Annotated in this window: 54 protein-coding genes (2 of these 54 running past the window's edge); 22 read left to right on the top strand and 32 right to left on the bottom strand. The window is 65.3% G+C overall.

The window, feature by feature from the left end:
- Positions 1–700: the 5' portion of an acyl-CoA dehydrogenase family protein gene (locus GC148_RS01610; RefSeq protein WP_291068278.1), read on the bottom strand. Its footprint begins 602 nt before the window's first position; 700 of the gene's 1,302 nt are visible here — the first part of the coding sequence; the start codon lies at positions 698–700; its stop codon lies beyond the left edge, outside the window.
- A 128-nt stretch (positions 701–828) separates the two neighbouring features.
- Between GC148_RS01610 and GC148_RS01605 the strand changes: the two genes are divergently transcribed.
- The 3 genes from GC148_RS01605 (at position 829) to GC148_RS01595 (ending at position 3,368) form a co-directional block, all read left to right on the top strand.
- Entirely contained in the window at positions 829–1,575 is a 747-nt protein-coding gene (locus tag GC148_RS01605) for a TSUP family transporter (RefSeq protein ID WP_291068277.1), read from the top strand.
- Positions 1,576–1,692: 117 nt separating this feature from the next.
- Positions 1,693–2,628, top strand: a complete 936-nt coding sequence (locus tag GC148_RS01600; RefSeq protein ID WP_291068276.1) for a LysR family transcriptional regulator — start codon at positions 1,693–1,695, stop codon at positions 2,626–2,628.
- A gap of 29 nt (positions 2,629–2,657) precedes the next feature.
- The gene (locus tag GC148_RS01595) at positions 2,658–3,368 is read left to right on the top strand and encodes a hypothetical protein (RefSeq protein ID WP_291068275.1); all 711 of its coding nucleotides are present in this window, start codon (positions 2,658–2,660) and stop codon (positions 3,366–3,368) included.
- A gap of 10 nt (positions 3,369–3,378) precedes the next feature.
- On the opposite strand, the gene GC148_RS01590 is transcribed toward GC148_RS01595, so the two are convergent.
- From GC148_RS01590 to GC148_RS01565, 6 genes are all read right to left on the bottom strand, one after another.
- Positions 3,379–5,136, bottom strand: a complete 1,758-nt coding sequence (locus GC148_RS01590; RefSeq protein ID WP_291068274.1) for a cation:proton antiporter — start codon at positions 5,134–5,136, stop codon at positions 3,379–3,381.
- 169 nt (positions 5,137–5,305) lie between these two features.
- Positions 5,306–6,046 (bottom strand): hypothetical protein, encoded by a 741-nt coding sequence (locus tag GC148_RS01585; protein ID WP_291068273.1) that lies wholly within the window; start codon positions 6,044–6,046, stop codon positions 5,306–5,308.
- Positions 6,043–6,792, bottom strand: a complete 750-nt coding sequence (locus GC148_RS01580; RefSeq protein ID WP_291068272.1) for a DUF6090 family protein — start codon at positions 6,790–6,792, stop codon at positions 6,043–6,045. The genes GC148_RS01585 and GC148_RS01580 overlap by 4 nt, the downstream gene beginning before the upstream one ends.
- A 189-nt stretch (positions 6,793–6,981) precedes the next feature.
- Entirely contained in the window at positions 6,982–7,650 is a 669-nt protein-coding gene (locus GC148_RS01575) for a crotonase/enoyl-CoA hydratase family protein (protein WP_291068271.1), read from the bottom strand.
- Between the two features lie 73 nt (positions 7,651–7,723).
- Positions 7,724–8,185: a nucleoside deaminase gene (locus tag GC148_RS01570; RefSeq protein WP_291068270.1), complete on the bottom strand. Its 462-nt coding sequence runs from the start codon at positions 8,183–8,185 to the stop codon at positions 7,724–7,726.
- A gap of 2 nt (positions 8,186–8,187) precedes the next feature.
- Entirely contained in the window at positions 8,188–8,970 is a 783-nt protein-coding gene (locus tag GC148_RS01565) for an enoyl-CoA hydratase/isomerase family protein (RefSeq protein ID WP_291068269.1), read from the bottom strand.
- Between GC148_RS01565 and rsmD the strand changes: the two genes are divergently transcribed.
- The gene (rsmD, locus tag GC148_RS01560) at positions 8,902–9,642 is read left to right on the top strand and encodes a 16S rRNA (guanine(966)-N(2))-methyltransferase RsmD (protein WP_366062858.1); all 741 of its coding nucleotides are present in this window, start codon (positions 8,902–8,904) and stop codon (positions 9,640–9,642) included. The two genes, GC148_RS01565 and rsmD, sit on opposite strands and share 69 nt — an antisense overlap.
- Before the next feature lie 9 nt (positions 9,643–9,651).
- Here rsmD and GC148_RS01555 read toward each other — a convergent pair whose 3' ends face one another.
- Positions 9,652–10,653: a patatin-like phospholipase family protein gene (locus tag GC148_RS01555; RefSeq protein WP_291068268.1), complete on the bottom strand. Its 1,002-nt coding sequence runs from the start codon at positions 10,651–10,653 to the stop codon at positions 9,652–9,654.
- A gap of 87 nt (positions 10,654–10,740) precedes the next feature.
- On the opposite strand from GC148_RS01555, the gene GC148_RS01550 reads away from it, so the two are divergent.
- From GC148_RS01550 to GC148_RS01540, 3 genes are all read left to right on the top strand, one after another.
- Positions 10,741–11,997 carry a class I SAM-dependent RNA methyltransferase gene (locus tag GC148_RS01550; protein WP_291068267.1) on the top strand — a complete coding sequence of 419 codons (1,257 nt, stop codon included), beginning with the start codon at positions 10,741–10,743 and terminating at the stop codon, positions 11,995–11,997.
- Positions 11,994–12,425: an NUDIX hydrolase gene (locus tag GC148_RS01545; RefSeq protein WP_291068266.1), complete on the top strand. Its 432-nt coding sequence runs from the start codon at positions 11,994–11,996 to the stop codon at positions 12,423–12,425. Before GC148_RS01550 ends, GC148_RS01545 begins: the two co-directional genes overlap by 4 nt.
- Positions 12,426–12,488: 63 nt before the next feature.
- On the top strand, positions 12,489–13,274 hold the full coding sequence (locus GC148_RS01540) for an SDR family oxidoreductase (protein ID WP_291068265.1): 786 nt from the start codon (positions 12,489–12,491) through the stop codon (positions 13,272–13,274).
- A 90-nt stretch (positions 13,275–13,364) separates the two neighbouring features.
- Here GC148_RS01540 and GC148_RS01535 read toward each other — a convergent pair whose 3' ends face one another.
- Both GC148_RS01535 and GC148_RS01530 read right to left on the bottom strand, forming a co-directional pair.
- Entirely contained in the window at positions 13,365–13,616 is a 252-nt protein-coding gene (locus GC148_RS01535) for a hypothetical protein (RefSeq protein WP_291068264.1), read from the bottom strand.
- A gap of 158 nt (positions 13,617–13,774) precedes the next feature.
- Entirely contained in the window at positions 13,775–14,038 is a 264-nt protein-coding gene (locus GC148_RS01530; RefSeq protein WP_291068263.1) for a hypothetical protein, read from the bottom strand.
- 213 nt (positions 14,039–14,251) lie between these two features.
- Here GC148_RS01530 and GC148_RS01525 point away from each other — a divergent pair, with 213 nt between their 5' ends.
- Complete coding sequence (locus GC148_RS01525; RefSeq protein ID WP_291068262.1) at positions 14,252–15,238, top strand: nitronate monooxygenase; 987 nt, start codon at positions 14,252–14,254, stop codon at positions 15,236–15,238.
- Positions 15,239–15,244: 6 nt separating this feature from the next.
- On the opposite strand, the gene GC148_RS01520 is transcribed toward GC148_RS01525, so the two are convergent.
- Genes GC148_RS01520 through GC148_RS01510 form a run of 3 tightly spaced genes read right to left on the bottom strand, consistent with a single transcriptional unit; the run spans position 15,245 to position 18,659 of the window.
- Positions 15,245–16,618: an NAD-dependent succinate-semialdehyde dehydrogenase gene (locus tag GC148_RS01520; protein WP_291068261.1), complete on the bottom strand. Its 1,374-nt coding sequence runs from the start codon at positions 16,616–16,618 to the stop codon at positions 15,245–15,247.
- 33 nt (positions 16,619–16,651) lie between these two features.
- Complete coding sequence (locus GC148_RS01515; RefSeq protein ID WP_291068260.1) at positions 16,652–17,659, bottom strand: magnesium transporter CorA family protein; 1,008 nt, start codon at positions 17,657–17,659, stop codon at positions 16,652–16,654.
- Positions 17,660–17,666: 7 nt separating this feature from the next.
- Positions 17,667–18,659, bottom strand: coding sequence for a D-2-hydroxyacid dehydrogenase (locus tag GC148_RS01510; RefSeq protein ID WP_291068259.1), 993 nt, complete (start codon positions 18,657–18,659; stop codon positions 17,667–17,669).
- A gap of 6 nt (positions 18,660–18,665) precedes the next feature.
- Between GC148_RS01510 and GC148_RS01505 the strand changes: the two genes are divergently transcribed.
- From GC148_RS01505 to GC148_RS01495, 3 genes are read left to right on the top strand one after another with little or no spacing between them, the layout of a single operon-like run.
- Positions 18,666–19,061, top strand: a complete 396-nt coding sequence (locus GC148_RS01505) for a TIGR02301 family protein (RefSeq protein WP_291068258.1) — start codon at positions 18,666–18,668, stop codon at positions 19,059–19,061.
- Positions 19,058–20,995 carry a gamma-glutamyltransferase family protein gene (locus GC148_RS01500; protein WP_291068257.1) on the top strand — a complete coding sequence of 646 codons (1,938 nt, stop codon included), beginning with the start codon at positions 19,058–19,060 and terminating at the stop codon, positions 20,993–20,995. The genes GC148_RS01505 and GC148_RS01500 overlap by 4 nt, the downstream gene beginning before the upstream one ends.
- Positions 20,985–21,638, top strand: a complete 654-nt coding sequence (locus GC148_RS01495) for a uracil-DNA glycosylase (RefSeq protein WP_291068256.1) — start codon at positions 20,985–20,987, stop codon at positions 21,636–21,638. The genes GC148_RS01500 and GC148_RS01495 overlap by 11 nt, the downstream gene beginning before the upstream one ends.
- Here GC148_RS01495 and GC148_RS01490 read toward each other — a convergent pair.
- Complete coding sequence (locus GC148_RS01490; RefSeq protein WP_291068255.1) at positions 21,635–22,273, bottom strand: TetR/AcrR family transcriptional regulator; 639 nt, start codon at positions 22,271–22,273, stop codon at positions 21,635–21,637. The genes GC148_RS01495 and GC148_RS01490 overlap by 4 nt on opposite strands.
- 68 nt (positions 22,274–22,341) lie before the next feature.
- Between GC148_RS01490 and GC148_RS01485 the strand changes: the two genes are divergently transcribed.
- Positions 22,342–23,361 (top strand): phosphotransferase family protein, encoded by a 1,020-nt coding sequence (locus GC148_RS01485; protein ID WP_291068254.1) that lies wholly within the window; start codon positions 22,342–22,344, stop codon positions 23,359–23,361.
- Positions 23,362–23,385: 24 nt separating this feature from the next.
- Complete coding sequence (locus tag GC148_RS01480; protein ID WP_291068253.1) at positions 23,386–24,429, top strand: alcohol dehydrogenase family protein; 1,044 nt, start codon at positions 23,386–23,388, stop codon at positions 24,427–24,429.
- On the opposite strand, the gene smpB is transcribed toward GC148_RS01480, so the two are convergent.
- Entirely contained in the window at positions 24,426–24,866 is a 441-nt protein-coding gene (gene smpB / locus GC148_RS01475; protein WP_366062896.1) for an SsrA-binding protein SmpB, read from the bottom strand. The two genes, GC148_RS01480 and smpB, sit on opposite strands and share 4 nt — an antisense overlap.
- A gap of 50 nt (positions 24,867–24,916) precedes the next feature.
- Entirely contained in the window at positions 24,917–25,813 is an 897-nt protein-coding gene (gene dapA, locus GC148_RS01470; RefSeq protein ID WP_291068251.1) for a 4-hydroxy-tetrahydrodipicolinate synthase, read from the bottom strand.
- Positions 25,814–25,924: 111 nt separating this feature from the next.
- Here dapA and GC148_RS01465 point away from each other — a divergent pair, with 111 nt between their 5' ends.
- The 7 genes from GC148_RS01465 to GC148_RS01435 all read left to right on the top strand — a co-directional run bounded on the left by GC148_RS01465 (position 25,925) and on the right by GC148_RS01435 (position 34,947).
- Entirely contained in the window at positions 25,925–28,018 is a 2,094-nt protein-coding gene (locus GC148_RS01465; RefSeq protein WP_291068250.1) for a lytic transglycosylase domain-containing protein, read from the top strand.
- A 450-nt stretch (positions 28,019–28,468) separates the two neighbouring features.
- Positions 28,469–29,767 (top strand): amidohydrolase, encoded by a 1,299-nt coding sequence (locus GC148_RS01460; protein ID WP_366062894.1) that lies wholly within the window; start codon positions 28,469–28,471, stop codon positions 29,765–29,767.
- 226 nt (positions 29,768–29,993) lie between these two features.
- Positions 29,994–31,136 carry a quinolinate synthase NadA gene (gene nadA, locus GC148_RS01455; protein WP_291068248.1) on the top strand — a complete coding sequence of 381 codons (1,143 nt, stop codon included), beginning with the start codon at positions 29,994–29,996 and terminating at the stop codon, positions 31,134–31,136.
- Between the two features lie 78 nt (positions 31,137–31,214).
- Positions 31,215–31,685, top strand: a complete 471-nt coding sequence (locus tag GC148_RS01450) for a hypothetical protein (RefSeq protein ID WP_291068247.1) — start codon at positions 31,215–31,217, stop codon at positions 31,683–31,685.
- Between the two features lie 7 nt (positions 31,686–31,692).
- The gene (locus tag GC148_RS01445) at positions 31,693–33,231 is read left to right on the top strand and encodes an L-aspartate oxidase (RefSeq protein WP_366062892.1); all 1,539 of its coding nucleotides are present in this window, start codon (positions 31,693–31,695) and stop codon (positions 33,229–33,231) included.
- On the top strand, positions 33,228–34,085 hold the full coding sequence (nadC, locus tag GC148_RS01440; RefSeq protein WP_291068245.1) for a carboxylating nicotinate-nucleotide diphosphorylase: 858 nt from the start codon (positions 33,228–33,230) through the stop codon (positions 34,083–34,085). The genes GC148_RS01445 and nadC overlap by 4 nt, the downstream gene beginning before the upstream one ends.
- A gap of 52 nt (positions 34,086–34,137) precedes the next feature.
- Positions 34,138–34,947 (top strand): SDR family oxidoreductase, encoded by an 810-nt coding sequence (locus tag GC148_RS01435; protein WP_291068244.1) that lies wholly within the window; start codon positions 34,138–34,140, stop codon positions 34,945–34,947.
- 15 nt (positions 34,948–34,962) lie between these two features.
- On the opposite strand, the gene GC148_RS01430 is transcribed toward GC148_RS01435, so the two are convergent.
- From GC148_RS01430 to GC148_RS01380, 11 genes are all read right to left on the bottom strand, one after another.
- The gene (locus GC148_RS01430; protein WP_291068243.1) at positions 34,963–36,057 is read right to left on the bottom strand and encodes a cell wall hydrolase; all 1,095 of its coding nucleotides are present in this window, start codon (positions 36,055–36,057) and stop codon (positions 34,963–34,965) included.
- 438 nt (positions 36,058–36,495) lie between these two features.
- A complete protein-coding gene (ppdK, locus tag GC148_RS01425) occupies positions 36,496–39,213 on the bottom strand; it encodes a pyruvate, phosphate dikinase (protein WP_291068242.1) in 2,718 nt (905 codons plus the stop codon).
- A 200-nt stretch (positions 39,214–39,413) separates the two neighbouring features.
- A complete protein-coding gene (gene glyS / locus GC148_RS01420) occupies positions 39,414–41,549 on the bottom strand; it encodes a glycine--tRNA ligase subunit beta (RefSeq protein WP_291068241.1) in 2,136 nt (711 codons plus the stop codon).
- Positions 41,550–41,729: 180 nt separating this feature from the next.
- Positions 41,730–42,044: a hypothetical protein gene (locus tag GC148_RS01415; RefSeq protein ID WP_291068240.1), complete on the bottom strand. Its 315-nt coding sequence runs from the start codon at positions 42,042–42,044 to the stop codon at positions 41,730–41,732.
- Between the two features lie 142 nt (positions 42,045–42,186).
- Positions 42,187–42,429 (bottom strand): CDGSH iron-sulfur domain-containing protein, encoded by a 243-nt coding sequence (locus GC148_RS01410; protein ID WP_291068239.1) that lies wholly within the window; start codon positions 42,427–42,429, stop codon positions 42,187–42,189.
- 52 nt (positions 42,430–42,481) lie between these two features.
- Complete coding sequence (locus GC148_RS01405) at positions 42,482–43,207, bottom strand: class I SAM-dependent methyltransferase (protein WP_291068238.1); 726 nt, start codon at positions 43,205–43,207, stop codon at positions 42,482–42,484.
- 10 nt (positions 43,208–43,217) lie between these two features.
- A complete protein-coding gene (locus GC148_RS01400; RefSeq protein WP_291068237.1) occupies positions 43,218–44,117 on the bottom strand; it encodes a glycine--tRNA ligase subunit alpha in 900 nt (299 codons plus the stop codon).
- A gap of 246 nt (positions 44,118–44,363) precedes the next feature.
- Positions 44,364–45,116: a methyltransferase gene (locus GC148_RS01395; RefSeq protein ID WP_291068236.1), complete on the bottom strand. Its 753-nt coding sequence runs from the start codon at positions 45,114–45,116 to the stop codon at positions 44,364–44,366.
- 30 nt (positions 45,117–45,146) lie between these two features.
- Positions 45,147–45,503: a hypothetical protein gene (locus GC148_RS01390; RefSeq protein WP_291068235.1), complete on the bottom strand. Its 357-nt coding sequence runs from the start codon at positions 45,501–45,503 to the stop codon at positions 45,147–45,149.
- An 88-nt stretch (positions 45,504–45,591) separates the two neighbouring features.
- The gene (locus tag GC148_RS01385; protein WP_291068234.1) at positions 45,592–45,798 is read right to left on the bottom strand and encodes a DUF2007 domain-containing protein; all 207 of its coding nucleotides are present in this window, start codon (positions 45,796–45,798) and stop codon (positions 45,592–45,594) included.
- Positions 45,798–46,289, bottom strand: coding sequence for a hypothetical protein (locus tag GC148_RS01380; RefSeq protein ID WP_291068233.1), 492 nt, complete (start codon positions 46,287–46,289; stop codon positions 45,798–45,800). The genes GC148_RS01385 and GC148_RS01380 overlap by 1 nt, the downstream gene beginning before the upstream one ends.
- A 167-nt stretch (positions 46,290–46,456) precedes the next feature.
- Here GC148_RS01380 and GC148_RS01375 point away from each other — a divergent pair, with 167 nt between their 5' ends.
- Positions 46,457–47,470 (top strand): polyprenyl synthetase family protein, encoded by a 1,014-nt coding sequence (locus tag GC148_RS01375; RefSeq protein WP_291068232.1) that lies wholly within the window; start codon positions 46,457–46,459, stop codon positions 47,468–47,470.
- Here GC148_RS01375 and GC148_RS01370 read toward each other — a convergent pair.
- From GC148_RS01370 to GC148_RS01355, 4 genes are read right to left on the bottom strand one after another with little or no spacing between them, the layout of a single operon-like run.
- Positions 47,464–48,549, bottom strand: a complete 1,086-nt coding sequence (locus GC148_RS01370; RefSeq protein ID WP_291068231.1) for a hypothetical protein — start codon at positions 48,547–48,549, stop codon at positions 47,464–47,466. The two genes, GC148_RS01375 and GC148_RS01370, sit on opposite strands and share 7 nt — an antisense overlap.
- Positions 48,546–49,424, bottom strand: coding sequence for a 4-(cytidine 5'-diphospho)-2-C-methyl-D-erythritol kinase (locus GC148_RS01365; RefSeq protein WP_291068230.1), 879 nt, complete (start codon positions 49,422–49,424; stop codon positions 48,546–48,548). The genes GC148_RS01370 and GC148_RS01365 overlap by 4 nt, the downstream gene beginning before the upstream one ends.
- 24 nt (positions 49,425–49,448) lie before the next feature.
- On the bottom strand, positions 49,449–51,173 hold the full coding sequence (locus GC148_RS01360) for a tetratricopeptide repeat protein (protein WP_291068229.1): 1,725 nt from the start codon (positions 51,171–51,173) through the stop codon (positions 49,449–49,451).
- A 59-nt stretch (positions 51,174–51,232) separates the two neighbouring features.
- Entirely contained in the window at positions 51,233–52,426 is a 1,194-nt protein-coding gene (locus GC148_RS01355; RefSeq protein WP_291068228.1) for an N-acetylmuramoyl-L-alanine amidase, read from the bottom strand.
- A gap of 425 nt (positions 52,427–52,851) precedes the next feature.
- Here GC148_RS01355 and GC148_RS01350 point away from each other — a divergent pair, with 425 nt between their 5' ends.
- On the top strand, positions 52,852–55,557 hold the full coding sequence (locus tag GC148_RS01350; protein WP_291068227.1) for a ribonuclease E/G: 2,706 nt from the start codon (positions 52,852–52,854) through the stop codon (positions 55,555–55,557).
- Between the two features lie 78 nt (positions 55,558–55,635).
- Here GC148_RS01350 and GC148_RS01345 read toward each other — a convergent pair whose 3' ends face one another.
- Positions 55,636–55,961: the end of a 3-hydroxyacyl-CoA dehydrogenase NAD-binding domain-containing protein gene (locus GC148_RS01345; protein ID WP_291068226.1), read on the bottom strand. Its footprint extends 1,909 nt past the window's final position; 326 of the gene's 2,235 nt are visible here — the last part of the coding sequence; its start codon lies off the right edge, out of view — the gene reads right to left on this strand; it ends in the stop codon at positions 55,636–55,638.

Below are 55,961 nucleotides of genomic sequence, written 5' to 3'. Positions count from 1 at the left end.
CGTGCATCGGGCCGACAATCTCCACGCCCGGATGCGGCAGCGGCACCAGGATCTGCGATTGCTGGCGGTTCACGTCGGAGCCATTGTTGGTTTTCACCATCGTGATCATGATGCGGCAACGCGGATCGCCGGCGCCGGAGATGTAGTATTTCTCGCCATTGATGACCCACTCGTCGCCTTCCAGTACGGCAGACATCGAGACGTTCTTGGCATCCGAGGAGGCCATGCCCGGCTCGGTCATTGCGAAGGCCGAGCGGATCTTGCCTTCCAGCAGAGGCTTCAGCCACTGTTCCTTCTGGGCCGGCGTGCCGACGCGCTCGAGCACTTCCATGTTGCCGGTATCAGGCGCCGAGCAGTTCATGGTTTCAGACGCCATCGGGTTCTTACCGAGTTCGGCGGCGATGTAGGCATAGTCGAGGTTCGACAGGCCTTCGCCGGTTTCGGCGTCGGGCAGGAAGAAGTTCCAGAGGCCTTGCTTCTTGGCTTCGTCCTTCGCCTTCTCAAGGCACTCGAGCTGGCCCGGAGCGTAGGACCAGATGTCCTTCTTGTTGGCGTCGTAGCTGTGGAACTCCTCGCTCATCGGGTTCACGACCTCGGCGATGAATTTCTTCACATGGTCGTAAAGCGGGCGGGCGGCTTCCGACATGCGCAGATCGTTCAGGTCTGCGCTCGCATCGGCGGTTCTTTGGGTGTCAGGCATCGGCGTGGTTCCTCTCCGGAGTTTCAACTTTTCTGCTGTTCTTGGTCAGCAGGGTAACTGACGCGCTGGGGGGCGCGCAATTTCTTTCTGGCTCGCGCCGGTGCGGGGACTCGGCTAAGGGCGGCGGCATGAGCCTTCCGACCGTTGCCATCCTGCTCGTGACCGTCCTTGTGACGACGTTCATCTCGGGCATATTCGGCATGGCGGGCGGCGTGATCTTCATGGGCGTTCTGGCCACGCTGGTGCCGGTGGCGAGCGCGATGATCATCCACGGTTCGATCCAGATCTTCTCCAACGGATACCGCGCCTTCCTGTGGCGCGCGCACATCGACTGGGCGGTATTCCGGCGCTACGCGCTCGGCTCGGGCGCGGCGGTGGCCCTGCTGTTTGCCTTGTCCTGGCGCCCGGACCAGCAGATGGTCTACCTGCTGCTGGGGCTGACGACGCTGCTCGTCTGGCTGCCCAAGCGGATTGTCGATCTCGACATCCAGCGCCGCTTCCAGGCTGAGGGGGCGGGCTTCACCGTCCAGGCGCTCAATACCATCGCGGGTGTGGCCGGCCCTTTGCTGGATCTGTTCTTCGTGCGCACCGACATGACGCGGCAGGCGATCGTCGCGACCAAGGCGGTCACCCAGGTGCTGGCCCACTTCGTCAAGGTTGTGTTCTGGAGCTACCCGGTCATCGCCGCGTCCGGCGCGGCTGACCTGCCGCCCTGGTGGTTGATGGCGGCAGCCATTCCACTGTCCATGCTCGGCACCACCCTGGGTGGACACGTGCTCGAGAAAATGACGGATGTCGATTTCAAGAAGTGGATGCGCTACATCGTCACCGCGATTGGCGCGGTAATGCTGCTGAAAGCGGCGGGTTGGATGTAGGGCGGCCGACATGCCGGGGCTCCAGTCTCGCCTATTAGATGCGCCCTTCTCGACTATTCGGCTACTTTATTCTATGAAGCCTTCTCATCACCAATGGTGATAATAGAAGAGCTGGCCATGAACCTACGTACCCTCGATCTGAACCTCCTGCCCGTGCTGGAGGCGATCCATACCGAGCGCAGCCTGACACGGGCGAGCGAGAGCCTGCACATCACCCAGCCGGCCGTCAGCAACGCCCTGGCGCGGCTGCGCGCGCACTTCGAGGACCCGCTGTTCGTGCGGGAAGGACGCGGCGTGAAGCCGACTGCGATGGCCGAGGCGCTGATGCCGGCCGTGCGTGATGCACTGGACCGGCTGCGCGCCGGCCTCGAGCCCCGCTCGGCCTTTGCGCCAGAACGCTCGACTCGGGTGTTCAACATCGCAGCGCGCGATGCCGGCGCCTACATGCTGGCCCCGGCATTGGCCCGGCGGCTGGAAAAGGACGCGCCCGGCGTGCGGATCGCCTGGAGCCAGGCGCAGCGTGCGGCGATCTCAACCGAGCTCGCTTCGGGCCGGCTTGACCTTGCCATAGACGTGCCGGACCTGCGCGGCGGTGACATGGAGCGCCAGGACCTGTTCGCCACGCCCTATGTCTGCCTGGTTGCGCAGAACCATCCGCTGGCCCGCGAGACGCTGACGCTGGAACGGTTCGTCAGCCTGCGCCACATCGCTGTGTCGAGCCGCCGCGAGGGGCGCAGCCTGGTGGAGGAAGTCGCCCGCGCGGCCGGCCAGCGCATCACGCCGGTACTGCGAATGCCGCATCACCTGCCCGCCCTGGCTGTGGTGCGCGAGACCCAGCTGGCGCTGGTGGCACCCCGGCCGCTGGCGGGCGAAGCGGGGATCGCGGTGCTGGAGCTGACCTTCGACCTGACCTCCCTGGCGAGCGTTCTCTACTGGCGCCGTGAGAATTCCGAAGACCCGGCGCTGACTTGGCTGCGCGGCGTGCTGGTGGACATTTCCGGCGCGCTGTCGCTCAGCGCCGCCCCCATTCCCACCGGCGCTCAACGGGCCTAGGGTCAGTGGAGTCCAGACCGGGAGTTTGCATGTCCGCACCGCTGCGCCGCCTTTTCCTCCTTGCCCTGTTGCCCGCCGCAGCGCTGGCGGGGTGCCAACCAGACGCCGCGAATGCACCCGCCGCCGCGCCGGTGCCGGAAGTGGCTGAGCTGCCGGACTGCAACGGACCGGGCGCCGAAGCGTTCGGACCTACAGGCGATGCCGATTGCCGCCTGATGGCGCCCGGCGATACAGGCCTCAGCGCGGACGTGCATTATGAAGGCGCCAAGGATGGTCCGCGCGAGCTGAGCCTGACGCTATCTGCCAACGGCACGATCATCCAGACCATCCGGGAGACGACCGAGTTCACCTACAACCTGCCCCTATTCGAGGATCTCGACAGCGACGGCCGGGCCGAAATCCTGGTGCCGCTGATGACCGGTACGGTGAACACGACCTTCGCGGTGTGGCGCGGCAAGGATGGCGAGCCGCAATTCGAACGCGCCGGCGAAGTCGCCGGCATCGATGTGGTGGCCTATGCAGATGGCATGTTCGTCACGCCGGCGCGAACCAGCGCCGCGGCCTGGGGCACAACCTATTACATCTTCGAGGACAACAAGGTGGCTCCGGTCGTCACGGCGGAAAACACACTGGGCGAAGACGGCGAAACCGAAACCTGCAGCGTGGTCGATGAAGGCGGGCTGGCGGAGATCGGCTTGTCGCTGGACGAGGCGCAGGTGAAGTTCTGCGCGGAAGAATGACGCGGCCCGCCTAGGCGCGCCGGTATTCCTCGTCCCGCGCCTGGGCGATCCGTGCCCGGACGGTTTCTGTGTCGTAGCCGAACACTTCCAGCGCGATACGCACCATCTGGAGACCGGACTCGATGGCCTCGGGCACGACATAGTCAGCGCCTGCACTGCTGAGGCGCACCATATGGTCGCCGTCATGCGCACGGGCGAGGATGGTGAGATCCGGGCGAAGTTCCAGCGCAGCGCGCACCATCTGCTCGGCGCGGGCGGCATCGTCCACCGTCACGATCAGCATGGAGGCGGTGTGAATGCCGGCGGCGCGGAGAAATTCCGGGCGCGCGGCATCGGCGACATAGGCGTGGATACCGGCCTCGCGAGCCATGCGGATCTTGTCCGGCTCACGGTCAAGCGCGAGGATAGCGGCTTCTTCCTCGGCAAGCAGGCGCGCAATCGATTGGCCCACACGGCCATAGCCCGCCAGGATGATATGGTCCGTCAGTTCGGACGCATCCATCTGCGGCGGCAGCGGTCCTGGCTGGGTCTTGCTCTGCATCGCGAGGCGCCTTCCATAATGGCCGAGCATCGGCGTGAGCAGCATCGAGAGGCCCGCAACGGCCGAGGCGAAGGTGGCGACGTCTGTAGGGATAGCGCGGCCGGCCTGCGCGGCGGTGAGCACGACGAAGGCGAATTCCCCCGCGGGCGCCAGCAGCAGCGCCGCCTCGATGGATAGGGTGTGCGGGCCGGCGAAAAAGCGGCAAGCCGCATAGGCGATGGCGACCTTCACCGCGACGAGCGCAATCAGCGCCGCCATGACCCAGAGGATATTGCCGGCAATGTCCGGCAGGTTGAGGCTCATGCCGACGGTCATGAAGAACAGGCCCAGCAGCAGACCCTTGAAGGGCTCAAGGTCGACTTCGGTCTGGTGCTTGAACTCGGTCTCGCCGACGAGCAGGCCGGCGAGGAAGGCGCCCAGCGCGAGCGAGAGGCCGGCGCTGTAGGTGATCGCGGCGGCGCCCACGACGGTGAGCAGGGTCAGCGCCATCAGGAAGTCCCGCCCACCGCTGATCGCAGCGAGGTGGAAGACGCGGCCGAGCGCGAAACGGCCGATCACATAGATGACGCCGATAGCGATCAGGCCGCGCACCAGCGCGTCGATCAGCACGCCGGCCATGTTGGCTTCGGATTTCATCGCGGCGAAGCCGACGAAGATCAGGATGGGCGCGACGAGGATATCCTGGAAGAGCAGCACGCCCAGCGTGGCGCGCCCGACCGGCTTGGCCGCGCGTTTGGATTCCACCAGCACCTGCATGACGATGGCGGTGGAAGACAGCGCCAGCGCGAGGCCGAGGATCATCGCGACCGGCAAGTCGAGCCCGAACGCGAAGCCGACGCCGGCGATCGCAATGGCGCTGATGCCCGCCTGCAGGCCGCCCGCCCCGACAACGACGCGGCGCAGCGCCCAGAGCCGGTCGAACGAGAACTCTACACCGAGCAGGAAGAGCAGGAATAGCACGCCGAGCTCGGCAAAGGGCAGCGCCGCTTCCGGAGACGAGATCGAGAAATATTCCAGCACCGGCATGTCCTGCGCGAGGCGGCCGAGCGCAAAGGGGCCGAGCGCCAGGCCCGCAACCATGAAGGCAATCACGGTGGGGATCCGTATGAACCGCATGGCGGGCACGAGGATGCCGGCGGCGATCAGGAAGACGAGCAGGTCCTTGATCAGCGTGGGGCTGGGCCCGTGGGCCACTTCGGCGGCGACGTGATCGATGACCTGTTCCATGCCGCGCGCCCCCTTTCTGATGCTGCGGCCTACCCTAAGCCATCGAAGAGTCCCTTGTCAGCCCCGCCACCTCACACACAGCGTGCCGCCGGCAGCACCGCGCGCTGAGCAGGCAGCGTTGCGGCGGCATGCCCCAAGATCGCCCGCCAGTGCGCAACGCGGCGCAGGATCATGGGGCGCTTTCCTCATGCTGTATGGACAGCTCCGCATCGAGCGCGGCATGCAGCTCGCGGCGAAGATCCTGCTGGCTCTGGATCACGGCGTCTGCGTAAGCCAGGAAGCGGGGCATGTTGTCGAGATAGTCGTTCCGGAAAGCCTGCGATCCGGCCATGGCCGGAAAATCGCAAGCACTCAGATCGCGGTTGATCGGGGAAAGCTGGATGAGGTCTGGATACTTCCGGGACATGACCATCCGGTCGACCTGGATATCGTGGCGCAGCTGGCCGCTCTCATCGATGGCCTGGGCAAACCTTACGATCTGCATGCGGAGCTTCTCGTTCGAAACGAGGAGGATACGACCGGTCGAGATGAGTTCATTGATGGTCGGCGGCAATGTGATGTTGCCGGCATAGATGTGCGACGTGATCACGGCGCGGCAATGGTCTCCCACCGGTTCGAGCACACTGGCCGCCGGCGTACCGAAGACGTTCAGATAGGCGGCGATCTCTTCCATGCGCGTGGCGCGTGCCATGACGTCCGCGCGGTCCCGCTCCTGCTCGTCCACAAGCGCCGAAACCTCCTCATGCAAACGCAGCAGGTATTGCCTTTCCTGCGCCCGCTCGACGCGGGCTGTATTCCAGTTGGCCACCTGTGTGGCAACAAACACACCCGCCACGACGATCAGGAAATCGAGCCCGACGGCAAACCAGTTCTGGGATTTGACGTGCTCTGTCAGCCGGCGCAGGATCATGACTTGATTTCCGCTTCAATCTTTTTTGCGAGCGCGTCCGCTTCGGCGCGCAGGTCACGGATCAGCTTCAGGTGACGGTTGGTGTAGAGCCAATAGTTCTTCGCGCCGGCGAGGAGTTCGGGGTTAGCCTTGAACTGTTCGGTAAGCTGCGCTGGCGGCGTCAGATCCACCGGCGAAATACCGGCAGCCTGCTGGGCGCCAACGAACTGGACGCGGTTGGCCTCCAGAGATTCTTCAAAGTGGAGCACCTTGTCGACATTGGCATAGTAAGTCTGGATCTCGCGGACCAGCGCGGTGTCGCGTAACACGCCGATACCGCCGGTATTGATCAGCGTGTCATAGGTCAGCCGGTTGCCGTCGAGCGGCGTGAAGATAAACATGGCAATGCCGATGGAGTTGGGATCGCCTTCGCCGAAAGCAGGGGAAGCCTCGATCAGGATGCGGCCACGCGCGGAGTCGAATCCGTTCGGCAACGGCGCGCCCGTCGCCTGTTCCAGAAGGAAGGCCATGGCCGACATGCGCAGGCCCGACACGCGGTCGATCTCGTCGAGGTCGTTGATGTCGCTGCGCAGGTCTTCCGCCAGGCTGACGAGATAGACCGCCTCGCGCGCCCGGTCGCTGCGCGCGGCGTTCCAGTTGTTGACCTGCAGGCCAAGGAACACGCCCAGCACAACGATGAACGTTTCCACCGCGACGGTGAACCAGTCCTGGCGACGGAAGGCATCCGAGATGCGGCGCAAGATCATGCCGGCACGCGGAAATGCTGGCGAACCGGGAAGAACAAGCCAATCGGCAAAACACACCCCGTCAAAGCCGGCGCGATCTGCGAAACCGGACAGGCATGATTCAATGACAAGGTCGCCTCCCACCCAAGAGCGTAGGGCGACGCTAGCCGCAAGCGCGCGGCCCGAACAAGCGAATTCGCTTGGCGGGGATCAGAGCTGGACGGTGGGCGCTATGATCTCGGCGATGGGTTTGCGCAGCAGGCGCTTGTTGCCGGCGAAGGCGCCCGAGGGCAGCGCGCCCAGGCGGGCAGCTTCGGCCATCGCTTCGGCGAGCAGCTGATCTGCGGGCACCACCTTGTCGAGGTAGCCCGCCTTTACCGCTTCCTCCGGATCGAACAGCGTGCCGTTGATCACCGACTCGGTCATGTATTGCGGATTTAGGCGCGCCTTGCACAGTTCCAGCGCGAAGACCGGCAGCACCATGTTGATCTGCGTTTCATTGGCTCCGATCTTGTACGGTCCCGGAATACCATAGCGCTTGTCGCTGGCGAGCAGGAGGAAGCAGCCCATCGCGATGCCATGGCCGGTGCACGCAGCAATCACAGGCATCGGCAGCGTGAACAGGCGCAGCGCCAGTGCACCGCCGGACATGACCAGCGTGCGCACCTCATCGGGCGAAGCGCCCATCATCATCTTCAGATCGAACCCGCCGGAAAACCGGTCCGGCCGCCCCATCAGCACGACGGCCTTGGCCTCCTTCTCGGCCGTGTCGAGCGCGGCGTTGAGCGAGGCGACCATGGTCGGGTTGATGGCATTGGCCTTGCCGTCGTCCATGGTGATGAGGGCGATATCGTTCTCGATCTTCAACGTGGCGGTCATGGATGGCTCCTGTAATCGGGCAAGACTGGAGGCGGTGACACCGGGTAAAGCAAGGCCTCGCGCCGCGTCAGCGCTAACCCCTCCGCTCGCGGAAGAAATCTCGCAGGATGTCGCCGGCTTCGACGGCGTTGCTCTCGTCCTGCTCCACGGCCGGACGCCAATGGCAGGTTGGCTGGCTGAAGAATTTCGGGCCGTGCAGAACCCCGCCGCCCTTCGGATCGCTGGCCCCGAAGATGACCTTGCTGATGCGGGCGAAGCTGATCGCGCCAGCACACATCGCGCAGGGTTCAAGCGTGACGTAAAGGTGGAGGCCGGTGAGGCGGTAGTTGCCGAGCTTCGCCGCTGCCGAGCGCAGGGCGATGATCTCGGCATGAGCGGTCGGATCATGTGCCGTGACGGGGGCGTTGGCGCCCTCGCCCACGATCTCGCCGGTCGCGGGATCGATTATGACAGCGCCGACAGGAACTTCACCGGCCGTCGCAGCGGCGCGGGCCAGTTCAAGCGCGCGGGACATGGGCGAAAGCGCTGTGGGCATGGTCACCGTGTAATGTCTTCCCCGTTGGCGAGGAAGTCCTTCATCGCGGCCATCGCGCTGTCAGCCTTCAGGACCGCGTGGAAACCGTGCTGTTCCTCGCGCGTGCCGTCAACCAGGCCCCAGGTCAGCGCGCCGCGCACAAGGCGTTTGGCATGCGCGAGCCCTTCGGCGCCGCGCGCAGCCAGCTCGTCGGCGAGCTTCAAGGCTTCCGCCACGGCATCCGGCGCAACGTCATTGACGAGGCCCAGCTCCCGCGCGCCTTCGGCATCGACCGTCTGCCCCCGGAGGATGAACTCCAGCGCCCGCGCTTCGCCGATCATGCGCGGCAGACGTTGCGTTCCGCCGCCGCCCGGGAAGATGCCGATGCGCGTTTCCGGCAGACCGATCAACGGCACACGGCTTTGCGCGATGCGCAGATCGCACGCGAGGGCGAGTTCAAAGCCGCCACCCATGCAGACGCCGTTGATGGCGGCGATGACGGGCTTCGGCGAGTCGAAGACCGCGCGGATCATGTCGGCAAAGCCGCCGCGCTCGAAGTCTTCGGTCTGCACCTGACCGGCCCGGACCGCTTCGCCGATGGCAACGATTTCGGCTACATCATAGTGGCGCACGAAGACGTCTCCGGTGCCGGTCAGGACGAGGACGCGGATCTCCGGGTCGGCCACTGCGGTATCGATGGCCGCGCGCATCAGGCCTGAGCCTTCGGCGGTCATGTAATGTCGCGGCGGATTGGCATACCGGATAAGACGGGTCGCCCCGTGGGTCTCGACGGTGACATGCGGCATGCGGACCTCCCTGTTTTTCCGGCAGACTGCGCCTGGCGAAGCAGCGTGGCAAGGCTGTGCAACGCGTTCGGCCATGCTAAAGCGCGTGCGATCAACGCCGGAACCACTCGCATGCGCATTATTGCCGGACAGCACAAGGGCCGCGCCCTCAATGCCCCCAAGGGGATGAGCACACGGCCCACCAGCGACCGCACGCGCGAAAGCCTGTTCAACGTGATCGTCCATGCCGAGTGGGCGCCGCCCATCGACGGCGCGCGGGTGATCGACCTGTTCGCAGGCTCCGGGGCGCTCGGCCTGGAAGCGATGAGCAGGGGCGCGGCCTTCTGCCTGTTCGTGGAAACGGACCATGGCGCGCGCGGCGCGATCCGCGACAATATCGAAGCCCTCGGCCTGTTCGGCAACACGCGGCTGCACCGGCGCTCGGCGACAGATCTTGGCGCGAAGCCCGCCGGCCTGGGCGGCCCGTTCACGCTCGCCTTCCTGGACCCGCCCTATCATAAGGATCTCGTCCAACCCGCGCTCGCCTGCCTCGTCCGCGGCAACTGGCTGGCCGAGGACGCACTGGTGATCGTGGAAACAGGCGCCGATGAGGCGCTGATGTTCCCCGGCTGGACGGTGATCGACTCGCGCGACTACGGCGCGGCGAAGGTTAGCTTCTTGAAACAGGCCTGAACGGGTCGATCACGACTCCAGGAACTCCCTCCGGATGTCGAAGCTCGAAGTCTTCGTGCCGACATCCTTGGCACAGGTCTCCAGCCATTTGTCAGCTGCAGTGTGGCCCTTGTCGCGCAGTTCGGTCAGCAGACGCCAGCGCGTGTCATACTTGGTGGCGAGGCTATAATTGATCAGGTCCTGCCCGCCGCGGATCGCGTGGATGTTGAGCCGGCGGTATTTCTTCATCATTGGCTCTTTCAGCATGCCGTCATCGATCAGGCGCTGGACGAAGGCGATGGCGCGCAGCTCACCGATCAGGGAAGCGTTGAAGCTGATCTCGTTGAGGCGCTCCTGGATCTCTGCGGCGCGCTTGGGCGTGCCGGACCGCTCCAGCGGATTGAGCAGAACCAGCAGCACATCTTGCGGCGCGCCGGAATAGATCAGCGGGAAGAGGCTGGGGTTTCCCATATAGCCACCATCCCAGTACGGATGGCCATCAATCTCCACTGCCTGGAAGGCCTGCGGCAGGCAGGCCGAGGCGAGCACGGCATCCGCGTCGATCTCCTCGCGCGCAAACACCCGTACCTTGCCGGTTTCAACATTTGTCGCCGAGACGAACAGCGTGAGCCCGGAAGCGTGCACCGCGCCGAAGTCGATCTCGCCCTCGACGAGCCGGCGCAGCGGATTGAAATTGAACGGGTTGAGATCATAGGGGCTCGCCAGCGACTGCATGGCCGTCGCCATGGCGAAGCCAACCGGGCCGAAGGCACTCATCGCTGAGCCCGCGTCCGATACGCGCCGCCAGAGCGAGGCAAGCTCCTTGCGGGCGCCTTCCGGACCGCCCTTGGCGAGGCCTGCGGCATAGGCCACCGCGTTCAGGGCGCCGGCCGAGGTGGCGGAGATGGCGGTGATCTCCAGGCTCTCTTCTGCGCTCAGCCGGTCCAGCACGCCCCAGGTGTAGGCACCGTGGGCACCGCCGCCCTGCAGGGCGAGGCTGATCTTGCGTCGTTTTCCGTTCGGCTTGGCCATGGGGCGGCGAGGCTCCTTCCGTGAACAGCCTGCCCCTGCTAACGGAGGAAACCCGCCACCGCCACCCCCGCTGAACGGATGCCAGCCTTGCAAGACCCTGCTGCCTCGGCCGCGCGCACCTTAACCATCGAATCGGTCGGCGCGCAGGGCGACGGCCGGGCGCGGGAGAACGGCGCTTTGGTTTCCGTGCCGTTCACCTTGGCCGGCGAGACCGTGCGTGTCGAAGGTGCGGGCGACCGGCTGAAACTGCTGGAGGTCGTCTCGCCGTCACCGGACCGGATCGCGCCCGCGTGCCGGCATTTTGGCGCCTGCGGCGGCTGCACCCTGCAGCACATGGCGTCGGCGCCTTATGCGGAATACAAGCGCGATCTGATCCTCCGTGTACTGAAGGCTAGGGGACTGGAGGCCGAGGTTCCCGCCGCGTGGATTACGCCGCCAGGCTCACGCCGGCGCGCCGCCCTTGCGGCGAAGAAAAGCGGCAAGCAGGTCGTCCTCGGCTTTCATGCCCGCAAGAGCCACGAGCTGATCGCGCTCAACGAATGTCCCGTGCTCCGGCCGGCGATCGTGGCCGCCCTGCCACGATTGCGCGAGATCGCGGGCTTCCTTCTGTCCGGGAAGGACGAGACCGGCCTCCTGGTGACCGAGACGGCGGCGGGGCTCGACCTGCACATCTCGGGCGTTGCCAAGGGTGTGAAGGCGCTGGCCCGGGCCGAGGCGGCAAGCGCCGCGCTGCGGGCCGGGTTTGCCCGCGTGTCCATCGAAGGCGCCGATGTCCTGACTGAGCGCAGGCCCAGCCTGCCGGCCGGTAGCGCCCAGCTCCTGCCGCCGCCGGGCGGCTTCCTGCAGGCCAGTGCCGAAGCCGAGGCGCACATGGCAGAGCTGGTGATCGATCACCTCGGAGACGCGCCCCTCGTGGCTGATCTTTTCTCCGGGTCCGGAACATTTGCGCTGCGCCTTGCGGCAAGGGCCGGCGTGTATGCCGCCGAAGGCAACACAGCGGCCATCGACGCCCTGAAAACCTCGGCCCGCGCTGCGCATGGATTGAAGCCGGTCACGGCGGAAGTGCGCGACCTTTTCCGCAATCCGCTGGCCGCGTCCGAACTGAACCGGTTCGGCGGTATCGTGCTGGATCCGCCGCGCGCCGGCGCTGCTGCGCAAAGCCACGAGATCGCTCGCTCAACCGTGCTGCGCGTGGCGTATGTCTCCTGTGATCCGGCGACACTGGCGCGCGACCTGCGCACTCTGGTCGATGGCGGCTACCGGATCGTCCGTATCCATCCGATCGACCAGTTCCTGTGGTCTGCCCATGTCGAGGCGGTCGCCCTGCTGGAGAAGCCTTCATGACCGACAAACCGCAACCGGCCGTCGGCACAGTCTGTTTCAAGGGCGAGGACGTGCTGCTCATCCGCCGTGGAACCAAGCCGCTGGCCGGCGACTGGTCGATCCCCGGCGGGCGCATCGAATTCGGCGAACGTGCCGAGGCGGCCGCCCTGCGCGAGTTGATGGAGGAGACGGGCGTCCACGCGCGTCTCGTCGGCATCGTGGACGTGGTCGATGCCATCTTCACCTCGCGCACGACCGGCGCTGTAGCCCGCCACTACGTGCTGTTCGATTATGCCGCGGTCTGGATGTCCGGCGATCCGGTCGCGGGCGACGATGCCGACCATGCCGAATGGATCCCGCCGGATCGCCTCGCAGCGTTGCCGATCTGGGACGAGACGAGACGGATCATCGCGGCGGCGCGGGAGATGGTTTCCAAGTCCGCCTCTTGACCCGCCCTAACGTCAGCCCGACTAAGCTGTCGTCAAAGCTAACATTCAGGGAGAGAAGCGCTCATGACCTACAAACCGTTCGACCTTTCAGGAAAGGTCTGCGTCGTGACCGGCGGCAACAAGGGTATCGGCCTCGGCATGGTGGAGGCGCTGGCCGCCTCGAACGCTGATGTCGTGATCTGGGGCCGCAAGGCCGCTGACAATGACGCCGCCGTGAAGAAAGCCTCCGGCCTCGGCACCGGCAAGGTGAAGGCCTGGGTCGTCGATGTCGGCGAGGAAGACCAGGTGGTGAAGGCCATGAAAGAAGCCGAGGAAGAGTTCAAGCGCATCGACTGCTGCATCGCCAATGCCGGCGTGGGCCGGGGCGCGGCATCGTTCGAGACGATGACGCTGGAAACCTGGCGCTACAACGAACGCATCAACGCGGAAGGCGCCTTCTTCACCCTGCGCGAGGCCGCCAAGTCGATGGTGGCACGCGCCAAGGCGGGCGATCTGGGCGGCAGCCTGGTCGGCACGGCCTCGCTGGCCGGCATCGAAGGCGCTGGCCGCAACCAGGCCTATGCCCACACCAAGGGCGGCCTGATCGCCATGATGAACGCCATCGCGGTGGAGTATGGCCGCTACAACATCCGGGCGAACTCGATCCTGCCCGGCTGGATTGCAACGGACATGACCGAAGGCGCCCAGGGCAACGACGCCTTCGCCACGAAAGTCATCACCCGCGTCCCGATTCGCCGTTGGGGCGAGCCGGCCGACTTCGGCGGCATCGCGGTCTACCTGGCCTCGGACGCCTCGAAATACCATTCCGGCGACACGCTGGTCGTCGATGGCGGCTACGCCAAGTTCTAGGCGCCAGCTGCCTGACAACGGACAAAGAAAAAGGCCGCTTCCCGAAGGAAGCGGCCTTATCTTTAGATCGGAAATCCGATCGTCCTGAAATTACTCAGGAGCGGCTTCGGTGGCCGGAGCTTCTTCTGCCGGAGCAGCTTCTTCTGCCGGAGCAGCTTCTTCAGCCGGAGCAGCTTCTTCGGTCACGACTTCTTCAGTCACGACTTCTTCGACCGGAGCAGCTTCAGGAGCCACTTCTTCGACGGTGGTTTCTTCAGCGGCCGGAGCAGCTTCTTCGGTGGCGCCGCAAGCGGCGAGAACGAGTGCCGAAGCGGCGGCAGCAGCGAGGATCAGCTTTTTCATGTTGGTAGTACCCCTGTTGAGTGTTCTTGCGAACGGTCGGGCTCTAGCACCTCTTCAACATTGCCGAAAGTTAATTTTTCAGTTTTGTTGAACCGTCGCGGTCTGGTTGCACAATTCCTCCGCCCGTCATGAGTGGAGGTAAGTCCAACTGCGGCAGATTACTCTGCAGCAGCTTCTTCGGTAGCAGCCTCTTCGGCCACTGCTTCTGCCGGGGCCACTTCAGCCTCGGCTTCGACAGCCGCTTCTACGGCTTCGGCTTCGACCGCTTCGACAGCGGCTTCGGCTTCGACGGTTGCTTCCACTTCGACCGCTTCAACAGCGGCTTCAGCTTCAACGGCTTCGGTTTCAGTCGCAGGTTCACCTGCGAAAGCGACACCCGCGAAAAGGATTGCAGCGGCAGCGCCCGCAAACAGTTTCGTCATGAGAGATTCCCTCTTTTTGACACCCTGCCCGGCGGGATATTCCGCGGACGCCCGGCTATAGCCGATTGATCGGGGCCAGATTGCGGCAAAGACACGGCAAATCTGTTCTAAATGCGTCTCAATGTGCAGATTGATGAAGATGCTTGCGTTGACGTGGCGGCGCCAGCCTAAGGATTGGGCAGTCTATTTCACCCTGTCAAACTGGAGATCCCCATGGCCCTGAAGACCCGCCTCACCGAAATGCTGAAAGTCCAGCACCCGATCATGCTCGCGGGGATGGGCGGCGTCTCCTACGCCGAAGTCTGCGCCGCGATGTGCAATGCTGGCGGCTACGGCGTGCTCGGCATGGCGGGAACCGGGCCGGACTTCATCGCCGGGCAGATGAAGAAGGTGAAAGAACTCGCCCCCGGCAAGCCGTTCGGTGTGGACCTGCTGGCCGCCAGCCCCGAGAGCCTCGAAGAATCAGTCGACGTGATCATCAAAGGCGGCGCCGACTCGTTCGTTGCCGGTCTCGGCGTGCCCCTGCCGATCATGAAACGGCTAAAAGATGCCGGCGTAAAGGTGATGGTCGTCGGCGGCGCCGTGAAGCACGCGATCAAGGCCGAGGAGGCCGGTTGCGATGCAGTGATCCTGCAGGGCGGCGAAGGCGGCGGGCATACGGGCCTTGTCGGCACCATGCCACTGGTCGCCCAGGCGGTCGAAGCTGTGAAGATCCCGGTGATCGCGGCCGGCGGCATCTATGACGGGCGCGGCCTGGCCGCCGCCCTCGCGCTGGGCGCCGAAGGCGTCTGGATGGGCACCCGCTTCATCGCCTCGGCCGAAGCCCACGCTGCGAATATGTACAAGAACGCCGTCGTCGAAGCGGGCGACACCGACACGACCCGCACGCGCTGCTATTCGGGCAAGCCAATGCGCTGCCGCACCAACGACTATATCAATGACTGGGAAAGCCGCCCGCAGGACATTCAACCCTTCCCGCACCAGGCCATCCATTCGACCCGGACCGGCGTGATCGGCGGCATCGGCGGCATCACCGACGAGGCAAAGCTTTCGATGGACAAGTCCTGCTTCGCCATGGGCCAGTCAGCCGGCGGTGTGCGCGAGGTGAAACCGGTCGCCGCCATCGTGGCCGACATCATGCGCGACGCCGAAGCCTCGATCGACCGCATGAACGGCCTTCGGGCAAAGACGCCCGCCTGACCCTGGCTAGCTGATCGACACCGTCTTGCGATTCATGAAGGCGCGGATGCCGTCTGCGGCCAGTTCGCGGCCGAAGCCGGACTCCTTCACGCCGCCGAAGGGCAGTCGCGGATCAGAGGCGACCAGCGCGTTGACGAAGGTCGATCCAGCATCGAGATCGCGCACGGCCTGGTCGATATCGCCCTGGTCCTGCGTGAAGATTGCCGAGCCGAGACCGTAGGGGCTGTCATTTGCGGCGGTGATGGCATCTTCGAGACTGGTCGCCCGCCAGAGGCTGGCGACCGGCCCGAAGGTTTCCTCCTCGGCGGCGGGCGACCCGGCAGGCGGCGCTTCGAGGATCTGCGGCGCAAACCACCAGCCTTTGTCCGGCAACGCCTGCAGCGGCGTCAGGCGGCGCGCACCCGCTGCCACACTCGCATCGACCTGCTGGGCCAGCTTGTCGCGGATCTTCGACGTGGCCAGCGGGCCGACATCAGAGGCGCGGTCCATCGGATCGCCGACCTTCAAGGCCGCGAACGCGGCGACGAACCGCGTTCTGAACTCGTCGTACACATCGGCGTGCACCAGGAAACGCTTGGCCGCGATGCCGGACTGGCCGTTGTTGCGCACCCGCGCGTTCACCGCCGTCTCAACCGCTTTCGGCAGGTCGGCAGAGGGCATCACGATGAAGGCGTCCGCCCCGCCGAGTTCGAGCAGGCTGGGCTTCAGGGCATCGCCCGCCGCGGCCGCCACACTGCGCCCAGCCGGGCCCGATCCGGTCAGCGTCACCGCCCGCACGCGGCGATCCCCGATTACGCCTTTCACGGCGCCCGACCCGATCAGCAGCGTCTGGAAACAGCCCTCCGGAAACCCGGCCTCGCGGAACACGTCTTCGATATGAAGCGCGCAGCGCCAGACGTTCGAGGCGTGCTTGAGCAGGCCCACATTGCCCGCCATCAGGGTCGGCGCAGCAAAGCGGAAAACCTGCCAGAACGGGAAGTTCCACGGCATCACTGCCAGCACCGGCCCCATCGGCAGGTGGCGCACATAGGCGGACTTCGCCTCGGTGCGAATCACCTCGTCGCTCAGGTATCCTTCGGCATGATCCGCATAGTGCCGGCAGACGAGGGCGCACTTGTAGATCTCCGCTTCTGCCTGCGCGAGCGGTTTGCCCATCTCCAGCACCATGTCGCGCGCATAGACATCGCGGCGGGCCTCAAGCACCGCTGCCGCCTTGCGCATCAGGTCCGCGCGCTGCGCAAACGGGGTCAGCCGCCAGCTGGCGAACTGCGCCTCGGCCCGCGCCAACGCCGAATCGATGGCGGCATTGGCAAGCGGCGTGAAGGTTTCGATCGTCTCGCCGGTGGCGGGATTGACGGAAGCGACCTGACGGTCGGGCATGAAATCATCCTCCGGAATTGAACGGCGCCGGCCTCAGAGCCAGCCGCGCCATTTGAAGAACTGGTAGGGCACGATGGCCGACAGGACCATCAGCGCCAGAGCGAACGGATAGCCGTAAGGCCAGCCGATTTCCGGCAGCACCTTGAAGTTCATCCCGTAGATCGACGCGATTAGGGTCGGCGGCAGGAACACCACCGCCGCGACTGAGAAGATCTTGATGATCCCAGTCTGCTGGATGTTGATCATGCCGAGCGTTGCATCGAGCAGGAAGTTGATCTTCTGGGTCAGGAAGGCGGCGTGGTCGACGAGGGACTGGACGTCCCGGGCGAGCGACTTAAACCGGCTGGAAGCTTCCTTGTCCGCCTTGCGGGCCTGCGCAGCGGCGGTCGCATAGATCAGCAAGCGCTGCACCGAGATGAGGCTTTCATAGACTTTCGACAGGAGGTCGCCCTTGCGGCCGATCTGTTCGAGCACGGACTGGAAATCGCGCGGCTTGGGTTTCGGCTTCGGCAGCAGCAGGGCTGCCGCCCCGGTCGCCTTCGGCACCGGCGGCTCGATGGAGAAGATCTCGCGCGAAACAGTGTCCAGCTCATGTCCGGTGCGTTCCAGCACGTCGCCGGAACGTTCGATCAGGGCTTCCAGCAGACCGGCGCACAGCGCCTCGGCCGTCATCGGGCCGGCCTTCTGGCTGCGCGCCACGAACGTGTCGATGGCGCGTGGCTCTTCATACCGCACGGTCACCAGCCTGTCGCCGGCCAGCACGAAGGTTGCAGGCGACAGCAGCACATTGTCGCCATCGGTATGCGACAGCATCATGGCGGTCATGAAATGCGCGCCGTCCTCAGCATAGAGCCGGCTCGACAGTTCGATCTCGCTGGTCTCCTCGCGCGTCGGCACGTCTATGCCGAAGGCGCGTTCGACCGCTGTTTCCTCATCCTTCGTCGGCCGCATCAGGTCGATCCAGACCGCGCTGTCGAGTGCGGCGAGGTCTGCGCCCGCCAAGACAAACCGGCCGGACTGGTTTGCATAGGTACGGATCATGTGCGCCTCAGGTCTTGAACGCGGCCGGATCCACGAGGTGCTTCATCGGTTCGCCCGCGACATAGCGCGAAAGGTTGGCGAGAAATGTGTCGTCTGCGCCCTCCACCGTGCCGGGCGTGTCGGAACTGTCATGCGGCGTGATCACGATCCGGGGATGTTGCCAGAGCGGACTGTCCGGCGGCAGCGGTTCGGTGCGGGTCACGTCGAGCGCCGCAAAGGCCGGCCGGCCGGCGTCCAGCGCAGCAACCAGTGCCGCCTCGTCGACCAGCGCCCCGCGCCCCAGGTTCATGAATAGGGCGCCGGGGGCCATCGCGGCAAAGAAATCCGCATTCGCCATGTTCTCGGTTTCCGGCGTGTGCGGCGGGCAGAGCAGGACGACATCAGCACGCGGCAGCTCGGCCATCAGCGTATCGGGCGCCACGATGCGGGCCGCGCCTTCAGCGGGACCCGGCGAGCGGCGCACGCCGGTCACGTCACCGCCCAGAGCCGAAACCCTGCGGCCGACCGACTGGCCGATCGAGCCATAGCCGAACACGAGCCAGCGCGAGCCCCGGATCTCGCGCGCCTTCACGCGTCGCCATTTATTCTGCGCCTGCAACGCCCGGTGGGCAGGACCTTCGCGCAGGAAGTCCAGCGCCTGCCAGAGCGCCCATTCGGCCATCGATTCGGACTGGGTGTGATTCGTCGTGTACCGGCGCGCCTTCTGGCCGATCATCATCAGACCGGGGTTCTCGATGCCTGCGGCGGCGGACTGGAACCAGTCAAACTCCGGACTCTTGAGAATGGCCGTCATGAACTCGCGCACCGATGGCGAATAGAACGCGTCCGAGTTGCCGAAGGCGATGTCCAGTGGCGGCAGCGTATCCAGCGTCGTGCCGGTCCCGGCGTCGTGCGCCTTGCCGGCATCGTCGAGAGTTACGAAACGGACAGCGGCTTCCAGCCCCTTGAGCCGCGGGCGAAGGCGGGCGAATGTCCGCGCATGAAGAAAACAGGTTTTCATGCCCTGATGCTTAGCCTCGCCTTGGTAGCGGGCACAAGCACCGCACAATCCGGCCTGCCTGCGCGGGGGCCTGATTATTTCCGCGATGCCGCCGATCTCGCGGCCATTCTCGGCTCGGCCCATGCCATCCGCGTGCGCTGCAATGGCCGCGACGACCAGTACTGGCGCCGCTACATGACCGACATGCTGGCCTATGAAGCGCCCGATCCCGGCAACCTGCGTTCATCTCTGGTGCGCGAGTTCAACGACGCCTTTTCGGATGTCAGCCGGCAGTATCTCGTCTGCGATACAGAGGCGGTGGCCGCAGAGGCCCGCTACGCCGAACGCGGGCAGGAAATCGCCACACGCCTAGCCACCCATTATTTCCCGAAGCGGGAACACACCGGAAGGGGATTCGAATGATGCGCAACCTGATCGCGGGGGGCTTTGGCGCCCTGATCCTTTCCGCCTGTGTGATGGTCCATGTGGAGGAGGACGATGCCCCGGCGCTGACCGCCGCCGCCATTGAGCCCGCCGCATCAACCGAACCGGCCGCGCCCGGCCCCGGCGGACGCATGCCTTCCGGCCGCGACCTCGGCGTACGCTCGGCGGTCGTTGCTCCGAACGGCGCCGCCGCGACCGCCCACCCGCTGGCGACACAGACCGCCATCGACGTGTTGAAAGCAGGCGGCAGCGCGATGGACGCCGCGATCGCCGCCAACGCCATGCTCGGCCTCGTAGAGCCTACTGCGAACGGCATCGGCGGCGATCTCTTTGCGATCGTCTGGGACCCGAAGACACAGAAGCTCTATGGTTATAACGGCTCCGGCCGCAGCCCGATGGACGCGACCCTGGCCGATATGCAGGCCTATGCTGACAAGTTCATGGACGGCAAGGAAATCCCCCCGCACGGCACCGCGCCGCTGACCGTGCCGGGCACGGTCGATGCCTGGTACGCGCTGCACGCGAAATTCGGCAAACGTCCGATGGCGGACAATCTGCAACCCGCCATCGACTATGCCCGCAACGGCGCCCCGATCCCGGAAGTGATCGCTTATTACTGGGGCCGCAGCGCCGTCGCCTTCCCGAAATCGCATGCCAGCGGCATGCTCGAAGAGTTCGAGAACGCGAGGAAGCTCTATTTCGATCCGCCGCCGCGCGAAGGCACACTGTTTCGCAATCCGGACCTTGCGAACACGCTGGAGACCATCGCGAAGAAGGGACGCGATGAATTCTACAAGGGCATCATGGCGAAGAACATGGCCGCCTATATCGCAGGCATTGGCGGCCATCTCGACTATGACGACTTCAACGTCCACGAGGGCGAATGGACCGAGCCCTACTGCGTCACGTACCGCGAAGACTACAAAGTCTGCGAACTCGGCCCCAACACGCAAGGCATCGCCGCGCTCCAGATGCTGCAGATGCTCGAGAAGTTCGACTTGCGTTCGATGGGCTTCGGCTCGGCGGACAGCCTGATGGCGCAGGTGGAGGCCAAGCGCCTCGCCTTTACGGACCGGGCCCGTTTCTATGCCGACCCAGCCTTCACGCGGTTCGAGCCGAAAGCCCTGATCGACCCTGCCCGGACCGCCCGCCAGAGCGCGCTGATTGATACCGGCACGGCCATGCAGGCCGTCCCGATCGAACCATTCGGCGCAGAAGACCTTGCGGCCTTTGACGGCGCCGAAGCCGATACCAAGCTGAAAGACGGCGACACGACCTACCTTACCGTCACCGACAAGGACGGCATGATGGTCTCGCTGATCCAATCGAACTATCGCGGCATGGGCTCGGGCCTTGTGCCGGATGGTCTCGGCTTCATGTTCCAGGACCGGGGCCAGCTGTTCAGCCTGGACCCCGCCCACCCGAACGTCTGGGCGCCCGGCAAACGGCCTTTCCACACGATCATCCCGGCATTTGCCTTCAAGAAGGACATGCCGTCCTGCCAGGTGCGCGCTGTGCCGATCGAGCAGGCCTGCCCGTTCGAACCCTGGCTGAGCTTCGGCCTGATGGGCGGTGCCATGCAGCCGCAAGGCCATGTGCAGATCATCCTCAACCTCGTCGACTATGACATGGGCCTGCAGGAAGCCGGCGACGCCGCGCGTTGGGAACATGTCGGCGGCTGCGAGCCCACGAACGCGCTCGACGGCGATTCGTGTGAGGCGAATATGGGCGTCGTCCAGATCGAAGGCGGCATTCCGGAAGCCACCAAAGCCGAGCTCGAAGCGCGCGGCCACAAGGTGGAATACATCCGTGCCAACGCCGGCGGCTACCAGGCCATCATGCGCGACTTCGAAACCGGCGCCTGGATCGCCGCCACAGAAATGCGGAAAGACGGCGCTGCGGATGGGTATTAGCTTCCCACCCGAAGCCCCGGCCAGCTGCACGCTCTGCCCCCGTCTCGTCGCATACCGCGAGAGCGTTCAGGCGAAGCATCCGGACTGGTTCAATGGCGCCGTGCCGAGCTTCGGCGCCGAGGCGGCGAAGCTGCTCATCGTCGGCCTCGCGCCCGGCGTGACCGGCGCAAACCGCACCGGCCGTCCCTTCACCGGCGACTGGGCGGGCGACCTGCTCTACGCGACGCTCGACAAGTTCGGCTTCTCGAAAGGCAAGTTCGCGGCCGACCCGAACGACGGTCTCGTGCTCACCGGTGCGATGATCACCAATGCCGTGCGCTGCGTGCCGCCGGAGAACAAGCCCATCGGCGAGGAGATCAACAAATGCCGGCCATTTCTGGAAGCGCGCATCGCCGCGATGCCGAAACTGAAAGTCATCGTCTGCCTCGGAAAGATCAGCCATGATTCCACGCTGCGCGCGCTCGGGCTGAAAGTCTCGGCCCATCCCTTCGGCCACGGCTCGCGTTATGATGTGTCCGTGAACGGACGGCCCGTCACGCTGCTATCATCCTATCATTGCTCGCGCTACAACACGAATACCGGCCGGCTCACCGCCGAAATGTTCGAAGATGTGTTTGCGGCGGCGCGCGAGACGGCGGGCTAAGGCGCTGTGATGATCGCCATCAGCGACGTGACCAGATGGTCCAGCGTCGCGGCTTTCGACCAGGTCGGGTGCGCACGCGAAGAGTCCGCCAGCCGGGCTTCGCGCGAAGCCAGCACGGTCCCGAACATGGCCTCGAAGAACACAATGCGCTCGGTCTGCTTGGCGCGCGGAAGGCGGCGCATCCAGTAGCGCAGGTGCACAAGGCTGCGCTGGTAGCCGCGGTTCCACCGGTCGGCCAGCGCATCGAGGAATTGTTCCCGGTGCGTCATGGCCAGCAGCACGACGAACCGATTATAGCATTCCTCTTCGCCTTTCGGCGCCAGATCGATTGAACTGAAGACGATGAGGCGCACAACCTCTTCCAGCTTCACGCGCCGCCCCGTCTTCTCGAGCGCGTCCAGCCCGGCATTGCGCCGGTCGTCGATAAGCTTCGCGCCGTCCACCACAAGTGTGCGGATCAGTTCGGCTTTCGACCCGAAATGATAGCCTACGGCCCCGTGGTTCTTCTGCCCGGCCGCCGCTGCGATTTCCCGAACGGTCACCCCGTCCACGCCCCGTTCAGCAAACAGCTTGAGGGCCGCGCGCTTCAGCGCGTCAACCGCATCGCTCTCTGGTTTTTCCTGCAGGCGAACCATGGGGAAAGCTTGCAATCTTCCGCGCCGCGCGTCAATCGTATTATCCAGTTGGCTAAGAGGAAGCGGCCTTGAACAATCACGTAAACCTTGAGGCGCTGGCCGCTTGGATGGATGGTCAGGGGCTCGGCGCCGGTCCAATCACATCCGCGTTACGTCTCGCGGGTGGTACACAGAACATCCTCCTGAAGTTCGACCGCGCCGGGCGCACTTATGTACTGCGTCGTCCGCCGCCGGTCCTGCGCGCGAATTCGAACGAGACGATGCGCCGCGAAGCGCGCGTGCTCGCCGCGCTGAAGGGCACGCCGGTGCCCCATCCCGGCCTGATCGCGGCCTGTCCGGATAAAACGGTTCTGGGCGCCGCCTTCTACCTGATGGAGCCGATCGAGGGTTACAATCCCTCAACCGGCCTGCCGGAGCCCTTCGCCTCGTCGCCGGACCTGCGCCGCCAGATGGGCTTCTCCCTCGTCGACGGTATCGCGGCCCTGGGCGCGCTGGATTATCTTGAGCTCGGCCTCGATGGCCTCGGCAAGGTCGACAACTTTCTCGAACGTCAGGTCAGCCGCTGGAAGGCCCAGCTAGATTCCTATGCCGAATTTCCGGAATGGGACGGCCGCAAGGACCTCCCCGATGTTGACCGGGTCGGCCGCTGGCTGGAAGATAACCGGCCGCCGAGCTTCCAGCCAGGCATCATCCACGGCGACTATCACCTCGCCAATGTGATGTACCGGTTCGACGCGCCTCGCCTGGCCGCCATCGTCGATTGGGAACTCACCACCATCGGCGATCCGCTGCTCGATCTCGGCTGGCTGCTCGCCACCTGGCCCGAGGGCGAGGCCACCGCCGTCACCGTCACGCCCTGGGAAGGCTTTCCGTCGGCGGACGAACTTGTCGCCCACTATGCCACGCAGACGACGCGCGACCTCTCTCACATCCACTGGTACGGCGTGCTCGCCTGCTACAAGCTCGGCATCATCCTCGAAGGCACCTATGCGCGTGCCCGCGCCGGCAAGGCGCCCAAAGAAACCGGCGATCGCTTGCACGCCAGCACCATCGGCCTGCTCGAACGCGCCAACCGCTGGATCAGATAAGCCCCGCCCGGAAGGAACCCGCCCATGAAAGCCCTTATCTATCTCGGCCCGCGCAACATCGCCTTCGACACGATGAAGGATCCGGAACTGCACGATGATCGTGACGCGATCATCAAGGTCGACAAATGCGCCATCTGCGGCAGCGACCTGCACATCTATCACGGCGAAACCTTCTCCGAAGACACCGGCTATTGCGTCGGCCACGAGGCGGTTGGAGAGGTCGTCGAAGCTGGGCGCGGCGTGCGCCAGCTGAAGACGGGCGACAAGGTGATGATCTCGGCAGCGGTCGGCTGCGGCCAATGCCGCGCTTGTCTCGCCGGCGTGGTCAACAAGTGCGAGCACAATGCTGCCGGTTGCTACGGTCTCTCGTCCAGGCTGCAGGGCTGCCAGGCCGAATTCGTCCGTGTTCCCGCCGCCGACTTCAATGCCCAGAAAATCCCGGACGGGATCAGTCTCGATCAGGCCCTGATGATGACCGACGCGCTCGCCACCGCCTGGTTCGGTGCGCGCAATGCCGACATCCAGCGCGGCGCAACCGTCGCAGTGGTCGGCCTCGGCCCTATTGGCCTGCTCGCTGCAGAGGCCGCCTTCATCATGGGCGCCTCGCGCGTGTTCGGCATCGACCTCGTGGAAGACCGCCGCGCCGCCGGCCGCGCCATCGGCCTTGAGACGCCGGACCCCGCCGACGCGCGCGCCATCATCCAGGAGGCCACCAAGGGCCGGATGTGCGACAGCGTCATCGAAGCCGTGGGCCACTCGGCAACAATCCGCGCCGCCCTCGGCCTCTCGGGCAAGCGCGGCACGGTCTCGGTCGTCGGTGTCGCGCAGGACCGCACATTCGAATTCCCGATGTCTAAAGCCTTCGGCATGGGCCTGACCTTCCGTATCGGTACATGTTCAGTGCCGCAGGAATGGCCGGAGCTGATCCCGCTGGTCCAGTCGGGCCGCATCAGGCCGGAGAAGTACATCAGCCACACACTGCCCCTGTCGGACGGCGCCCACGCCTACGACCTCTTCGACCGCCGCGCCGACGGCGCCATGAAGATGGTGTTTGATCTGGGGCTCTAGCCGCCTTTGAGGATCCGCGCCTTGTCGCGGGCCCAGTCGCGTTTGGCTTCGTTCTCGCGCTTGTCGTGCGCCTTGCGGCCGGTGGCGACACCGATCAGCAGTTTCGCGCGGCCCTTGTCGTTGAAGTAGAGCTTCAGCGGCACGATCGTGCGCCCGGCCCGCTCCACCTCCTGCGACAGCTTCGCCAGCTGGCGCTTCGAGACGAGCAGCTTGCGCCTGCGCCGCGGCTCGTGGTTGAACCGGTTCGCTCCGCCATAGGTCTGGATCTCGGCATTGATCAGCCACAGCTCGCCCTGCTCCACCGAGGCATAGGCCTCGGCAATGTTCGCCTTGCCATCGCGCAGGGATTTCACCTCGGAGCCGACCAGCATCACGCCCGCCTCCAGCGTATCCTCCACGGAATATTCTCGCCGGGATCGCCGGTTCTCGGCGACCATCCCGTCGGTGCGGCCTTTGACGGCAGGGGTTTTCGGCTTGGTGGCCATGGCTAGACGTTCACGCCCGCCAGCGCGAGCGCGGCATCGATCTGCGCCCGGGCAGCCGCATCCGGCGGCGTGATCGGCAGGCGCACTTCATCCGTACACAGGCCGATACGCGACAGCGCATACTTTGCTGGCCCCGGCGAGGGCGAACAGAACATCGCGCGGTGCAGCAGCACCAGACGCTCATTGATCGCCCGCGCGCTCTCAAGGTCGCCATCCTCGAACGCGGCATGCATCGCCGCGCACGCTTCCGGCAGCACATTGGCGGTCACCGAGATACACCCTGCCCCGCCCATCGCCCGGTGCGCCAGCGCGCTGGAATCCTCGCCCGACAGCTGGATGAACTGCGTGCCCGGCGCGATCAGGTGGTTGTGCAGCGCCACGCGCTCCATCTCGTCGCTGGCGTCCTTGATACCGATCACGTTCGGCAGAGCCGCCAGCGCCGCCACGGTCGGCGGCATCAAGTCGACGATCGTCCGCCCCGGCACGTTGTAGAGGAACACCGGCAGCGCGACCGCGTCATTGATCGCCTTGAAATGCGCGAACAGGCCATCCTGGTTCGGCTTGTTGTAATACGGGCAGACCACCAGCGCCGCGTCCGCGCCCACCGCCTTGGCGTGGCGCACGAGGTCGATCGCTTCCTCGGTCGCGTTCGATCCCGCGCCCGCAATCACCGGCACCCGGCCGGCCGCCACCTCGACGCACAGGCGCACCACGTCCTTGTGCTCCTCGGTCGACAGGGTCGACGTCTCGCCCGTCGTGCCCACCGGCACCAGAGCGGCCGAGCCGCCCGCGATCTGGCGCTCCACCAGGCCGGCAAACGCCTTCTTGTCCACTGCACCATTCCGAAACGGGGTCACAAGGGCGGGGATGGAGCCGTGGAACAGCGGATTGGAAGACATCTTATTATTGCCAGTTTTTCAGGGATTCGTTTCAGGAATTCGTGGGATATGCGTGCTAGGCTGCTGAGCTTGGATTGTCACGCTTTGGGACAGAAATAAACATAGGCCACAATGACACTCGTCCTGAAATCTGCAGTTTTCGCCTTGATCGCAGCGCTGGCAGCAGGCGCGGCCCTAGCCGGCGTGCCCGAAACACCGAGCCTGAAACCGGGCAAGAACCTGCTGCCGCCGGCCGATGGCCCGGTCCTGTCCGTTAACGTCGCCACCCCCATCGCTTCCTCGACCCCTGCCCCCGTCCTCGTCCAGAAATCCGCCGCCGCGCTTTATCTCGGAAAGGCCCTCAGCGCCGCCGAGCGCAGCCAGTGGTCAGAGCTTTCGCGCCTGCAATATGAAGCGCCGGACCCGGCGCTGAAAAACCTGATCATGTGGAAACGCGCCGCCGATGGCGTGCCTGGCATGACCTTCGACGAGATCGACCTCGCCCTCACCATGCTCTCTGACTGGCCGGAAACCGACCGGATGCGCCGGCGCGCCGAGGAGATCATAGAACTGTCTTCCCTCGATGCACGCGCCCGCGTCGAGTGGCTCGAAAAGTCCGGCCCCCAGACCGGCGCCGGCAAGGTTGCCCTCGCCAATGCCCTGCGCGACCTGGGCGAACGCGCGCGCTCCGATTCCGTCATCAAGGATGCCTGGCGCAACAACACGCTGGAGTCTGACGTCCAGCGCCTCGTGCTCGCCCGCTATGGCCAGACGCTGAGCCAGGACGACCACCGCGCCCGCGTCGATTTCCTGCTCTGGACCGGCCAGACCAGCGCCGCCGAGGCGCTGAAGCCCCAGCTCACCGCCGATTATCGCAAGCTGGTTGAGGCCCGCATTGGCCTCGCCAAGCGCGCAAAAAATGTCGACACCCTGGTCAAGGCCGTGCCAGACAACTTGCAGTCCCATCCGGGCCTTCTCTACGAGCGCGCCAAATGGCGCCGCGTGAAGAAGGTCGATGGTGTGTCCGACCTGCTGCGCCAGATCGATGGCAAGGACGTGCCCGCCGCCGGGCGCAGCCGCCTGTGGGACGAGCGCGCCATCGCCACCCGCGAGGAGCTGAAAAACCGCAATTACAGCCGCGCTTACCAGCTGACCGCGCCGCATGGCATGTCCGCGGGGGCAGACTTTGCCGAAGCCGAATGGCTCGCCGGCTGGATCGCGCTGCGGCTCAATGGCGACGCCACCCGCAGCGTCGGCCATTTCGAAAAGATGACCGCCGGTGTCTCCAGCCCGGTGAGCCTAGCGCGCGGCTATTACTGGACCGGCCGGGCCCGGGACGCGCTGGGCCAAGCCGATCAGGCGCTTGCCGCCTATTCCGCCGCCGGCACCCACAAATACACCTATTACGGCCAGCTCGCCTCGGAGCGCCTTGGCGACAAGATGGTCAATCTCGGCCCGCCCCCTCTTCCGACGGCGGAGGATATCGCCCGCTTCAACGCCAAGCCGATTGTCCAGGCCATGCGCGTGCTCGGCGAGGCCGGCGAGACGACCAGTTTCAAGGAATTCGCCTTCTATCTCGACGACGAGCTGTCCGAGCCGGTCGACTATGAAATGCTGTCCGTGCTGGTGAACGAACATGCAACGCCGGATGTCGGCGTGCGCGTCGGCAAGGCCGGCTTGCAGCGCGGCGTCGTCGCGCCGGGTGCGGCCTATCCCGTGCTGACGCCGAAGATATCGCGCAAGCCGGAAGTCGAGCGCGCCTTCGTCTTCGCCATCACGCGCCAGGAAAGCGAGTTCAATCCGAAAGCGGTCAGCCGCGTCGGCGCACGCGGCCTGATGCAGTTCATGCCGGCGACCGCCAAGGGCGAGGCGCGCCTGCGCGGCCTCGGCTACCAGCAGTCCTGGCTTACCGACGATCCGGACTACAATCTCACCCTCGGCGGGCTGCACCTCGACACGCTTATCAAGCAGTTCGGCGGCAGCTACATCATGACCGCTGCGGCCTACAATGCGGGCCCCTCACGCCCCGGCCAATGGGCGCGCGATTACGGCGACCCGCGCACCGGCCAGATCGACCCGATCGACTGGGTGGAATTCATCCCCTTTTCCGAGACCCGCAACTACGTCCAGCGCGTCATGGAAAACATCCAAGTCTACCGCCACCGCATCAGCGGCGAACCCGAAGAAATCCGCCTGAGCGAAGACCTGAAGCGGGGCCGGCGGTAGCTAAGCTCCTTTTCTCCTGGGCTTGCGAGGACCAGAAATAGCCCCGCGATTTCCCGAGCAAGGGTTTGAGGATGAGGGCGCGCAACATACCTCCAACCGCTCCGCCTGCCGGACAACTCAATTTCCCTCATTCCCTCGCGTGGACGAGAAATCGTCTACGGTTGCCCGCGCGAGCCCCTCCCGAGGGGCGAGGGGATTTCCGCGCCCCCTTCCCCCCACCCCCTCATGGGGTTAGGCTTCGCCCGTAATGCTCCATAAGTCTGGCGGACTTACGGAGTCTTTTGTCGACAGGTTCTAGACGGGGAAACGGGCATGAAACGCGCAGCTTGTGCAACTCTTTTCGCGGGCGGATTTGCCCTTTTGACGGCCTGCGGCAATCCGGCGGGAACCGGGCCCGGTAACGCCGAGGGCAGCGCGCCCGATACCGCCGCCATCGCCTCGGTTGCCGGGATGCCCGAAGGGCCGGTGCGGGTGGCCGACGAGAATCTCGTGGCGCTTTACAAGACACTGCACGAGTCGCCCGAGCTCTCCTTCAAGGAAGTGTCGACCTCGGCCCTCCTGGCCAACGAGTTGAAATCGCTCGGCTTTACAGTCACGACCGGGCTTGGCGACGCCTGGGTCAAGGAAAAGGCCGTCCGCGACCATGGCGAGGTCCGCCCCGATGTCGGCGGCTACGGCGTCGTCGGCGTCCTCGAAAACGGCCCCGGCCCCGTCATCCTCATCCGCACCGACATGGACGCCCTCCCCGTCCCCGAAAACACCGGCTTCGCGTTTGCCTCGAAGGTGCTCTCGCAAACCTGGACCGGCGTCGACAGCCCCGTTATGCACGCCTGCGGCCACGATATCCACATGACCGTCTGGGTCGGCACCGCCCGGCGGCTGGTTGCCGAGAAGGACAAATGGTCCGGGACGCTGGTGATGATTGCTCAGCCCGCGGAGGAAATCGGGCTTGGCGCGGAGGCCATGCTGGCAGATGGCCTGTTCACGCGGTTTCCGAAGCCGGATTATAATATCGCGCTGCACGTCTCAGCCGGCGCGCCGGCGGGGACGATCAACTACTCGTCCGGCTATGCGCTGGCGAATGTCGACTCGGTGGACATCAAGGTCAAGGGCGTCGGCGGGCACGGCGCTTATCCGCACACGACGGTGGACCCCGTGCTGGTCGGCAGCCACATCGTGGTCGCGCTGCAAAGCCTCGTTTCGCGCAACACCAACCCGCTCGACAGCGCGGTGGTGACGGTCGGCTCGTTCAAGGCGGGCGCGAAGCACAACATTATCCCGGATGAGGCCGAGCTGCTGATCACCGTGCGCTCCTATGAGGACAAGACGCGCCAGATGCTGCTGGATGGCATCAAGCGGATTGCGGAAGGCCAGGCCGCCGCCTTCGGCGCGCCGGCGCCCGAGATCACCGTCGAGAGCGACTACACGCCGGCGACCTATAACGACCCGGACCTGACCGCCCGCGCCATGGCGGCGATCAGCGCCGAGCTCGGCGCAGCCAATGTGCGCGCCGTGCCGCCGGTGATGGGCGGCGAGGATTTCAGCCAGTACGGGCGCACCAATGACAAGATCCCGGGCCTGATCTTCTGGCTGGGCGCGGTTGCGCCGGACAAATATGCGGCCTCGCAGATCGACGGCATGCCGCTGCCCTCACTCCACTCCCCCCTGTTCGCCCCGGACTACGACCCGGCCATCGCCACCGGCGTCGACGCGATGACCACCGCCGTCGAGGCGCTGTTCCAGAAATAGCCAGGGCTTCGTGCCGCAGGTCCAATCGTGGCGGAAAAGTGGCGGCGGGTTGCTCCGGGCGGGGGATTGCGCTAGAACCCTTTTGCTCAGAGTGCGCATAAGTAATTTCGCTGTCACGAATGAGCCCTGATCTTCCCGGGCGTTTGAAGGCTGGCCCTTGAAACGCGGACGTTCGGGCCTAACTTATACTCAAATCGAGCATAATGGCTCGGTGACGGAGGACGACATGGCACGACTGATCGATTCTGGCCCGGGCTGCCCCACCCCCACGCCGCAGCGCGGCCGTTCCGGTGCAGACGCGCGCGGACTGGTCTATGATGACGCCGTGAAGGCCGAAACCGATCCGCTGTATCCGCTGGTCGCCGATTTCGTCACACCTATGGAATGGCCCGCGATTGCCCCGCTGGTGGCTGGCATCAACCGGCTGAAGAAAGCCAAGAACGCGGTCATCCTGGCCCACAACTACATGACGCCGGACATTTTCAGCCTGGTGGGCGACTTCCGGGGCGACAGCCTGCAGCTGGCGCGCGAAGCCGCCGCGACGGACGCGGACGTGATCGTGCAGGCCGGCGTCCACTTCATGGCCGAAACCTCGAAAATCCTGGCCCCGGAAAAGACCGTGCTGATCCCGGACCTGCGCGCAGGCTGCTCGCTTGCCGCCTCGATCACCGGCGAAGACGTGCGGCTGATCAAGCAGAAATATCCGGACTATCCGATCGTCACCTATGTGAACTGCACCGCCGACGTGAAGGCCGAGTGCCACATCACCTGCACCAGCTCCAACGCGGCGCAGGTGGTGGAACACGTCGCCAAGGCGTGGAACACCGACACGGTGATCATGGTGCCGGACCAGTACCTGGCGAAGAACGTGGCGGCGCAGACCGGTATCCGCATCCTGACCTGGCCGGGCGCGTGCGAAGTGCACGAGCTGTTTTCCGGCGAGGACGTGAAACAGCTGCGCGAGGCCCATCCGGGCGTCATCATCCTGGCGCACCCGGAATGCCCGCCGGACGTTCTGCAGGAGGCCGATTTTGCCGGCTCGACCTCGGCGCTGTCGAACTATGTTTCCGAAAACCAGCCGGCGAAGGTCGTGCTGCTGACCGAATGTTCGATGAGCGACAACGTCGCCGCAGAGAACCCGAACGTGAACTTCATCCGGCCGTGCAACCTGTGCCCGCACATGAAGCGTATCACGTTGGAGAATATCTACGATTGCCTGGTGACGGGCGAGTTCGAGGTGAAGATCCCGGAAGATGTCCGCGTGCGGGCCAAGGCCGCACTGGACGCCATGCTGGCGCTGCCGAAAATGGCACGGCCGCTGGCCTTCAAGACGGGCCAGACGCCGATCGAGCTTGAAATGGTGATCTAGAAAACGTGTGATCGGGATGGCTTGCCAAGCGCGGGCCGAAGGCGTGAAGTCAACCGGACCCTAGTCGAGGAGGCGTCCATGTCGAACTACCTGAAGCCGGCGCTCGGCCTGCTGTTCCTTGCGCTCGCGGCGAGCTTTCCGGCGTCTGCCGTGAAAGGGAAAACCGACACGGACAAATCCGACGTGCTGGGGAACTGGAGCTTCCAGACGCGGCCCTACCGCGACGGGCAATGCGTGATGACCGGCACGATGAACCTGTCTCCGCATCCGGACGAAGGCCGCTACAGCTGCGAGATTACCGCGGTCGAGATGTGCACCATGTGGGGCCGCTCGGTCGTGCGCCAATCCTGTGATGCGCGCCGCTTCGGCAACCAGGTGTCAGTCCGCTCGACTATCGAGGAAATGATCGAGAGCAAGGCGCCGGACCTGCTCTATGTGCCCGACAATTTCACCCTGACGATCCAGTCGCATGAGCGCATGTTCGGCGCGCTTGTCTCTGCCGTCACGGCGCCGGTTGAATTCCGCCGCGCGAATGACGGGATTTCCTGACACGGCCATGTTCGAAGGCACACCTCACCGGATCCGCGCCGAAGCCGGCGCGAGCGTCGACGTGCTCATCGTCGGGGCGGGCCTTGCCGGGCTGTTCTTGGCGCTGAAGCTGGCGCCGCGCCATTGCCTCGTCATCTCGCCGTCGACGCTCGGCCAGGCCGCGTCGTCGGCCTGGGCACAGGGCGGACTGGCCGCCGCGCTCGATCCGCTGGACAGCCCGGAGCAGCACGCCGCCGATACTGTGGCGGCCGGCGCCGGACTGGTGGACCCGGTGATCGCACGCCTGATCGCCGAGGATGGCCCGGCGCGCGTGCGCGACCTGCTGACGCTGGGCGTGCCGTTCGACCGCACGCCGGACGGCGCGCTCGCCCTCTCGCTGGAAGCGGCACACTCGCGTCCGCGCGTGGCGCGTGTTTCGGGCGACCTCGCCGGCAAGGCGATCATGGACGCGCTGGTGGCGGCCGTAGCGGCGACGCCGAGCATTGAACTCATCGAAGGCGCCCGCGCGGTCTCGCTGCTGCAGGATGCCAATGGCCGGGTGGCGGGCGTGGTGCTGCGCGACGGATCCGGCCAGCTGACGCCGCGCACGGCGCGCGCCACCGCGATGTGCACGGGTGGCTCCGGCGGCCTGTTCCGTGTAACGACCAATCCGCGCGAAGCGCAGGGCGACGCGATCACGATGGCCTATGAGGCCGGCGCGCTGCTGGCGGACCTTGAATTCGTGCAGTTCCATCCGACCGGCATCGATATCGGCCGCGACCCTGCCCCACTGGCCACCGAGGCGCTGCGCGGCGAAGGCGCGACGCTGCACAATACCGACGGGCGCGCCTTCATGCTGGACTATCATCCGCTGGCGGAGCTTGCGCCGCGCGACGAAGTTGCCCGCGCGATCCATGCCGAGCGCATGGCGGGGCGCGGCGCCTATCTCGATTGCCGCAAGGCGGTAGGCGATCATTTCCCCGATCATTTCCCGACCGTGTTCGGCGCGTGCATGAGCGCCAGCATCGATCCGCGCACGCAGATGATACCGGTCGCGCCAGCAGCGCATTATCACATGGGCGGCATCGTGTCCGATCTCTGGGGCCGCTCGACGCTGGCAGGACTGTCCGTCTGCGGAGAGTGTACCTCCACAGGCGCACACGGCGCCAACCGACTTGCCTCCAACTCCCTGCTGGAAGCGGTGGTGTTTGCCGAACGCATTTCGCGGCGCCTGAACGGCGCGACGCTGGACGCACCCGCTGCGAGCGAAGCGGCCGTTCCGGCCGGCCTGCCCGAGCACCGGCTGATGGAGCTGCGCGAAGCGATGTCGGCCCATTGCGGCGTGGTGCGTGAGGCAAGCGGGCTGTCACAGGTGCTGGAACTCTGCAACCGGCTGGAGCCGGAAGCGCCCGGCGCCCGCGCGGTGACGGCGGCGCGCCTGATCTGCGAAAGCGCCCTGGCCCGCACCGAAAGCCGCGGCGGCCATTACCGCGCCGATTTCCCCCAGACTGGACGGCCGCAGCGCCAGTTCATCGCCCAACCTGCTACCGAACGGGTTCTGCCATGACCCTCCAGATCCCGCCGCTGCCGGCGGTCATCCTTGATCCGATCGTGCGTCTTGCGCTGGCCGAAGACCTCGGCCGGGCAGGCGACCTGACGACCGATGCCACGATTCCGATGGGCACGCAGATGCGCGCCGTGATCGCCGCGCGCAAACCCGGCGTGCTGGCGGGCCTCGATGTGGCCGCGCATGCCTTGAAGCTGGTGGACGCGGACCTGCGGCTCGATGTGAAATTGCAGGATGGCGCAGCACTGAAGCCCGGCGATGTGATCGCTGAACTGAAGGGTGAAGCGCGCTCGATCCTGATTGCCGAACGCACGATGCTGAACTTCCTCGGGCGGCTGTCCGGCATTGCCAGCCTTACCCGGCAATATGTGGATGCGGTGGCGCATACCAAGGCGCGCGTCGTCTGCACTCGGAAGACCACGCCGGGCCACCGGGCGTTGGAAAAGCGCGCCGTGCGTTGCGGCGGCGGGACGTCGCACCGCTACGGCCTCGACGATGCGATCCTGATCAAGGACAATCATATCGCGGCCTGCGGCGGCTCGATCGCCGATGCCCTCACCCGCGCCAAGGCCTATGCCGGTCACCTGCGCATGATCGAGATCGAGGTCGATACGCTGGCCCAGCTCGAAGAAGCGCTGAAGCACGGACCGCACGCCGTGCTGCTGGACAATATGAGCCTCGATGACCTGCGCGCGGCGGTGCAGATCACGGACGGGCGCGTGCCGCTGGAGGCGTCCGGCGGGGTGACCCTGTCATCGCTGGCGGCGATTGCCGAGACGGGCGTGGATTTCATTTCGTCGGGCGCCCTCACACATTCGGCGCCGAACCTTGACCTCGGACTCGATGTCGTCTGACAGTCGGCGGTGACGCGCCCATCGCGGCGCCCAGGCACCGGAGATTTCAGACATGACCACCGCCAACGGCCGCAAGAGCATTTTCATCACGGGCGCTGCATCGGGCATCGGCGCTGAGACTGCCCGGCATTTCTGCAAGCAAGGCTGGTTCTGCGGCCTCTATGATGTGAACGAGATGGGCCTCAAGGCGGTCGCTGCGGAACTCGGCGCCGCCAATTGCCATATGGCGCGCCTCGACGTGACCAAGCGGGCAGACTGGGCCGCCGCCATGGAGGGCTTCAGTGCGGCGACCGGCGGCAAGATGGACGTGCTGTTCAACAATGCCGGCATCGGACGCCACGGCTGGTTCGAAGAGGTGCCGCCGGAAGACGCCGACCTGGTGATCGACATCAACGTCAAGGGCGTGATCAACGGCGTCTATGCGGCGCTGCCCCTGCTGAAGGCCACGCCGGGTGCGCGCATCATCAACACGGCCTCGACCGCCGGCATCGTGGGCGCGCCGCAGCTGGCCGTCTATTCGGCCTCGAAATGGGCCGTACGCGGATTGTCGGAAGCGCTCGATGCCGAGTTCCGGGATCTCGGCATCAAGGTGATGAGCCTGATGCCCTGGTTCGTCGACACACCGATCCTCGATATCGGTAAAACCGAAGGCGCCAACGAGAAGATGTCGGACGAGATGCGCGCCAATGGCGTGACGATCTATCCGGTCTCGATGGCCGCCGAAAAGGTCTGGGACGCCGCGCATGGCGACGACATCCAGTATATGGTGGGCGGGGAAGCGGAGCGGGCGCGCTTCATGACGCGCTGGCTGCCGGGCCTCGTCCGAAAGCAGATCAAGGCCCGTGTTCCGCCGCGCAGCTAGCGCGGCGGTTGCGGATCAGAGGGACGTGTCGACTGTCTCGACGGCGCTGATCTGGCGGGCCGTGTAAGCGGCCACCGACTCGGCCGCGGTTTCGGCCTTTTCAGCAGGCGCCGTCTGGATGCTCATCAGGCGCGGCGCGGTCGAGGAGACCGTGCGCGTCGAGGTGGACACACCGGCGGGCGCCGTGGTCGGCGTGATCGTGTAGTAGCCGTCATCGCCGGCCGCAGAACCATCCGCGAACAGCAAGGTCTCATCGACCGCATCGGCGCCGGACGTGCTGGCATCGAGTGCGGCGAGCTGCACGGCAGCGGCCTGCTTGCGGGCAGCAAAGTTGCGCTCGACGCTGGCCCACTCGGAGCCGCGCGGGAAGCGGTAGAAGATGTGCATACCGATCTTGTCGGTCTGGATCAGGCCCGAGTTCCACAGCGGATCAACATAGGTGGCGTGATAGTGCGTCGCGCCGCCGGTGCGTTCCTCGTTGAGGCCCATCAGGACGTGCGCGGCAATGCGCTTGGCGCGTTCCCAGTTCTCGCCCTTTGGCTTGGTCTTCATCGCGCCGTCACAGGTGAACGTGAACTGGCAACCGGTCGTGCGGGTCGCGCCCTGGAAGACAACGCCGCAGGCGGTGTCCGGGTAGCGATGATCCCTCATCCGGTTCGAGATGACTTCAGCGACAGCCAGTTGACCTTCGAGTGGCTCGCGGGCCGACTCGTAATAGACAGCCTGCGCCATGCACATCAGCTCGGAGTCGATGGTCTCGGCGCGCTGGATCTGATCGGTGCGGAACGAAGCGAGCGTTGCGAGCGCCGCGCCATCGCGGTCGCGCATCGCATAACGGCTCATGGAAGAATCTGTGTCACGCTTCAGCGTGTACTCAACGGTGCGCAGCCACGGCGTGTCGAGAAGGGCCGGCGTATGTTCGTCGGTACGCACCGCAAGGCCGGCATCCTGATACATCGCGAAGCGCTCGGCTTCGGCGCGGTATTCAGCTTCGGCGCGCAGGCTGGACTGTTCGTGCGAGATGACCGGCAGCGACACCGTGGCGGTCACCGCACAGACGGCAACCATCCCGCCACGAATGAAAACTTCGCGCTGTTCCTGGTCAGTCATACCTAGCCACCACCGTTTGAGCTTTTCACGCAGCCCATTCAGGGTGACCAGACTCGTCTGGCTTGGTTGAAGAAACCTTAACATCACCGATCCTCTTTACCCGGCCGACGGTTATGTTCCGTCTTGTGACCCGGGCATTTCAGGTTAGTACGCATTTCGAGGACCGAACGCGTCCCGCAACACTCCGTCAGGAGCACGCGGGATTTGGCCCACCCGTCGCTATCTAGCAATAAATCAGCCAACCTTCTGAGTGACAAAGTCGAAAGGCTCGCGCCGGGGTGGACAGCGCGGGCTCATGCAATTTCAAGGAAATTGCGTGTAAACCATTGAATTTCTAGTGTTTTCAGGGTGGCCGGGGCGCAACCCTAGCGATTCGTAGGGCGCCTGCGTGTTGCTGAAAAACAACACCCAAGCGCCTCCGAATTTGGCGTGTTTTGCTTAATTTGAGCCGTCTTTGAGCGCGGCCTGTGCCGCAGCAAGACGCGCAATCGGCACCCGGTAAGGCGAGCAGGAGACGTAATCGAGCCCTGCCCGGTGGCAGAATTCGACCGATGCGGGGTCCCCGCCATGCTCGCCACAAATTCCGAGCTTGATGCCCGGACGGGTGCGGCGGCCACGTTCGGTGGCCATCTTTACCAGCTCACCCACGCCTTCCTGGTCAAGCGTGACGAAGGGGTCTTTCTCGTAGATGCCCTTCTCCGAATAGACCTGCAGGAAGCGACCGGCATCGTCGCGGCTGATGCCGAGCGTCGTCTGTGTCAGGTCGTTCGTGCCGAAGGAGAAGAAGGCCGCAGACTGAGCAATCTCGCCGGCCTGCAGCGCGGCGCGCGGCAGTTCGATCATGGTGCCGACCGTATAATCCACCGTGGTGCCGGTTTCCTTGAAGACGGTCTGCGCAGTGGCATCGACCAGCGCCTTGAGGATTGCGAGCTCGCGCTGCGTGGCGACCAGTGGAATCATGATTTCCGGCACCGGCTTCAGGGCGCCTTCCTTGGCGACATTGACCGCCGCTTCGAAAATGGCGCGGGCCTGCATCTCGTAGATCTCGGGATAGGTGATGCCGAGACGGCAGCCCCGGTGGCCGAGCATCGGGTTCGACTCGTGCAGGTCATGGGCACGCCGGCGCAGCTCGTCGGCATTGATACCGGAGGCCTTCGCCACATTGTCGATGTCTTCATCGGTATGCGGCAGGAACTCGTGCAGTGGCGGATCGAGCAGGCGGATGGTCGCTGGACGGTCGCCCAGGATGCGGAAGATTTCCTCGAAGTCCGAACGCTGCATCGGCAGCAGGCGGGCCAGTGCCTCGCGGCGGCCCTTCTCGTCATTTGACAGGATCATGGCGCGCACGGCGGGGATGCGCTCTTCATCGAAGAACATGTGCTCGGTGCGGCAGAGGCCGACGCCTTCGGCGCCGAACTCGACAGCCGTGCGGGTGTCGAGCGGGGTTTCCGCATTGGCGCGCACCTTCAGGCGGCGAGCCTTGTCGGCCCAGCTCATCAGCTCGCCGAAATCGCCGGACAGGTCCGGCTTGATCAGCTTCACGGCGCCCGCGATCACGCGGCCGGTGCCGCCATCGATGGTGACGACGTCGCCCTTCTTGAACTTGCGGCCGCGCACGGTGAACTCGCCGCGCGCATGGTCGATCTTGAGGTCGCTGGCGCCGCAGACGCATGGGCGGCCCATGCCGCGCGCCACAACGGCGGCGTGGCTGGTCATGCCGCCGCGGGCGGTCACGATGGCGCGGGCGGCGTGCATGCCCTTGATGTCATCGGGGCTGGTTTCCACACGCACCAGGATCACGTCTTCGCCCTTCGCTGCGAGCGCGAAAGCTTCGTCAGAATCGAACACGACCTTGCCGACCGCAGCGCCGGGGCTGGCCGGCAAGCCCTTGACGATGACGTCGTACGACGCGCCGCCGGCCTTCTTGTTCTCGTCATCGCTCGGGATGCGCGGGTGCAGCAGCTGGTCAATCTGGGCCGGATCCAGGCGCAGCAGCGCTTCCTTCTCCGTGATCAGGCCTTCGCGCACCATTTCCACCGCGATATGGACCGCCGCGGCGGCGGTGCGTTTGCCGTTGCGGGTCTGCAGCATGTAGAGGCGGCCGGCTTCGACCGTGAACTCAATGTCCTGCATGTCCTTGTAGTGATGCTCGAGCTTGGCCGCGACATCGCGCAGCTGCTTATAGACTTCCGGCATCGCGTCTTCGAGCGGCTTGTCGCCGGAGCCGAGCGTTGCGGCGCGTTCGCGCGAGATCGGCGCCGGGGTGCGGATGCCCGCGACCACGTCTTCGCCCTGCGCGTTGATCAGGTATTCGCCGTAGAAGATGGCTTCACCGTTCGACGGGTCTCGCGTGAAGGCCACACCGGTCGCAGAAGTTTCGCCGAGGTTTCCGAACACCATGGCCTGCACGTTGACGGCCGTGCCCCAGTCTTCGGGAATGTCGTTGAGCTTGCGGTAGATGATGGCGCGGTCGCTCATCCAGCTGTTGAACACAGCCGAGATAGCGCCCCAGAGCTGTTCGCGCGGATCTTCCGGGAACGGACGTCCGAGTTCTTTCTCCACCGCTTCCTTATAGCGCACGATGACGGCTTTCCAGTTGTCGGCCGTCAGGTCGGTGTCGAGGTCGAGGCCTTCGCGCTCCTTGTAGTCGTCCAGGATGTGTTCGAACTCGTCATGGCTGAGGCCGAGCACGACGTTGGAATACATCTGGATGAAGCGGCGGTAGCTGTCATAGGCGAACCGGTCGCCGGCCAGCTTAGCGAGGCCGGCGGCGACGGCTTCGTTGAGGCCGAGGTTGAGCACGGTGTCCATCATGCCCGGCATCGAGGCGCGCGCACCCGAGCGCACGGAAACCAGCAGCGGGTTGGCCGGATCGCCGAAGCCCTTGCCGGACTGGCGCTCAAGGCTGGCGAGCGCCGCATCGACCTCGGCTTCAAGGCCGGCGGGATAGGCCCGGCCGGTCTGGTAATAGGCAACGCAGACGGCCGTCGAAATGGTGAAGCCCGGAGGCACCGGCAGGCCCAGTTTCGCCATTTCGGCGAGGTTGGCGCCCTTGCCGCCCAGCAGGTTCTTCATCGAGGCGTCGCCATCGGCGGTTCCCCCGCCAAAGGCGTAGACCCAGTTTTCGGTTGCGCCCTTGCGTGCCGCTTCAGCCATGCCAAATCGCCTTCCGTTTACTTTGTAAGCCGGTCAAATCCATCCGGCCTGTCTGATTGCAAGTCCTATGCTGCATCGCACCCGTATTGAGAAGTGCGCGTTTCGTCTCCGGGGCGACTGACAACGTTGTTAACTCGCCCCTCGGGGAATGTAATTGCGCCCGGGCAGCGACCAGCGTTCCGAAGCGGAACAACCTGCCCCTAGCCCTCGATGCGCGAGAAGTCGGCCACCTGGTGCAGGGCATCGCGCACCGCGACCAGCAGGGCCAACCGGTTGGCGCGCACCGCCGCATCGGAATCGTTGACCATCACGCCTTCGAAGAAGGCATCGACCGGACCGCGCAGCGCGGCGAGCACCGTCATCGCGCCGGCAAAGTCTTCCTTCTTCAGCGGGGCGTCGAGCGCCTTGGTGGTCTTCTGCACGGCCGCCCACAGCGCCTGCTCCACCGCGGGCCCTTTGACGACGAGCTTCGCATCCACGTTCAGGTTCTCCGGCAGCGCGCCCTTTTTCTCTTCCGCCCTCAGGATATTTGCCGCGCGCTTGTAGCCCGCCAGCAGCGTCGCGCCGTCTTCCGTCTCGAGGAACGCCCCGAGCGCCTCGACGCGCTTGACGATCAGCACGAGGTCATCTTCGCCGAGCGCGAACACGGCATCGATCAGGTCGTGGCGCTTGCCCTGGTCGCGGAGCACTTGCTTGAGGCGATCAGCGAAGAAGTCCACGAGACTTGGATCGACTAAAGCAGAGAAGCCACGGGCAACAGATTCTTTCACCGACGGCACTGTTTCCGTTACTGGCGTTTTTGTGGGCACCCAACTCTTTAGACAAATTCGAGCCGCGCTCACCACTTCGGCAAGTTCAATGCGAACTCCGTTTTCCAGTACAATCCGAACCACGCCCAACGCCGCGCGGCGCAGTGCAAACGGATCCTTCGATCCCGTCGGCTTCTCATCAATCGCCCAGAAGCCGACCAGCGTGTCCAACTTATCCGCCAGCGCGACGGCGACGGACACAGGCTCCGCCGGCACAGCATCGCTCGGCCCCTGCGGCTTATAATGATCGCGGATGGCATCGGCCACGCGCGCATCTTCGCCGGCGGCGAGCGCATAATAGCGGCCCATCACGCCCTGCAGTTCCGGGAACTCGCCAACCATCTCGGACACGAGGTCAGCCTTCGCAAGGCGCGCGGCGCGCTCCGCCAGGCGCGCATCCGCGCCGACTTTCGGCGCGAGTTCGCGCGCCAGAGCCGCGACACGCTCCACCTTATCGCCGAGCGAACCGAGCTCTTCCTTGAAGGCGATGGTCTTCAGCTTTTCGCCCATCATGTCGAGCGGCGTTGACTTGTCCTTCTCCCAGAAGAAGCGCGCATCCGACAGGCGCGCAGAGAGCACGCGCGCATTGCCTTCAGCAATCTTCGCGCCGCCATCGTTCGCGGCAATGTTCGCCACCACGATGAAGTTCGGCGCCAGGCCATCCGCACCCGGACGCTTCACCGCAAAATACTTCTGGTGCGTGCGCATCGACAGTTTGATCACTTCCGGCGGCAGATCGAGAAAGGAAGGCTCCATCTGCCCCAGCACGACTACCGGCCATTCCGCCAGACCTGTCACCTCTTCCAGCAGCCCCTCGTCCGGCACCAACGCCAGCCCGGACGCGCTGCACACATCCTCGATACCCGCCAGTATGCGCGAGCGCCGGTCAGCGCGCGACAGGATCACGTGGCCCTTGCCTTCCAGCTGCTTCCTGTAATCTGCCCAGCCTTTGACCGTGTACGGACCACGCCCGTGGACACGGTGGCCCTCGGTGACGTTGCCGCTCTTGATGCCGCCGACTTCGAACGCCACGACCTTGCCGTCGAGCAGGCACACAATGCCCTGCAGCGGGCGCACCCAGCGCAGGTCACCTTCCGCTGTTCGCATCGATTTCGGCCAGTGGAACGTCTTGATGATGTCCGGCACAGCCTCGGCGATCACGTCCGCCGCGTCGCGGCCGGGCTTCGTCAGGTAGGCGACATAGAAGTCGCCCTTCTTTGGATCGGAGACGATCTCGGCTTGCGAGATATCGCTCAGCCCTGCCCCGCGCAGGAAGCCGGCGAGCGCCTGCTCCGGCGCGCCGACTTTCGGGCCCTTCTTCTCCTCGCGCACATCTGCCGAGCGGGCATCGAGCCCTTCGACCACGGCGGTGAGGCGGCGCGGGCCGGACACGGCAAACGCGTTCGTCCAGTTGAGACCGGCCTCTTTCAGGCGCTGCGTCAGCGCGGCCAGCAGGTCGGCCTCCGCCTTCGCCTGCATGCGGGCAGGGATTTCCTCGGAAAAGAGTTCAAGCAGGAGTTCGGCCATGGGATCCCGGCGGGCAGGTGTTTCGCGTGGGTGACGGCATAGACGCGCGCGCGCCGGGGTCAAGGGTCACACATCAAGGCCCCCTCTCCCGTTGGGCGAAGGGCTCGCGCGGGAAATCGTATACGATCTCTCGACCACGCGAGCCCCTCTTCCAAGGGAGAGGGGTTCAGTCCCGGGCACCTAGTGGCGGCGATCGATCCGGTCTTCACGGTGATCGCGGCGGCTTTCCGCCCGGTCGAGATGATCCTCGATCACATCACGGGGTCCGAAATCGACGGCTTCGTCGCGGCGGCTCTCGCGGCGGTCGACGCGGTTCTCGAACCGGTCGAGGCGGTCCTCGGCATGGTCAGCGCGGCTGCCTTGCGGGATGTCGCCGCGCAGTTCTGCGGCGGTCAGGCGATGGTCGATCCGGCCAAGGCGTTCGGCGGGTGCGGCGAGCGCCGAAGGGACCGCCAATGCAGCGATGAAGGCGGCGGCGATGAGGGGTTTGAACATGGGGTAGTCCTCCTTGTGAGCGATATGACCCGCATCCGGATCACGCCCTTACAACGTTGCGGCACTTGCCCTTCCGTCGCTCGCCCCCCAAAATATCTTGCTTAATACCCTGATTTTTTTATGAATACCTGTTCATTCAGATTCATAGCTTGTTGTGGCTGCCATCACAGAGCGGGCTGCCGCCCGTGCGCTTGCAGGCACAGAAGAACACCTTGCCGCTCTTCGGCGCTTCCCAGCCCTGCGGCACGAATTCGGTGCCTTTGTGGCTACCGTCGCAGAAGGGCTGTTTCTTCGACTGGCCGCACGCGCACCACCAGTACATCTTGCCTTCTTCGACCTCGACCGGGATAGGCTGGTTTCCAGCGATATGGGGTTCGTTGCTCATGGGCGTCCTCCTCAGCAGGTTCGATCAACCCTGCCCCGCCCGGCACCGGACATCAACCAGACGCGCAATCCAGGATCATGAAGGTCGGTGAAGTCATGCCTTCGCGGTACTTGCGCGGATTGATGGCTTCCAGCTCCGGCACGGGCCGGGTTTCCTTGAGCGCGCGCAGCGTGAAACCTGCTGCCAGCACCGGACCGATGATCTCACCGAACGGCCGGTAATAATCCGCCACGACAACGGGTTTGCCGCCGAAGCCTTTCCAGGTGGCCTCGCAAAGTTGCACCCCGAACGCCGAGGGCGGGTTGTACCAGGTGTAGGCGCCCATCGGATGCTGGACAGACATGACCAGCCGGCCGCCCGGTTTCAGCACGCGGCGGAATTCGGACAAGGGCACGCTCCAGTCGCGCACATAATCAATGGCGAGGGACGACACCACGAGATCGAAATACCCTTTCTCCGGCAAGGGCAGCGGCTGGGCCATATCGGCAACGAACAGGCGCGCCCGCGCGCCGACGCGCTCGCGCGCCACCTCGATCATCGCCGGGCTGATATCGAAAGCGGCCAGTTCAGCCGCGCCCTTGTCCAGCAGGTCGCGCGTCAGGAAACCCGGCCCGCAACCGGCATCAAGGATCCTGAGGCCCGCCACGTCGCCGATCTGCGCGCGCATGGCCGGGTGCTCGTTATAGCCGTTCTCGGCCTTGGTTTCGGCGAGGTCCGAATAGCGCCGCGCGAGCGCTTCGTAGGCGTCCAGCGCAATGGGGGCGTCGGGGTCGGACATGGCATTCGCCTCAGTCTGCCCGCGCGTCTTCCTGCTCCGCCCAGAGCGCCGCAGCGCCGCGCGCGAGGTCGCGGACCCGGGCTATGTAGGCCTGACGCTCGGTCGGGCTGATCGCGCCGCGGGCGTCAATCAGGTTGAACGTGTGGCTGGCTTTCAGGGCGTAGTCATAGGCCGGCAAAGGCTTGCCGACGGCGCGCAGCGCATTCGACTGGCTTTCGCAATCGGCGAACCAGCGCTTCAGCATCTCGACATCGGAATGCTCGAAATTGAACGCGCTCTGCTGGCGCTCGTTCTCGAGGAACACGTCGCCATAGGTCAACGGCACGGCAGAATCCGGCGCGTTGAATGGCAGGTCATAAACGTTATCCACGCCGAACACGTACATCGCGAGGCGTTCCAGACCGTATGTGAGCTCGCCCGAGACCGGCGCCACATCGAGCCCGCCGACCTGCTGGAAATAGGTGTACTGGCTGACTTCCATCCCGTCGCACCAGACTTCCCAGCCGAGGCCCCAGGCGCCAACGGTCGGGTTCTCCCAGTCATCCTCAACGAAGCGGATGTCGTGCACGGTCTCGTCGATGCCGATGGCGCGCAGGCTGCCGAGGTAGAGGTCCTGCAGGTTCGGCGGGTTCGGCTTCAGGATCACCTGGTACTGGTAGTAGTGGCCAAGCCGGTTGGGATTCTCGCCGTAGCGGCCATCCTTGGGCCGGCGCGACGGCTGGACATAGGCGGCGCGCCAGGCTTTGGGGCCCAGAGCCCGCAGCACCGTCGCTGGATGCAGCGTCCCGGCGCCGACTTCCATGTCGTAAGGCTGGAGGATCGCGCAACCCTGCGCGGCCCAGTAGGCCTGCAGCGTCAGGATCAGGTCCTGGAAGGATTTCGGCTTGGCGTCAGCTTTCGGGGCGGGCATGTTCGGCTCATCGGCAGGGGAAATGCCGGCCTAGCGCCAAGCCCAATCCGGCGCAACCGGTCTCACCGGTCGTTTCGCCCACGCCCCTTGTCGTGATCGGCTTGCCCGAACCAGCCGATCCACGAAACGACGACGCCTGCGACGATGCTCAGAAACAAAAGAACATAGAACATGTCATGCTCCCTTCCTCGCCCCCTTGTATCTCAGGTTGGGTCCATCCGGCCCGATTGCAAGCGGTTTTGAACCCTACCAGACAATTGGATGGCCTTCCACGATCGCCTGCGCGGCAGGCGTGCGCGCGCCGGCGGCGTCGTGGCTGACCAATGGCGGCAGCAGAGTCAGCGGGCCGCGCTTGAGCCCTTTGCGGGCGCGGACCAGTACCCGGCGGGCCGGCTCGTCCGCTTTTGAGGCGATCGGCAGCACGGTAATGTCCCCGGCTTGCCGGTCCAGCTGGGTCAACAATCGGGCCAATTCGGCCGCGCGGTGGATCAGGATGACCGGCGCCCGGGGCTTGGCCGCATGCAGCATCGCCTTGACCCAGCCCTCCAGCGGCAGGCTTTCGATATAGGCTCCGGCCTTGCCGGCCCCCGGCTCGGAGATCTTGCCGGGTTCGAAGTAGGGCGGATTGGCGAACACGAGATCGAACCGGTTTTCATGCGCCTGCACCCAGGCGGAAGCTTCGGCGGTCTCGACCGTCACTCGCGCGCCGAAGCTGTTGAGGTCTGCCCCCTTCCGGGCCAGCGCGGCGATGGCCGCGTCCTGCTCGATACCGGTGAACGCAGCGCCGGAAAGCCGGAACGCCGCTGGCAACAGAGCGCCGCCACAGCCGCAGCCGAGTTCAAGCGCCTCGCCTTTCTCGAGCGCGGGCAGCGCCGCCGCGAGGACCAGGGAGTCAAAGCCCGCCCGGAAGCCGGCCGCCGGCTGCACTAACGTCACACGGCCCTGATAGACGGTGTCGCGCGTCGTGTCCGGTGCGGGGGTATCGGGATCGCGGCTCATGGCCTGCCATCGGCCACGTCCGGGTTCCCGTCAACAGGCCCAGGACGAGTTCCAGCCAAAGCCCGGATGGTTATAGAGCGTGTAGGTCGTGTCGCCGGGCGATACGCTGAGATCGTAGACGTCGCCGTCGTCATAGGTGACCGTGATATCGGCGTCGTAGCCGGCATAGCTGACGAAGTAGAGAAAGCCCTCTCCGCCGCTGACGCCGGAATACTCCATCAGATACCCGTCGCCCGATGCGCACTCCAGCGCCTGGCTTTGCGACTGGTCAGGCCAATAGGTGCCGTTGGCCTCCTGAAGGCCGACATTGAACGCAGCTAGGTCCGCTGATGAACAACCCGCCAGGACCGACGCGCCCGCCAACCCCGCCAACAAACTCTTCTGCATGCCGAATCTCCCGCAACGCCTTCGGCGAGATTCGCTGCAATGGCCGCAAGATCAATGCCGAAAATGATCCACCGCCAGGTTGCGCAGATCACTCGTTTGCAAGATTACCGATGGTCAGTCGCGCCCGGGTCAGCTGTTCCGTCGGCACCATGATGCGGCGCGGAAAGGCGCCGATATTCCCCTCGACCGCCGCGATGTGCCGGTCAAGCACGAAAAATTCGATGCCGGCCTCTGCGAGGAGGTGTTCGGCATAGGACAGTTTGACTGGGTCGTTGGTCCGGAAGACTTCTTCCATCAGCCTGACGTGACCCGCAGGTTCATGTCGACCGAACGGGCGTCATAGGCTTCCGGCTTGTCGGGCTTCGGCCCCGCGCCTGTGACGATTTCCAGCGTATGGGTCGTCTTGCCGGTGCTGCCGCTGCCGCCGAGGGGAAAACCGATGCCGATTCCGACACCCACGCCGGAATAGCCCCGCGAGCCCGTGCTGCCCCCGATGCTGACCGAAGTGCCCCCGCCCGACCGGCTGGACGTGTCGGCATCCACGCTCTCATGCGTGATCTCGAACCAGTCCTGTCCATCCGACAGGGTGACCTCCGACGCGCGCAGCAGCGCCATGTTGCGGGCGCGGACGGGATCCTTGTCGGTGTAGGAAATACGGTAGCGGCCGGTCTCGATCTTTTGCGAGAGATAGCCCTCCCCGTGATCGGACTTGGCCGGGCCATAGGTCGGCGTGGTCGCGCAGGCGGCCAACAGGGCGAGAGCGGGGATCAGGATTGCGTGCTTCATGGGACACATTTAGCGCGAATCACGACGCTGTGTCAGCCATTGACGACAAAAGACGGTTGATGAACGCCATTTCATGGGGTGAATACGTGCGGCTGGGTGCCACGTCGCCTTGGCCCGGCACTCACGTAGAATTACTTACCGCTCAAGAGCTCGACCTGGAGTGCCATTTGACCCTCGCGCCCAAACCTAAAAGCAAGGCTGCGCTGGCTACGGTGCTCGACAGGATGCAGGCGCTCGTCGCGGACGATCTGGAACAGGTCGAACGCCTCCTCGCGGAACGCGCGGCAAGCCCGGTCGCGATCATTCCCGATCTCTCCGGATATATCGTGGCTGCCGGCGGCAAGCGCCTGCGCCCGCTGATCACGCTGATCGCGGCCAATGCGGTCGGCAAGTCCGGCGCGCCGACCCACGCACTGGCTGCTGCAGTCGAGTTCATCCACACGGCAACGCTTCTGCACGACGATGTTGTCGACGAGAGCGAGATGCGGCGCGGCAAGCCCGCAGCAAAGAATGTCTGGGGCAACAAGGCGTCGATCCTTGTTGGTGACTTCCTGTTCGCCCGCGCCTTCAACTTGCTGGTCGAAACCAACAGCCTCGATATCCTCAACCGGCTGGCCACTGCGTCGACGGTGATCGCGGAAGGCGAAGTGCGCCAGCTGGCGGCGATGGCCGCGCGCGACCTGCCGACCGAAGAATATCTGGCCATCGTCGAAGCGAAGACCGGCGCCCTGTTCGAAGCAGCCGCCGAGACCGGCGCCCTGTCCGGCGGCGGTGAAAACCATGCTGCGGCACTGGCGACCTATGGCAAGAATCTCGGCCTCGCCTTCCAGATCATCGACGATGCGCTGGACTATGGTGGCACGACTTCGGTAATCGGAAAATCCGTCGGAGACGATTTCCGGGAAGGCAAGATAACGCTGCCTGTGATCATCGCGCGCCGGCGCGGTTCGGATGAAGACCGGGCCTTCTGGGACCGCGCGCTGAACACCGAAACGCAGGAAGACTCAGACCTTGCCCACGCGGTGCATCTGATCCGCGCGACCGGCGCCGCCGAGGCGACGGTGCAGGAAGCCGAAGCCTATGCGGGCCTCGCAAAAGGCGCGCTGCGCACCCTGCCCGCATCGCCCTATCGCGATGCGCTGGAAGACCTCGCCGACTTCTGCGTCAGCCGCGCTTACTGATTGGCCGTCGTCTCCAATTGCCGGCCGAGCGTCAGGCGCTGGCGCACCCAGAGCCAGATTCCCGCCGCCAGCAATCCGGCAAACACGATCACATCGAGGGGCAATCCCGGCGGGCCATACGCCCCGATCGCGGCCGCGAACGGACCGGCGATGACGCCGCCCGCGCACACGGCTGTCATACCCCACCAGAGCCGCGCGACCTGGGCATGCGCCCAGCCTGAGCGCAGCAACAGCTGGTAGGCATGATCCCGGTGGGCCTTCAGCACCGGCCGTCCATGGCGCGCGCGCCAAGCGAGCGTCATGAACACATCGATCAGGATCGGCAGGCAAAGCGTCAAAGGGATCAGCACCGGCCCGTGCAGCGCGAACAGCGCCGAGGCGCCGCCGATCAGGGCGCCGATGGACAGTGCGCCCGCATCGCCCGCGTAGAGTTTGCCCGGGAGGTTCCAGAGGAGAAAACCTGCAAGCGCGGCGGATGCGGCAAACAGCAAAGCCATCATCAGGGTCGGCGCGCCATCGCCCGAGCCGAACACGGTTCCGGGCACCAGCATCATGCCCAGCACGAGCAGGATGATCAGCGCGGTGCCCATCGCGATGCCGTTTGCGCCGTCCATGAAGTTCACCGCATTCGCCATCACGAACAGGAAGACCGCCGCGCCGATCACCGCCGCCATCCAGGGCAGCGCAACACTGCCGCCGCCGATCCAGAGCAAAGCCGGCTGCGGGCCCATGAGCACACCGAAAAGCGCGCCGCCCAGCAGCGCCACGAGCTTGGCAAGCGCCGGCAGGCCGAACGCGTCATCCGCCCATCCGATCAGCGCGGCAAACACGGCGAAGGCGGCGATGCCGGCGAGCGGCGCCGATTGCAGCAGGTCCGAAACGGGCGCGCCCAGAAGCGCGAGCAAACCCGCGCTGGCGACCACGCCTGACAGAACGCCCACGCCGCCCGAGCTTGGCACCGGTGCAGCCTGCGTCTTGCGACCGCCATCGGGCGTGTCCTTCGGACCAAAGCGGATCATCAGCCAACAGATGAACAGGCTGACGGCGAACGGAACGACGAATAGAGTGACGAGACTCATGGAATGGCTCCAAGCAGGCATGGCGCGCTCCACCAGCGGGGGTGCAGGGTCTTCACGACCACCGACGCACGCTCCGCGAAAGCCAGGGCTTCAAACAGCGCAAAACAGGTGGCGCCCGATCCGCTCATCCGGGCGAGGCGCACGCCGGGCTGGGCGCGAAGGAATTCGAGCACGCGGCCGATCTCCGGCACCAAAGCCATGGCGGGCGCTTCCAGATCATTGCGCTGACCTTCAAGCCAGTGCGCCAATACCGCAGCATCAGGAAACGCCGGAAACGGACTAATCTCGCGGAAATTCCCGCCGCCGCCCGCCGCATCATAGGCGCGGAAGATCGGCCCGGTGGGGCATGCAACGCCGGGATTGACCAGCAGCGCCCGCAGAGGCTCTGGCAGCGGCGCGGGGATGACCCGTTCGCCTTCGCCGCGCATCAAGGCCGGCACACCGGCAAGCGCCACGGGCACATCGCCGCCAAGCCCCGGCGCAACAGCCGCCGCATGCGAAGGATCGATACCCCAGAGCTGGGTCAGCAGACGCAGCGCGGCCGCAGCATCTGATGATCCGCCCCCGATCCCGGCTGCGACGGGCAACCATTTGTCGAGCGAGATCTTCGCCCCTTTGGTCGTGCCGCTGGCGGCCTGCAGGGCCTGCGCGGCGCGCAGCACCAGATTGTCCGCATCCGGACCAGCTTCGGCGGCGCCGGGACCGGACACCGAAAGCGACAAGCCGTCTGCCGTCTCGACCGTCAGATGGTCGCTGGCGGCCATATTGCTGAACGCGACCAGGGAATCGAGATCGTGCCGGCCGTTCGGCTTTACCGGCCCGACATGCAGGAACAGGTTCACCTTGGCGGGCGCGAACGCCTTGAGCTGGATCATGGTGCTTCTCCCGAATGCCTGCCGTCAGCGCGCCACGGCCGAGCCGGGTGCCGGTGGGGGCGCCCCGGGACCCGTCATCAACTTCTGCTCAATCTTCGCCTTGTCTTCCGGGGCCGGATCAAGTTTGAGCGCGCGCCGCCACTGGAATCCGGCTTCCTTGCGGCGGCCGACTTGCCAGTACGCATCACCGAGATGATCGTTGAGGACAGCATCGCCAGGCATCAACTCGACCGCGCGTTCGAGATAGTCGACCGCCAGATCATATTGCCCGAACTTGTAGTGCGCCCAACCAAGACTATCGACGATATGCGCCGAGTCCGGCTGCAGCGCCACGGCCTGCCGGATAAGATCAAGTCCATCGGCGAGATTCACGCCCCGGTCGATCCACGAATAGCCGAGATAATTGAGCACGGTTGCGTTGCTGGGATTGATCGCGAGCGCACGCTTCAAGTCCGCTTCGGCGCCCTCATAATTGCCCTGGCGCTCCCGCGCCGCGCCGCGCGAAAAGATCGGCCGCCAGTCTTCGCGGCCTTCGGCTTCGTCAGCGGCAATCACATCGGTGAGGATCGCTTCGGATTCGCCGTAACGTTCCAGCGCGCGGTAGAGATCGGCCAACTGAAGGCGCAGGCTGCGGTCCGGCTTGGCCGCCAGCGCTTCGGCGGCGACCTGCAGGGCCTCATTGGCGCGCTCTTCCTGCAGCAACGTGCTCGCCATCTGGCTGCGCGCCGCGGCATAATAGGGCGAGCTTTGCGGCACATCCCTCAGAATACGGATGGCCTCGTCGCGGCGGTCCGCCTGGATCAGCGACTGCGCCCACAGGGTGCGGGCCTGATGCAAGTCCGGATCCAGCGCGACGGCGAGCACGAAATAGACCGCCGCCACGTCGTCACTGGTCTGGAAGAACAGCGCCGAGGCCGGCAGGAAGAGCGCAAGCGCGGCGCCCTGGCGCACCGTCAGCCGCGGCGCTTTGATGGCCTCGCCCGCTTCGATCCGTGCCTTCAATGCTTCGAGCGCCGCGTTGTAGCCGACATCGGCGCGGAACCGGTTGAGGATCGAGAGGGCCTTTTCCCGTTCGCCGCGTTCGGCGAGCAAGGCCGCGTAGGTCTCCGTACCCGTCGCTAGCCGCGCGCCCGAGGCCCAGATCGCGTCAAACGTGGCGAGGGCCGCGTCGTCCTTGTGTGCGGCTGTCTGCACGAGGCCCAGGATGTGGAGCGTCGCATTGTCGAGGCGCGGATCGCCGGTGAGGTTCTTCTGAAGCAGCGCTTCGGCGGCATCGGCGCCTTCCACATCGAGCAGGCACCAGGCTTCCATGTTGCGCGCGACCATGCGGTTGAAGGCGCTCAGGTCGCTCGCCTCCACCAGGTCGATTGCCGCTTTGGTCTTCCCCCGGCCGATCGAGTCCGCGATCAGCGTCAGCCGGACGAGGCTCGCCTCGCTGCCGGAATCACTCGCCCGGCGCGCCATGCCGGCCGCCAGCCCGTAATCGCCCGCCAGCAAGGCCGAAAAGACCGCGCGCTCGGCAAGGTCCAGTTCCTCGGGCGCGGTCGAGATCGCCGACGCATAATGGCGCGCCGCCATTTCGGGATCGTTGGTCAGGGCAGCCACACGTGCGACCATGAAGTCGCTATAGGCCCGCGCCTCGTCCGGCCGGTCAGCCGACGGATAGGCCGTCCGGCCAAAGGTTCCCGTGGCGCAGGCCGCAGAAATACTCAGCGGCGCGAGCGCCAGCAAAACCCTGAAACGTTTCATGCCGTGAAATTTGCAGCATCCGAGACAGGCGGCAAGAGGCCGGGCGCTGCGCCGGAAGGTCAGTTCGATGCCAGGCGCAGGTCCTGCTGGTCGAAATAGGCGTCGATGGCGGAAGCGATGGCGGTCACGGCCGCCTTGCGTCCTTTCTCGGACTGGAGGCGCTTGGCATCGTCGGCATTGGTGACGAACCCGAGTTCGACGAGCACCGCCGGCACATCGGGCGCAAGCAGCACATAATAGCCCGCATTGCGGTGCGTGTTGCGCAGGACCGGCCCGGCAGCCGCCAGTTCGGGCAGCAGCAGTTCGGCAAATTCGGCCGAGCGGGTTTTGGTCTCGCGCTTGACGAGATCCTCGAGCAGGCCGTTCAGCTGGCCGGGCGTGCCATCCTCGATGGCAATCTTCCAGTCATTCCGGCTCGACTCCCTGTCAATCCGGGTCTCGCCGCGCGCCGAGATGGTATAGACGGACGCGCCCGCCACGCTGGCGGAGCCCGCCGCGTCGGCATGTAGCGAAATGAACAGCTCGGCGCCCCAGTTCCGGGCCATCGTGACCCGGTCCTCGTGCTCCACAAAGACATCGGTGTCCCGGGTCAGGCGCACTTCATATTTGCCGGTCTGTTCCAGAATATCCCGCAGCGCCAGAGCCGCTTTCAGGGTGATGTCACGCTCCTTGCCGCCGTTCACGGCAAGGGCGCCCGGATCCTTCCCGCCATGGCCCGCATCGATCACAATCACGTGTTTGCGCGGCCCCGTCGCCTTGCGCGTCGCCGTCGCCGCTCCGGCAAGTTTCTTCGCGTCTGCGCGGGCCTCGGCGAACTGGGTCTCCAGTTTCGCCAGCTTCTTGGTGTCCCGGCGAGCCGCGACGGTGTAGCGGGTCGGCGAAATCGTATCGAGGTCCAGAATCACGCGGTAGGCGCGCTCCTTCCCGGTCGGCGGGAGGCGCAGCATCCGGGTGACGGCCATCGGACGGTCCAGCGTGAACTCGAGCCGGCCCGGCTCCAGCGACCAGGATTCGACCCCGCCATTGCCTTCACCCGCTGCAGAATACCCGTTCTGCGCGAGAAGAAGCACTACCTTGCGTTCCCCGTTGCCCTCGGTCAGCAATCCGTCGGCCGACTCGGCCGTGTCTGTCCAAAGGGTGATCCGGGTCGGCGCGCCATCGCCGACGATTCGCACCTGCGTCACGTCCGCAATAGCCGGCGAAAGGCTCGTAAATCCCAGTATTATCAACAGGATAGACAGAAATTTCGTCATCGGTTTGGTCGGCGGCCTGGCAGGCTGGGGCAAAATGGGACAAAGCCCTCATAGACACGCGAAGATTAACCTCCGCTTGACCGGGCCTTAGCTGCGGCCCTGTTCCCGTTCGGAATTTGGCTCTTTCAATTCCGGATGAAATTGGGCACTATCTGTTCGTGGCCGTCCGAAGGGGCTGGCCCATAGGTTTCCCAACAGCGCGCACCAGACCCGGCTTCCCCGGAAAGGCAAGCGGGTAGCGCGCTCAGGAAAGCAAGGAACAATGCGCAAAAGTGCTGCTGCCACTACAGGATTCGCTAGGTCGCCCACGCGATCGGCGAAGCCTTCGGGCGTGGCATTTCCCTCAAATCCCATTACCGGCCTTCGGGGCCAACTGAGGCGCATCGCGCCCTGGCCCGCCGCGCCGGACCGAAAGGTTCTGTTACATGAGCAGATTGATGCTTATCGACGCCGCCCATCCCGAAGAAACGCGGGTGGCGATCGTCAACAACGGCCAGGTTGACGATTTCGACTTCGAGGCAACCGGCAACGAACAACTCCGCGGAAACATCTATCTCGCCAAAGTGACCCGGGTGGAGCCCTCGCTCCAGGCGGCCTTTGTCGAGTATGGCGGGAACCGTCACGGTTTCCTCGCGTTCAGCGAAATCCACCCGGATTATTACCAGCTGCCCGCCGAGGACCGCGAGGCCCTGCTGCGCGAGGCCGCCGAAGAGGCCGCTGCTGCCATCGAGGACGACGACGATGATGACGGCCCGTACGTGCCGCACGGCGTTGCCGCCGAACTCGAACATGGCGGCGATCACCACGCCCATGACGATCACGATCATGACGATGAAGACAATGATGGCGCGGAAGCTGATGCTGAGGCAGGCAACGATGAGGTAGACGGCGACGAGAACGGCGATGACGACGCCGCGCCCCGCCCCGCTAAGCCGCATGCCCGCAGTGCCCGCGCCGCAAAGCCCGCCTCGACCCGCACGCCGATTTCCAAGCGCTACAAGATCCAGGAAGTGATCCGCCGCCGGCAAGTCATGCTGGTCCAGGTCGTCAAGGAAGAACGCGGAAACAAGGGCGCCGCCCTGACCACCTATCTCTCCCTCGCCGGGCGTTACTCGGTGCTGATGCCGAATACCCCGCGCGGCGGCGGCATTTCGCGCAAGATCGCCAACTCGGCGGACCGCAAGCGCCTGAAATCCATTGTCGCCGAACTCGACGTGCCGGAGGGCCAGGGCCTGATCGTGCGTACGGCCGGTGCCAAACGCACCAAGGCCGAAATCAAGCGCGACTATGATTACCTGTCCAAGCTCTGGGAGCAGATCGTCGAAAAGACGCTGACCTCCGACGCCCCCGCCCTGATCAATGCCGAAGGTGGCCTTGTTCACCGGGCCATGCGCGACATGTTCGACAAAGAGATCGAGGAAGTCTGGGTCCAGGGCGATGAGGCCTACCGGGAAGCCAAGGACCTCGCCAAGATCATCATGCCGAGCCAGGCCAAGAAGGTTCAGCAATGGCGCGATGAAGAGCCGCTTTATGTGGCCGAAGCCGTCGAAGGTCAGCTCGATTCGATCTACTCGCCGGTCGTGCAGCTGAAATCCGGCGGCTATCTGGTGATCAACCAGACCGAAGCGCTCGTCGCCATCGACGTGAACTCCGGCAAATCGACCCGCGAGCGCAATATCGAACAGACCGCCGTGCGCACCAACCTGGAGGCGGCGGAAGAAGCCTGCCGCCAGATGCGCCTGCGCGATCTCGCCGGCCTGATCGTGATCGACTTCATCGACATGGAGGAGAACAAGAACAACCGCGCCGTCGAGAAACGCCTGAAGGAATGCCTGAAGGTCGACCGCGCGCGCGTCCAGCATGGCCGTATCTCGCAATTCGGCCTGATGGAAATCTCCCGCCAGCGCCGCCGCCAGGGCGTGCTCCAGGCAACATCCGATCCGTGTGAAGCGTGCAATGGCACAGGCCGCCGCCGCTCGATCCCGTCGGCTGCGCTGCAGCTGATCCGTGCCATCGAGGCCCGCGCGGCCATCGGCGCGCTCAAAGGCATCTCGGTCAAGGCACCGACCGATGTCGCACTCTACATCCTCAACAACAAGCGTGAAGCGCTGATCGAGATCGAACGGGTCGCCGGCTTTGCTGTCTCGATCCTGTCGTCGGAAGACATGCTGCCGGGTGACTTCCAGCTCGATGCCGAGCGCGACCCGAACGCCAAGCCGAAGAAACGCGCCACGCCGCGCTCGCTGATGAAGCCGACGCCGGCTTCGGCCCGCGACGATGACGATGAAGAGGTCGATGACGAAGAAATCAGCGACACAGCCGAAGACGACGAAGACGAAGACGATACCCCGCGCGCCGCTGCGCCCGAAGGCGCCGAAGGCGGAAACGGTGGCCGCAAGCGCCGTCGCCGCCGCCGCGGCGGCAAAGGCCGTGAACAACGCGAAACCGGCCTCGAAGTGGTCGATGCTGATGCGCCGGTCCAGACCGAGGCAACCGCATCGGACGAGGACGGTGACGAGGAAGACGACGAGAGCGACGGCTCGGCCGTAGCGCCCCGCGCCGAAGGCGACGAAGGCCCGCGCAAACGCCGCCGCCGTGGACGCCGGGGCGGCCGCCGCCGCCGCCGTTCGGGCGAACCGCGCGCCGAGGGCAGCGAGATTGAGGCCATCGCCGATGGCGGCGCCTATCTCGATGGGCTCTCGTCGAGCGCCGAAGCGATGTTGTCTGACGAGGACGACGCCGAACCGGGCGATGTGATCGAAGCATCGGCTCCGGATGACGCGGGCGACGCTGCAGACGCCGAGCCGGAGTCCGAGGTCGAAGCAGAGGCGGAGGCCGAGGTCGAAGCGGAAGCGCCCAAGGCGAAGACGCGCACCCGCCGCAGCCGTGCCAAGCCGGCTCCCGCACCTGAGCCTGTTGCCGCTGAGCCAGAGGCGGTCGAAGCCGAAGCGTCGCCGGAACCTGTCCAGGCCGAGCCGGAACCTGCGCCCGCTGCGCCGGAACCTGCTTCGGAGCCCGAACCTGCGATGGCCGAAGCCGAACAGCCGAAAGCCGAGCCTGCCGCCCCGCCTGCCCCGCCGCAGCCGGAAGGTCCGAAGAAAACCGGCTGGTGGAACCGCGGCCGCAAATAGCGCCGCGCCTCATCCGCACTCAAACAAAAAGGCCGGAGCAGCGATGCTCCGGCCTTTTCGATTGGGTGAACGAGACGATTACGCAGCAACTTTCGCCTTGGTGCCGGCGGGCGGGAAACGGTCGTAGAAGCCTTCGCCCTTGGCGGCCATGTCGCGCAGCAGGGCATTCGGACGGAACCGTTCGCCATACTTGTCGGCGAGCTTATCGGCTTCGGCGACGAATGCCTTGATGCCCCAGATCAGGTCGATGTAGGAGCAGCAACCGCCGGTGAAGGGCGCAAAGCCCCAGGCGAGGATCGAGCCGATATCGGCGTCGCGGGCATCGGTGATCACGCCTTCCTCGAAACAGCGCGCCACTTCAACGGCCTGACGGACGAGGAAGCGGTTGGTCAGCTCCTTCTTCA

The sequence above is a fragment of the Hyphomonas sp. genome (assembly GCF_016125515.1).
Lineage (GTDB): Bacteria > Pseudomonadota > Alphaproteobacteria > Caulobacterales > Hyphomonadaceae > Hyphomonas.
Note: the sequence above shows the minus strand (reverse complement) of the source record. Positions and strands in the feature narration are given on the sequence as shown.

Coding starts and splice junctions, on each gene's coding strand:
- GC148_RS01545 (WP_291068266.1), top strand. CDS start 11,994: ATGACCGACAAACCGCAACCGGCCGTCGGCACAGTCTGTTTCAAGGGC.
- GC148_RS01585 (WP_291068273.1), bottom strand. CDS start 6,046: ATGATCCTGCGCCGGCTGACAGAGCACGTCAAATCCCAGAACTGGTTT.
- GC148_RS01565 (WP_291068269.1), bottom strand. CDS start 8,970: ATGCCGCATGTCACCGTCGAGACCCACGGGGCGACCCGTCTTATCCGG.
- GC148_RS01400 (WP_291068237.1), bottom strand. CDS start 44,117: ATGCCCGCCCCGAAAGCTGACGCCAAGCCGAAATCCTTCCAGGACCTG.
- GC148_RS01570 (WP_291068270.1), bottom strand. CDS start 8,185: ATGCCCACAGCGCTTTCGCCCATGTCCCGCGCGCTTGAACTGGCCCGC.
- nadA (WP_291068248.1), top strand. CDS start 29,994: ATGGCACGACTGATCGATTCTGGCCCGGGCTGCCCCACCCCCACGCCG.
- GC148_RS01365 (WP_291068230.1), bottom strand. CDS start 49,424: ATGATCCAGCTCAAGGCGTTCGCGCCCGCCAAGGTGAACCTGTTCCTG.
- GC148_RS01360 (WP_291068229.1), bottom strand. CDS start 51,173: ATGAAACGTTTCAGGGTTTTGCTGGCGCTCGCGCCGCTGAGTATTTCT.
- GC148_RS01435 (WP_291068244.1), top strand. CDS start 34,138: ATGACCACCGCCAACGGCCGCAAGAGCATTTTCATCACGGGCGCTGCA.
- GC148_RS01465 (WP_291068250.1), top strand. CDS start 25,925: ATGACACTCGTCCTGAAATCTGCAGTTTTCGCCTTGATCGCAGCGCTG.
- GC148_RS01515 (WP_291068260.1), bottom strand. CDS start 17,659: ATGATCCGTACCTATGCAAACCAGTCCGGCCGGTTTGTCTTGGCGGGC.
- GC148_RS01450 (WP_291068247.1), top strand. CDS start 31,215: ATGTCGAACTACCTGAAGCCGGCGCTCGGCCTGCTGTTCCTTGCGCTC.
- GC148_RS01505 (WP_291068258.1), top strand. CDS start 18,666: ATGCTTAGCCTCGCCTTGGTAGCGGGCACAAGCACCGCACAATCCGGC.
- GC148_RS01590 (WP_291068274.1), bottom strand. CDS start 5,136: ATGGAACAGGTCATCGATCACGTCGCCGCCGAAGTGGCCCACGGGCCC.
- GC148_RS01490 (WP_291068255.1), bottom strand. CDS start 22,273: ATGGTTCGCCTGCAGGAAAAACCAGAGAGCGATGCGGTTGACGCGCTG.
- GC148_RS01520 (WP_291068261.1), bottom strand. CDS start 16,618: ATGCCCGACCGTCAGGTCGCTTCCGTCAATCCCGCCACCGGCGAGACG.
- GC148_RS01575 (WP_291068271.1), bottom strand. CDS start 7,650: ATGACCGCCACGTTGAAGATCGAGAACGATATCGCCCTCATCACCATG.
- GC148_RS01495 (WP_291068256.1), top strand. CDS start 20,985: ATGGGTATTAGCTTCCCACCCGAAGCCCCGGCCAGCTGCACGCTCTGC.
- GC148_RS01405 (WP_291068238.1), bottom strand. CDS start 43,207: ATGTCCGACCCCGACGCCCCCATTGCGCTGGACGCCTACGAAGCGCTC.
- GC148_RS01605 (WP_291068277.1), top strand. CDS start 829: ATGAGCCTTCCGACCGTTGCCATCCTGCTCGTGACCGTCCTTGTGACG.
- GC148_RS01535 (WP_291068264.1), bottom strand. CDS start 13,616: ATGAAAAAGCTGATCCTCGCTGCTGCCGCCGCTTCGGCACTCGTTCTC.
- GC148_RS01380 (WP_291068233.1), bottom strand. CDS start 46,289: ATGAAGCACGCAATCCTGATCCCCGCTCTCGCCCTGTTGGCCGCCTGC.
- GC148_RS01385 (WP_291068234.1), bottom strand. CDS start 45,798: ATGGAAGAAGTCTTCCGGACCAACGACCCAGTCAAACTGTCCTATGCC.
- GC148_RS01430 (WP_291068243.1), bottom strand. CDS start 36,057: ATGACTGACCAGGAACAGCGCGAAGTTTTCATTCGTGGCGGGATGGTT.
- GC148_RS01525 (WP_291068262.1), top strand. CDS start 14,252: ATGGCCCTGAAGACCCGCCTCACCGAAATGCTGAAAGTCCAGCACCCG.
- GC148_RS01600 (WP_291068276.1), top strand. CDS start 1,693: ATGAACCTACGTACCCTCGATCTGAACCTCCTGCCCGTGCTGGAGGCG.
- GC148_RS01390 (WP_291068235.1), bottom strand. CDS start 45,503: ATGCAGAAGAGTTTGTTGGCGGGGTTGGCGGGCGCGTCGGTCCTGGCG.
- glyS (WP_291068241.1), bottom strand. CDS start 41,549: ATGGCCGAACTCCTGCTTGAACTCTTTTCCGAGGAAATCCCTGCCCGC.
- GC148_RS01395 (WP_291068236.1), bottom strand. CDS start 45,116: ATGAGCCGCGATCCCGATACCCCCGCACCGGACACGACGCGCGACACC.
- GC148_RS01350 (WP_291068227.1), top strand. CDS start 52,852: ATGAGCAGATTGATGCTTATCGACGCCGCCCATCCCGAAGAAACGCGG.
- nadC (WP_291068245.1), top strand. CDS start 33,228: ATGACCCTCCAGATCCCGCCGCTGCCGGCGGTCATCCTTGATCCGATC.
- GC148_RS01410 (WP_291068239.1), bottom strand. CDS start 42,429: ATGAGCAACGAACCCCATATCGCTGGAAACCAGCCTATCCCGGTCGAG.
- GC148_RS01355 (WP_291068228.1), bottom strand. CDS start 52,426: ATGACGAAATTTCTGTCTATCCTGTTGATAATACTGGGATTTACGAGC.
- GC148_RS01500 (WP_291068257.1), top strand. CDS start 19,058: ATGATGCGCAACCTGATCGCGGGGGGCTTTGGCGCCCTGATCCTTTCC.
- GC148_RS01540 (WP_291068265.1), top strand. CDS start 12,489: ATGACCTACAAACCGTTCGACCTTTCAGGAAAGGTCTGCGTCGTGACC.
- GC148_RS01460 (WP_366062894.1), top strand. CDS start 28,469: ATGCCCGAAGGGCCGGTGCGGGTGGCCGACGAGAATCTCGTGGCGCTT.
- GC148_RS01480 (WP_291068253.1), top strand. CDS start 23,386: ATGAAAGCCCTTATCTATCTCGGCCCGCGCAACATCGCCTTCGACACG.
- GC148_RS01555 (WP_291068268.1), bottom strand. CDS start 10,653: ATGGCCAAGCCGAACGGAAAACGACGCAAGATCAGCCTCGCCCTGCAG.
- GC148_RS01595 (WP_291068275.1), top strand. CDS start 2,658: ATGTCCGCACCGCTGCGCCGCCTTTTCCTCCTTGCCCTGTTGCCCGCC.
- dapA (WP_291068251.1), bottom strand. CDS start 25,813: ATGTCTTCCAATCCGCTGTTCCACGGCTCCATCCCCGCCCTTGTGACC.
- GC148_RS01445 (WP_366062892.1), top strand. CDS start 31,693: ATGTTCGAAGGCACACCTCACCGGATCCGCGCCGAAGCCGGCGCGAGC.
- ppdK (WP_291068242.1), bottom strand. CDS start 39,213: ATGGCTGAAGCGGCACGCAAGGGCGCAACCGAAAACTGGGTCTACGCC.
- GC148_RS01510 (WP_291068259.1), bottom strand. CDS start 18,659: ATGAAAACCTGTTTTCTTCATGCGCGGACATTCGCCCGCCTTCGCCCG.
- smpB (WP_366062896.1), bottom strand. CDS start 24,866: ATGGTCGCCGAGAACCGGCGATCCCGGCGAGAATATTCCGTGGAGGAT.
- GC148_RS01370 (WP_291068231.1), bottom strand. CDS start 48,549: ATGAGTCTCGTCACTCTATTCGTCGTTCCGTTCGCCGTCAGCCTGTTC.
- rsmD (WP_366062858.1), top strand. CDS start 8,902: ATGTCGCGGCGGATTGGCATACCGGATAAGACGGGTCGCCCCGTGGGT.
- GC148_RS01415 (WP_291068240.1), bottom strand. CDS start 42,044: ATGTTCAAACCCCTCATCGCCGCCGCCTTCATCGCTGCATTGGCGGTC.
- GC148_RS01530 (WP_291068263.1), bottom strand. CDS start 14,038: ATGACGAAACTGTTTGCGGGCGCTGCCGCTGCAATCCTTTTCGCGGGT.
- GC148_RS01580 (WP_291068272.1), bottom strand. CDS start 6,792: ATGATCTTGCGCCGCATCTCGGATGCCTTCCGTCGCCAGGACTGGTTC.